Below are 57,671 nucleotides of genomic sequence, written 5' to 3'. Positions count from 1 at the left end.
TGCAAAATAGCTAATCCTGTAAAACAGCCTTTCTAACTCCCTATCGAACTGCTCAGAACCTCGCTTCAAGTAATACGTAGGGTTTTCGGGAAAGTGAACTAAAAATGAAGACTCTTCCACATCTACATCAAGGGCTGTTGCCCATGCTTTTTTAATCATGTGGGAAAGGTTACCGCTGCTTTGATAATTCCCAAGAAAGGCATAGCTATCTTTGTTGAAAAACAAAACCATATGGTAGTGTTGATTCAACGCAGTATCTTTTTCTTTTACCCATGCATAACGAACTCTGCATTGATGAACTCGCTTACCGCTTCGCTTTTTTCGCTTGGTATCAGCTTCTATCTGAGAGATCAGTGATGCAATAAACTCAGATATCACTAGTGAGTTAGATCCGGCTAAATATGAACCAATTCTTAAGTCAACTCGTACCGCTGTTGTTCTAGGATGGTCTTCTAGTGCCTTGTCTATAGTTTCGTACATTCTAGATAGATAGTTAACGATAACGCCTTCGTCGCATTGCATTATCCGCAATCCATTAAAGCTTCTTCTATACGTTATTCCTAGGTTTCGATTTCGTTTGTGTCTCTTGTTCATTGTCTATACCTCTATGTTGTTTTCGCATAGGTATTGGTGACAATGTAATTTTTAATGGTGTTACTAAAGCTTATACATACTAGACAAACCGACATCAGAGATTTATGAATCGACTGAGCCTATAAAGTCCCAGCGAACTTTCAATCGAATTGCTGCTTACCAAGCATAAAAGTACCTTACAAAGCACAAAAACTGATGATAATGGCAAAACATTCAACTCTGACATAAAATGAATTTTGCATAACTTTTCATTTCTGATATAACTACTCGTATGAAATAACGGCTACCGTTATTTTTTACAGGATGATACATAGAGCATTACTAAGAGTACTGATTCTTTCTATACGGTTGAAGTTCGAACAAAGATAGATTCTTCCATTAGCTCCTTCACCACGAACGTAAGTTTCCGAAGTAAATTTTTGAGAGGGATCGCTATGAAACAAAAGATAGCCGCCACATCACCGACACAATTCCGACACTACCCCTACTTATTTCAGTCACAAAACATACTAATTTCCGTCGTAAAACCGATAGTTTCTTGATAACTTAACTTCACTATTTTAATAATGGTATTTAGATAGAAATGAGTTACTCTAGCTTCAAAACATACTCTAACGACACCGAGAGAAACCTTAGGACATACATAAGGTATTTGAATAAAAATTCAAATAAAGGTAATGTTACGGCAGTCGAAAATTTACATAATCTGGATAAGAAAAAACTCAAGAATATTTTCACAGAAGAAGTTTCTAAAAGGCTAGACATCACGAGTGATGACTTGAAGGAAGGAAGACTCGACTATGACGTTGAGGCTGAACTTGGGCAAATATTAATAGATTTATATGATTTAAAGACCGAGACATCTTATGTCGAAAGCAAGCTGACTTGGGTTACAGAAAGCGAAAATACTAGGGCCGCTTATTTTTTCTTGTCTGTGTTTAAGATGATGGTTAAGAATAACGAACGCTATTTTTCTTATCCTGCTACCTACCTATCTACTTGTGAGAATACCAAAGGAGATACTGATGAAGATGGGCCGCATAAAGAAGGCTCTAGAGATAGCTCTTCAGATTCTCTAAACCGTATTAGGAACATTCGTAAAAGTAAGTATTTTCAGCTCACCAGAAACATAGATACGGACTTTGAAGCCATAAATAGCATACTCAAAATTTGTCCTAACAAAAGTGACAGTTTTAGGGGGGAGTTAATGGAGTGCCTCGAGAATTATAGTACTCATCGTGATTTTATCGGGGAACGAGGTTTTACTGAGATAGTTGATTCTATTGAAACAGTTTATGACAGAATGGTTAGAGAACTATCTACAATAAACTGGGATATACTGAAAGAGAAAGATGAAAGGATGGTTGATTGGTTATATGCGATATTGACCAAAAAATATGAATACATACCTCTTAGCCCAACTGAAGATCTAGAGAAGAAAAAGTCAAGCATTCGAAATATCATTGATATCCTCTATGTGACTAATGAAAAAGAAGACTTCGAAAAAATAACCAAATATATTAGAGATAGTTTTTCCAGAAAGAAAAATTCTCTAGCTGTATGTACGATTGAGCTGGATCAAGAACGCCTAGATAAACTAGTTAAACTAGCTGGTGGGTCTAAGGGTAAGGTCAAGATTCAGAAAACGCTATTCAAGTTAATTGATTCAGCTTGTAAGTAAAGCCTATCATTTTTCCTATTACCAGATTCCTTAGGAACCAAAGTAGGAACCGAAATAAAAATCAAACCATAATTTATTCTTAATAATCAAATGACTAAACTACAAGATCAACTTACGCCAGCCCACCAAACGTTTGGAAAGGCCCAACTCTTGCGAGTTGGGCCTTTTTGTATTTTGAACACTTCTGCATCTATTCCCTAAATTGCCAGCCCATGCCCGAACTCTCTAAGCCATTCTTTATGCTCTTTGTAATCAGGCATGACTCGCTCCACTTCTTTCCAGAACTGAGGTGAGTGATCATAATGAAGCAAATGACAAAGCTCGTGGACAACTACATAGTCAACTACACGGTTGGGAGCCATGACAATCACCCAGTTAAACTCCAAATCACCGTAAGGGGTACAACTACCCCAGCGGCTCTTGAACTCTTTTGTCCGAACAACGCCAGTCTCAACACCCACCAGCGATTCATAACGCCTCACTTTTTCCCGAATCTTCTTATCAGCATGGCGCTTATACCAATTCACCAATGCCCGGCGAATATAGTGCGTTTGAGTTGAAGGTTCTGGCACGGTTACGGTGTCTTGCTCTAATAACTTGGGAACGATGATAGTCACCTCCCCTTCATCAACTTTAAGTGATGCAGTTTTCTTTCTTGAGGTACGCTCCACCAGCACACTGTAACTGGCAGTATGAATAAGCTCTGGCTGGTGCTTTTTCGTCATGTTTTGCTCAATCATTTATTGCCGAACTTGTGCTTAGCGAGATCCATAAAACGCTCTTGAAGAGCACTAACCAATGCTTTGTCACCAAACGGCTGATCAAGCACAGCGCGTTTTATCTCTTTCTTCATCCGCTTAACTTCATCTTGCTTAGCGAAGAAATCAATTATTTCCGTTGCTTCATTTAACATGGCGACCAAAGTTTGCGTTGTATCTTTAATAGCTTCATGGACGCTTTCATCAATCACATCGCCATCATTAGCGTTAGTCACCTCGGCAATTAAGATATTGTAAAAAGCGAACTCTGTTTCGTTTAACCCAACATCTTGAGCTGCTTGCTGGTGGGCTGAGCCAATGTCATCTGTCATTGCAAGTAGTAACTCAAGCTGCTGAGCCCATTGACCAGACGTCTTCTCGATAATATCCCTCAGTCTCAGGCTCAAAGAACGGTAGTACTCAGGGTCATCATCAAGATTAATGGTTATATGATGCTTGATAGCGCTCTCTATCTCAGAGGCTTTAGATTCATCTGATTTATTTGGCTTAATCGTATCTTTGAAGTTGGCTGCCAATAAGTCCACTGGAGGAATTTTAGGATCTACCCCTGTACTCAAAATATGCTCATCGACCAACTGTCTTACTTTTTCACCAATCTCACGCATATCTAAACCAGCATCTCGATACATGGTTCGCGATGCATTGTATACTTTTCCTAGCAACTTCATATCTGGGATAAAAGGAGCAGCACTCGCATCTGGTAATATCACATTGAGCTGTTTGGCAAAGAGCTTAAACGCTACATCAAATTGAGCTCGAGTAGTTTCATCTTTTAGTGCGAGAACGTAATCGTCGACATCATCACTATCAATATGCTTAAAGAACGACATTGCACGGGTATGTTTCGCTTTAAGCTTCGGAATCTCGTCTTTGAGGCTTTGATACGTCCCCTCAACATCTTCACTGCTAAACAAATCAAGCGCTTCAGTTAAGTGCGTTGCGAGACCATAGTAGTCAACGATGTAACCGCAAGTTTTACCTTTGTATGTACGATTCACACGAGCGATGGCTTGCATCAATGTGTGATCTTGCAGTTTTCTGTCGATATACATGACCTGTGCAATCGGTGCATCAAAGCCAGTTAACAGCATATCCTTGACGATGAGAAACGCCGTGTTATCAAACTTCTTGTCCTTTTCTTCAGTGCCAGCCTTATCCATACCAAAAGGCTTTTTGAAGTTACTAATCACCTTTTTTTGATGTGCTTTGTCGGTGTACTTAGCGATATATTGCTTATCGTTGTGGTCACCAGAAATGATCACCTCAGAAGGCGGAGCACCAAGCTCATCAAGTGTCTTTTTGAAAACGGCAGCGGCATGGCGGCTACCAACAACAATCATTGCTTTAAAGCCATCAGGACGAATGTGCTCTTTATAGTGCTTGAGCAAATCAAGGCAGACCCAACGGATGCGTGCAGGCGCTTCACGCACGGCGCGTTCTACACCGTACTTTTTCTTAATTTCGCGCTGTTCTTCTTCTGTGTATTCACCAAAGTATTCTTCAAACAACTTATCAAGAGATTCTCCAGAAACTTCAGACTTAACCTCTCGACCTTCATACAGCAGGCGTACTGTCGCCCCGTCTTCTACTGCTTGGTTGATTTTGTACTCGTCAATATAGCCACCAAATGCTTGTCCCATCTTCTGGGTTTTAAGCAGGGGTGTCCCCGTAAAGCCTACTTTAGGCGCATTCGGTAATGCTGCATTGATAGTCATCGCAAGACCACCAAACTGAGTACGGTGTGCCTCATCAGCCAGTACGATGATTTTTTCGCTAGGGTTTAGATCTTTAAACCCTTCTGCAGCTTTCGATTGTTTCTCTTGTTCTTTCTCTAGATCAGAGAACTTCTGAACCATTGCAGTAACCAGATCCGAGCTGTCTTTTTTAAGTAGCTCTTTAAGCTCATTCACTGAGCCAGCGTTATAAAGAGTCTCACCTTGCGCATCACGGAAAGTATTGGATAACTGCTCATCAAGCTGAGTTCTATCAGTGATGAATACCAACTTGTATTGCTGTAGTTCAGGATCACGGCGCATCTTCACCGCTAGCATAACCATAGTCAGTGATTTACCACTGCCCTGCGTATGCCACACCACGCCAGGTTTTTCTCTGCGGTCTTTACCTGTTTTTAAGCGCTGAATGACCTTATTAACGGCACGATACTGCTGATAACGTGCAACCTTCTTAATTATCTTGCCATCGTCAGTTTCATAAATGATGAAGTTTTGCAGAATATCTAGGAAATTATCCAAGCTAAACATGCCTGCAAGTAATCGCTGCTGCGCTGTTACACGAGTCAGGACTTCGTAAGTAGCTTTTTCTTCAGCAGCTTGTAAGAACTCAACTTGGCTTTCAGCCTCGGAGTTATCGTCCAATACATCATCAGGAAGCTGAACGTCCACGGCAGAACGAAACGTCACTACATTATCGTGTAGTGATTGCTGCGCTAGCCCATCATCACTGTATGGGTAGGCATCTTTCCAATCCCCATAGTGCTGACTGCTAGAGCTAATGGTGCCGACTTTCGCTTGGTCACGACAGGTAGAAACCATCAATTGGTTATACCAAAATAGCTTTGCCGCACCTTCTTCATTTTCTTGTTCACGTAGGTTGGCGTAACGACGAAGCTGGTCTATCCCGTGGCTCATAGGATCAGAAATGTACGGCGATTTGCATTCAATGACAGCAAGAGGAATACCGTTAACAAAACAGATTATGTCAGGGATAATGTTTTGCGCCCCTTCAACTTTAAATTGGTTCGTCACTAAGAACTCGTTGTTGGACGGCGTATCGAAGTCAATAAGTTTGACGGTTTGCCCTTTGCGCCCTTTACCGAGGTCTTGCTCTACCGATAGGTAGTTAACCATGGTTTGGTAGAAAGCATGGTTGTACTCCATCAAAGCAGCAAAATTGGGGTGCGTAACTTCCCTAGATACCTTTCGCAGGTTCTCTTCACTTATCCAAGGATTAATGCGTTTGATAGCTGCCTCTAAGCGCTTCACCAGTATGACATCACGTAGATAAGTACGTTCTTGATTTACGTGTTCAGGGGAAAGGGATTTGCCTTGTACGTAGGTCCAGCCAAGCTTAACTAACTGAGCAATTGCAGGCGCTTCTACTTTATCGAATTCGTTATTATTGCTGCCCATCGCCAACCACCTTCTTATGTTGTTCCGAAGCAGCAGTTAAAGCCGAATCAATAAACTCTCTCGTTTTACTTGCGATCTTTCTAACTGCATCTTCTTCAAGTAAATCAGACATCGGTAGTTCGAATCCGCAACTAATAATCGGGTAACGGTCAGGGTCTATTTGAGGTAATGGCGAATCATTAAATTTAGGATGCTGACAACAATTCCAAACTTTGTAGTACCAATTTGCATTTTCGTTCTTAAATGGAGTGTAAATACTGACTTTTAGCAAGCTCTGCGCCTCTTCTACACCGATGGGTAGTGATAAGCCATCTGGCTGCCCTCCATTTGCAGCATCCGAGTCTACGCCAGTATCTGAATCAACCATAAACTCCACTAGGAACTCACCTATTCGCAGTTTGTGAACATCTTCTACGTTCTTAAACACATAGTAAGTTGAAAGTGCAGGTAACATGTCCCATTGCCAATTCTCAAAGGGATTGGTCGTCAACTTGGAAGGACGAGCAAACTCTTTAGGAGTCCACACATAGAAATCTAGCTCTAACTCTTTGCTTATCTGCTCTATAGTCGGAAGGAGGCGTTGATAATACGCCGCCAATAAGCGGTGAGCGGTTCGAATTTGTAGGAATAGATCGTCTTTGTTTTCATTATTCATTGTTATACCTAGGCCAAGCCAACAGAGCGTCTAAGGTGACGGGTTTGAAGTCATGGTTAATAAGACTTTGAACTGATTGATGCGAAACATCCAAAATAGCACCTTGATTAATATCAACAGCACTAAGCAATGGGTGACTAAGGGACAGAACAGGGAAGGAGTGCTTACGTAGCTTGTCCCATTTGAAGTTACTGACATTCAAGCCATACAGAGCGAGAGCTTTGAGCATGTCATTTAAAACCCGTTTATCTGTTTTGGATAAACGGCTATCCGACAACTTTTCAACTAAGCAATCCGCTATAGGCTGCCATTTAATAGCACCGACACAAATCAAGTTATCAAATTCATTGAGTAACTCACTTTCCCAGTTAAGTACGGAAGTATCATCAACGCGACCAATGGCAAGAAAATAAAGCGGGAGACTTTCGCCCTCTTCTGACTGAAGGAAAGAATCGACTTCTCGCCGCCATTGAGTAAAATACTGTTCACCACCAGCAGGAGGTTTTACTTCCACGATTAGATTGGCTTTTTCAAAACGGATGATTAAGTCGGGTTCAACTTGCCTGGTATGCCCTTTTTCTTCAAAGGTGTACCTAGGCCAGTAATCAATGGTAATGAATGTCCCAAAGAGCTCAGCTAAAGCCGTAACTTTACCCTTAAAGCAGAACTCAAGTAGTTGGAACTGAAGAGAGTCAGACAAATAAACGAAACGCTCAAACACTGTTGAGGTAAGCAAATCTTCACGAGCTTTGAACAAGCTAGCCCAACGAACCGAGGTTTGCCCGTCATGTTCGATACGCCCAGCTTTGCCGTGAAGAATTGCTTTTAGCATTAGCTGTCTACCTTAACGCGAACCTTGCCTGTAAGGAGATCTTGCATTAGAGCTTTTTTAAGTGATTTTAGCTGTGTAAGTTTATCTTCAACCACGTAAGACTTTGACTCTATACTTGAAAGTGCAGAGCTTATGTATCGTTGCTCTTCGATTGATGGTATAGCAATCAGTATCTTGCGCAAACTAGCTAACGTCACCTCTTTAAATGTTGAACCTTTGGCTTCTAAATCGTTTTGCAATGCTACGTATGGAGATCGCATTGCCCACCACAAGTAGTTGGTATCAACGTTTTCACAAGGAGAAATTCGCGCAGTTCCTTGAGTTAAGTTAGCACCTTCTAATTCGGCTGGCACAATATGCACGTGTCCAATCATACCTCTAAGGGCATAAACAATATCCCCTTTACTAACCGATGAGCGTTCAAACTTCCTAGCTATTTCCGGAGATGTTAGCAACATACCTTGCCTAGATAAGTACCTTAAACTCATGTCCGATACTCTAATATAAGGAACTCCATCCTCGCAGTGTGGACCTGCTTGAACAATCCCATAGGTTATTTTTTTGTCGGATTTAACAAGCTCTTCTAACGGTAGAACCTCCCACCCCTTCGGAATTCGACCCACAGGCGAGTCCTTAAAGTCCGTATGCGGCTTACCATCCACACTGACACCACGAGTTAGCAGCTCTTGCATCATGCCTGCTTTCAGGTCTTTGAGCTTGTTGATTTGAGCCTGTGTTTTTTCAATCACATCATCGACAGAAGTAAGGATAGCGGCGATTTTCTTTTGTTCTGGGAGTGGAGGGAGCAAAACTCTTATTTGCTCCAATTCAGATTTTGTAAATGAAGCCTGATTAACCGCAGGCTTTGTTATAAGCTTTATTTCATCTTGAAAAGCCTTATTGGTCATCAGATTGAACATAAACCTAGGTTCATGTTCATCATTAATCACAACTCTAAATAAGTTGGTTGTATAAATAGCTGGGCGACCGATATCTTTATAAACACATACCTTACCAATCTGACTAAGACTGTTAATGAAGCAAAGTAACAGGTCTCCATCTTTCAAAAAGTAGCGTTTAGTGTCAGCCCCTTGCGGATCATCCAAGTACCAATATTTTAGTTCTGATGTATCCAAACGATTATCTTGGATATTCCCTGATATCAAGACTGGTACTCCAATATCTTGCGCGACAATTCGACGAGATAGCCCACTCTTTATAGTACTGACAACATCACCAAAAGTAGACCAATGCCAACCTTCAGGAACTAACTCACTCATACCCCAGCTCCTTCAAGTACCCTTGCATTACTTTCTCGGCTTCCGTTGCTTGTTGGTCTAGCTCATGCAGCGACACTTGGTATTTATCCCACCAGCGCTCAAGCTGGGTGATAACCTTGGCTTCTACATCACCTGCAACTTCTCGGATCTGCTCTTTACGTTCGATACTTGGTTTAAAGGCATAGTAATCATCGTTGGTTTTATCGAATACCAAATAGATATCAAACCCTTCAAGGATTTCCTCTTCAATGTATTCGTTATGTACTTCACGGACAGGTACTCCACCATGAAGAATTGCACGTACATCAAAGATTTCTGCTGGTGGCGAAGTATCAGCATAGCGGCGGATGTTAAGGTTAAAGTCGTTCTCAGCAATTTCTGAGAAGTTCACCACTTTCGCGTAGCGCTTAACATCAGCGTAGTTATCGAAGGTTTCAACTATCTTAGTAATGTCTTGTGGGCGTAGCTTGTTCTGGTTTTTGCCCTCTTCGAACTCAAGTTCAGAATTGATAAACAGGACTTTGCCTCTACGTTCTGCAGTTTTGTTCTTGTTGATGATAAGAAGACAAGCAGGAATACCCGTACCATAGAACAAGCCAGATGGCAGACCGATAACCGCTTCTAGCAAATCGTCTTCCAAAATGCCTTGGCGAATTGCCTTCTCACTTGACCCTCGGAATAGCACGCCGTGAGGCATGACCACACCGACCATACCTTCATTATTGGTACTAGCAATCATGTGCTGAACAAAGGCTAAATCACCCGCGTCTTTTGGCGGCGTACCATAAGGAAAGCGTCCAAAACCATCGCTATCGCACTCGTCTTTGCCCCACTTCTTTAGTGAGAAAGGCGGGTTGGCAATAACACGGTCAAAGCTAAGAAGCTCACCACCTTCAGTATGCTTAGGCTCGCGCAAAGTGTCGCCCTTGCGGATATCGGCACTGTGCACACCATGTAAGAACATATTCATCTTACAGATTGCCCACGTATTCAGGTTCATCTCTTGCCCGAACAGCGACAGGTTTGCAGGGTTTTCACCGTGCTCTTTTAGGTAGTTACGAGTCTGAACCAACATACCGCCAGAGCCCGTTGTTGGATCGTAAATACGCATACCAGCATGAGGTTTCAACAATGCCACCAGCAGTTGTACTACTTCGCTTGGGGTATAGAACTCTCCGCTTTTTTGCCTGCACTGTCCGCAAACATTTTGATTAGGTATTCGTAAGCCGTACCCAACATGTCAGGGCGCTCAAAGTCTTCATTACGCAGGCGATGTTGGCTAAAGTGAGAGAGCAAATCACGCAACTTAACATCAGTCAGCTTGTTTTTAATATTGAAGTCGATGGTCACCAACACACCTTCTAGAGATGAGTTATGTTCTTCAATCGCTTCCGTCGCTTTGTTGAGGCTTTCACCGATGTTGTGCTTTAAGTCTTTTAGTGCAGACCAACGCGCATTTTCAGGGATGTAGAAGGTACTATCGTACTCATCTTCGTCATCTGCAAGCTCTTCTGCTTGAGCTTGCGTTTTGCCTTTGTCTAGGTAGTACTGAATGACTTTCTCTTGCTCTTCTTCAAACGCATCCGACATGCGCTTTAAGAACATCATGCCAAAGATATAGTCTTTAAATTCAGAGGCATCCATGTTGCCACGAAGGATATCAGCGGTTTCCCAAAGGAAAGATTCGAGCTGCTGGAGGGTGAGTTTATTGGTCATTAAGGTTACCTAAAAGTATGGGGCAATCTCGTACTAAGATGTACGTTGTCGTATTGATACGAACAGATATTGGCGATAATTTTACGGGGAAGCGGCTGGTGGGGCAATCAGAGACCGCAAATAGTGAGTGCATAAAGCAAGGAAAGTAGTATTTTCACTATCAAGAAGATAATATTAACCCGTAACATACTGATTAAATTCTCTTATCCAATCTATTCATCACTGTACCAAGGATGTTATCGATGACTGTAAAGGTCTCTCATATCACCCACATCAATAACCTCAAAGGGATACTTCTCGAAGGTTGTTTATGGTCTGACGCGAAGCGTATTGAGCTAGGTTTAGACAGTAAAAATATAGGTTACAGTCACATAAAAGAGCGTCGGTTGCAGCATAAAGTTAATGTTGCTGCAGGAGGTACGATTGGTGAGTATGTTCCATTTAACTTTTGCCCCCGTTCTGTGATGCTCTACGTGATTCATCAAGGTCACGATGACTTTAATGGTGGGCAAAACGAAATCGTACACCTTATCAGTGACACACAAACGGTCATCACTAGTAACTCCAACTGCTTCTTTACTGACATACATGCAGATTTAGCCTTTGCTGAACAAATCGACGACTTTTCGCGATTAAATGAACTCGACTTTAAAAAGATTCATGCCAAGTACTGGCAACAGTTTAAAGAAGAAAAACAAGCTGAGTTCCTAGCTCACGAAACGGTATCTTGGAATTGCATTCGACAGATCGGAGTAAAAACGCCAGAATTAGCAGATAAAGTAGAGCAGATTATCGCAAATTCACAGCACCAACCTGACGTTCTGGTTAAGCCAGAATGGTATTACTAGCTGAGTACATCACAATGATTTCATACGTTAAAGGAAACATCTTACACGACCAAGCAGATGCCATTATTAACACCGTAAATACCGTCGGGGTTATGGGTAAAGGTTTAGCTTTGCAATTTAAAAAAGCTTTTCCAGACAATTTTAAAATCTATAAGTCGGCTTGTGATAACAAAGAGCTTACAACAGGTAAAATGTTGTCTGTTTCAACTCAATCAATTAGTGCACCTTTCTACATCATCAACTTTCCAACAAAAGCACACTGGAAAGGAAAGTCTAAGATTGAATACATCAAAGATGGCTTAGCTGATCTAAAAAAAGAAGTAAAAAGGTTAGAGTTAACCTCAGTCGCTATACCAGCTCTTGGCAGTGGTCTAGGCGGCTTACCTTGGACAGACGTCGAGCGAGAAATTCAAGAATCACTCTCTGATATGCCAGAAGTGGAATGGCGCATTTATCCACCTCAAAATGCACCACAAGCGGAGAAAATGCTCAATCGTACAACGAAGCCCAGAATGACGATTGGTAGAGCTGCTGTAATAGGTTTAATCAACGAGTATTTAACTACAGGCTTACACTACAAACTCTCTCTGCTTGAAGTACAAAAGCTTGTTTACTTCCTTACAGCTACTGGGGAAAAATTAAACAAAGTGCATTTTCAGAAACATCATTACGGCCCATATGCTGATGTACTGCGGCACGTACTAGATAAAATGGAAGGGCACTTTATTTCTGGGTATGCGGATGGGATAAACAAACCTGATACACCGATCATACTCAAAGATGGTGCAGATAAAGACGCGCAATCATTCCTCGCTTCTCACCCAGATACAAAGCGTAACTTTGATGAAGTCACTAAGCTTGTTGACGGGTTCGAATCACCTTACGGCATGGAGCTTCTCTCAACCGTTCACTGGGTAGTAACGAGAGAATGCCAACCAGAGAATATTACTTTGGAGGAAGTGATTAAGAAGGTACATTCGTGGAGTGAACGTAAGGCACAAATGAAACCAGCTCATATAAAAGCAGCACTAGAGCGATTACAAGAACAGAGTTGGGTCGATAGAGTAGCTCCATCGTAATCAGTAAAAAGACTCAATTAAAAAGGCTTCGATTAAGAAGCCTTTTTACGAGAGTAATCTACGACAAGAACATCCCCTCATTAACCTTAACATCAAGTGTGATACCTAGATCTCTGAGTAGCATATCGACATTATCCTTTACCTGATTATTAGGTACAAAAATCATGAAGAAATCATCAACGGCGACCGCTGTAGGCGAGATACATTCCGCCATACATACACTTTTAGATTCCTCATCATGATAATCTCGGCGGTTCATTGCCTCCCAGTCAATTCGATCAAAGCCCCCTTCATAATCAAGAACTTCAACACCTTGCGTTGCTAAAGGGTGCCGAGGAATAATTTTCCAATTCCTAGCCTGCGCTACGGCTCTTCTAACAGTAAATAATACGAAGTCTGTATGTGGATTATCTCGTTGGACACCACCATCAAACGGGTTTCGAGCGAAAAAGTGAAAAGGCACATATTGCTCTAAATTAAATGCTTGGCGCCCTTCTAAAATCTCATGGTCGGCAACATCATCAAACCCATCAATGTCAGCCCGAGGAAGCAGACCATTCTCGAGAATAGAAGCTACGTTATCGAAACTTGTAATGTGATACAGTAATTTTTGCGTTCTAATATCAGCCATAACATACTCTTATAATTCAAGTGCAATCAATTTAGTATGCCGTACCCCCTCGAACTTTCAAACAACATGCGCTTAGGCAAAGTTGCGTTAGTTCTCATAATCAAAACTTTAGAAAATACTACTAACCAGCCATTTTAGTACCAAGATAAGTACTAAGATAAAAAATCAAATCAAATAAATACAATTTAAAACTCAAATTCAGATGACGCCAGCCCACCAAACGTTTGGAAAGGCCCAACTCTTACGAGTTGGGCCTTTTTGTATTCAGCGCATCAGCGAGATTAAAACGCTCGTACTGTTTTATACGCACACATTGCTCGCGCTTTCTCACTTCCCTCAGTTTTATTTTGCTCGAAACAATGGCGATATGACGCAATGTATTGGTTGAATGCTTCCATTGCAGCGGGTTTAGGTTGATTTAATAACGTCTCAATAAATTGACGCGATCCGATTTCAAAATGCTGGGTGTCTATCGGCGTATTCCAATCACCGCCCCAGATAAGAAACCCATGATGTGCGAAAAGCTCCGTGACCTCTTCGGCCATGCCCTGACGTTCGATCTCATTTCGAGCTCGAAAACGAGTTCGGTTGATGTAGTTATCTACTGATTGAATCGGTTTGACGGTAATTTTTCCATCTGGCCCAAACTCTAGAAATGGGTTTTGTACCGGGTTGATATCAATGGCGACGCCGTAAGCATGTTTCGACCAACTAGACCCTCCAGTGATGGGGCGCGCATTGAAAGCGCTGCTATTGTTCGCGGCCATCGAAGCATTATCATCACCTTTGAATTCACGCATCAAACGAGCGGAATGAAGAGGAAACTGACGTTTATGCAGTTCTGTAAAAATCTGCTCAACGGAAGGCGCCACAACATCGAACACGATCATGCTGCCTTGCTTAGTTTGACCATCAAAAGTGACGAAGTCGAAATCCACTTTGGACAGCCGATCACAGCCCACCGGAGCACCTTCACTCAATACTCCCTGTTTCTTCATCATGCCACATTGCCAATCCGAAACAGGTGCGACTTTAGTGTACCCCGTCGAACTCAATAAGACAGCGAGCAAGCCCAGCCAATGTTTTTTCATTTCACTTATCTCAACGTATTCCCTGAAGGTGGACTTATTCTAGCGAATTGACTGATTAGGCGAGATATTTAAAGCACTGAATTTACGTCAAATTGTGATTCTGACTCCGACAAGCTTTCAAGTTCGCGTTTAGGAATGAAAGTAACGCTGGGAATTAGTTGAAAAACGGATAGAAAAACTCAATAGAAAGCCAACCACTTCCTACTGAGTTTTTGCGATTTGGATTTCATTAACTTTCGTTGCCTTTAAAACTGTTCACCGCAGAGGCGACACTTTCGGCACCTGTATATATCTCGTCCATCGTCTCGGACACAGTTTGAACTTTACCGCTGGCTTCCTGAGCGACATAATTGACATCATTCATCGCCTGCGTGACTTCTTTGGTCAGTGACATATTTTTGTTGACCACCTGCGTGATTTCTTCCGTAGACTCTGATGTCCTTGAAGCCAACTTACGCACTTCGTCGGCCACCACAGCAAACCCTCGGCCTTGGTCACCAGCGCGTGCCGCCTCGATAGCAGCATTCAGTGCTAACAAGTTGGTTTGCTCTGCAATGCTGCCTATGGTTTTTACAATTTCAGAGACATCATCCGAAAGCGATGCTAGCTCCTCAACCTGACTGATCGATACCGTAAGGTTATCCATCATTCTTTGCGAAATTCCCACCGTATCTTGCAAGACCTGATTGCCTTCCTGAGCCACTTGCGAAGTTTGTAGTGCGGTTGAATAAGCGATGTTTGCCGCTTCCGAGATCGCCATTTCGCGATTCACATCATCGGTGATGTCTGAAGCAAATTTCACCACTTTATACACTTCTCCTTTCTCGTTGCGCACTGGGCTGTAAGATGCCTGAATCCATAACTCCTCCCCGTAGCTGGTCTTACGTAAGAATCGGCCCGAGAAAGCACGACCTTAAGCCAGTTCGCGCCAGAAGTTTGGGTTTTCCTGATAAAAATCATCAAAGCAAAACATGCGGTGATGCTGCCCCTGAACCTGCTCAATTGCGTAACCCAAACCAGAGAGGAAGTTCTTATTCGCGTCAAGAATGGTACCGTCGGGCTGAAACTCAATCACGGCAAAGTTTTGATGAAGCGCCGTAATAAGATCTTTATCCGCCTGAGCTTTCTTAACTTTCTCAGTGACGTCACTGGCAATTTTCATCACACTTTTCACACTACCAGTGTCATCAAAAATGGGAAAGTAAGTCGCTTCAATAATGACCAAATCCCCCGTTTTACTGTAGCGTTCAAAAGTACCTGATTTCACTTCACCTCTCGCCAAAGATTGCCAGAACTGAGTGTAATCAGCGCTCTGGGTATAACTCTTATCGCAGAATATTCGATGATGCTTACCCATTAGCTCTTCAGGTTGGTAACCCATTGCCTGTAAAAACAGTGGACTGGCATTTTGGATGTGCCCCTCAGTATCGAACTCAATGGTCACTAACGACTTGCTCATAGAGGCAACAATCAGATGATTGTGATGCTGAAGGCTAAGCTTTTGTTCAGATTCTTCATTATTTTTGTCAAATGGCCACATAACTTACACACTCTTCATGCTCAATGAATTGCTTTAAGTATGGTTGCTGGTTCAAATTATGCACACACCTCTAAAGGGGTAGCAATATCTGTCGCTCTCAAAGACTTAGAACGCACTTTTTCATGAAAGTGGAGTGAGAACATTGGTTTAGCTATGCAATAAACCACACATTAAATAGATTAATGAGAACCAATAGACCAATAACTAAGGTGCGCCTCAGTGATGACTTTTGTATTCAGAGTTTTATGTGTTTTTAGCCTATGTTTTTCCTCTTTTTATACATTTGCTGCAGAGCGATTTCCATTGGCGCCACCTGACACCAGTAGCCCACAAGCAACCTATCTCAGCTTCACACATTTAGTCGAGCAGGCGAATCAAACGCTGCTTGAACTCCCCTCTTTACCAGCAACAGAGAAAGAGGCGGCCAGACAATCGGTGTACGCCCTGTTCAACAAAGCAATGCAATGCTTTGACTTGTCTGAAGTACCCAAGTCGAGCCAGCAACGAGTCGCACTCGAGTCCGTCATGTTGATGAAAGAAATCCTCGACCGTCTACCTGAATTTGAAGCTGCATCGATTCCGGATCAAAGCAAGCTGAGCTACTGGCGATTGCCCCATACTCAGTTGGTCATTGAAAAACAAACCGATGGCAAATACCTGTTTTCCGCTAAAACCGTCGATAAACTCTACTCTAGCTATCAGCTCGTCAAGCATCTACCTAACCGTAACGGCACCGTGGAAGATTTTTACCAGTATTACTCACTGAGTGCCGGGAAGCTAATTCCTCCCACTTGGTTTGGTTATATTGAAGCCCTCCCCGATGTGTTTATGGAAGAATTTTCCGATCAAGCAATTTGGCAATGGCTCGCACTAGCAGTGGTAAGCATCGCGTTGTTTGCTTATGGTTATGCGGTTTATCGCTATATTGGCAACACCATAATGACGCCGATTTTTATGGCTTTGGGGATTGGTGGCTTTCTGTATCTGATCAGTCATGAAATCAATATGACGGGCAAGCTGATGTCGACGTTGAACGTCTCTGGTGAGCTGTTGATATGGCTGTTAGTGACTCAGTCCGCTTACCTGATTGGCTATAAGGCCTGCACGGTTTTGCCTAGTCGAGGTGAGCAGGCCTCTAACCTGCGCCAAAGCGTAACACAAATTGTCGGCACGTTAATCGGATCCGCGCTGGCAGTGTCCATCTTTGGATATGGCTTAAGCCGCATTGGTGTGCCGGTCTACGGCATCGTCACCGGATTGAGCCTTGGTGGTATGGCCATCGCTCTGGCAATTCGCCCGACGATGGAAAATCTGATTGGTGGCGTAATCCTGTTTATGGACAAATCATTGTCCGTTGGCGATTACTGCCAAATTGGCCAAGTCTCTGGTGTTGTTGAGCGTATCGGCGTTCGTTCGACACGAATTCGGGCCAAAGATCGCACCCAAATCACCATTGCCAATGGCGATTTGGTCAAGATGGAAATCATCAACTTCACACGTCGTGATCGCTACCCGTTTACTACTCAGATCGGTCTGCGCTACGAGACGACTATGCCGCAGGTTGAACAAATTGCGTATGAGATAAAAACAGCGCTTCTCGCTCACCCCGACGTTCTCGAATCCCCGTTACGCGTCCACTTTTCATCCTTTGGTGAATACAGCCTAAACATTGATGTGCTGGCTCATATTGATACCAAAGACAGAAATGAGTTCTTGCAGTTGCAGCAAGATTTGCTGATGCGTATCGAACAAATAGTCAAAGCTAATCAAGCTGAGTTTGCTCTGCCAGCCCACACAACCTACCTGCATATGGCAGCAAACACAGCAGAACAAGGCCGCTCCGAATCAGAAGCGCTCACTTAAAAAGATTGAAATGGAGCAATAGCTAAGCCCATAGGGATTGCTCCATTTCACTTTACGGCAATTGAATCATATTTGTGGCTGGGAGCCTGAATCACTTCGTGTAGCAAACTTGTCCGGTAACCACTTTTCAATCAACACAGCAATGGCCTGACACACCATGACTAAGGTAAATGGGATCGCTCCAGCAATCGCAACCTGTTTATTCAGGTCAACATCGTTAATGGTAACCAGCGCTAGGCCCATCACAACAACAATGACAGACCAACTGACTTTACTGCTGGTGCGCTCATCTCCCGTCAGCATACCAGCGGCATAAATAGCTGAATCCGAACTGGAAATAACAAACGTCAACAACAGCACTAACGCCGTAATAGAAAGAACACCACTTAATGGTAAGTGTTCAAAGAAGCTAAATAGACCTTTCGTATAATCCTGCTGCACAGCTGTAACCACCTCATTGAGATAGCTGCTTTCAAACACCGCTCCAGCAAAACTTGAGAACCACACAATCGACGCCAAAGTGGGCACCATGACCGTACAAAACAAAAACTGTCGAACGGTTCTACCACGGCTGATACGCGCAATAAAAGGCCCTACGAATGGCGCCCAGGCAATCCACCAAATTAAGTAGATCACCGTCCATCCTTGACTCCACTTCTCCCCACCTTCAATGGCTGACAGCGAAACCTGTGGCAGAATCGCGATGTACGCTTCCAGCGAACTGGCAAGACGACCGATCACACCCGCCATATCAACATTCACAAGTACGAAACCTAGCAACGCGACCATCAGCCAGATATTGAAGCTACTCAGCCGCTTAATCCCACGTTCAAGCCCAAGCACACTGGAAAAAGTAAACAGCACGCCAATGATTATGGTCAGCCCAATACGCAGGTTGGTCAGGTCAGCCGTCGTGCCCGTGAGGCTTCTCACTCCCTGTTCGACCAGCGCCATGGTGTTGGCCAGCACTCCGGCGATACCAAACAAGATCGCCAGCACTGCAATCAGATCAACAATACCTAACCAACCCGTGCGGCGACGAGAAAACGAGGCACTCACACGCATTGGCCGCTGTTTGACGTAAGCTAACCACCCCATCAGTAACCCTGCTAACGCATAGAGGCTCCAAGCGTGTACTCCCCAGTGAAAATACGTCAGGGCGAGCGCCGTATCTTGCGCATCATTGACTAGTTCTACAGGCGGCATGTTGGCAAAGTGGAAGATAGGCTCGGCGACACCCCAGAAAATCAACCCTGAACCCATGCCTGTCGTAAAGAGCATTACGAGCCAAGAGATGAAGCTAAATTCTGGTTGTTGGTTTCCCAGTTTCACCTTTCCTAAAGGCGACAGACACAGCATCGCGCAAGTAACAAATGCCAACGTAGAGAGTAAGATCACTTCATCATCAAGTTGAGCAATAACCAGGTTAGTCAGCTCTGCTATTTTATACACACTAAACTGAGGGAACAGGGTTACGATAGCAGCCGTAGCAATAGCAAATCCCATGATCACACGTGACTGAAGGTGATTTGAATTCATAATTTGAGAAGCCTTTAGAGGCGAAGATAGGTATAGTACTACTGTGCCGCCACGCTTGTTTACTGTCTATTAACAATCACTTCTCCTCATCAGGAATGCGCAACCAATCACAGACAGAAAAATTTATTCATTCCCCGTAATCTAACTGAGATAAATGCCGATTAGACGATCTGTTATCTTCATGATATTCAACACACTCGTTAACACTTTTCTCGACGTCGTCTCTCATATCGCTGTTTATAATCGCCAGTCATTTTCATTAGTAGAAGTCATCACCTTGATACCGGGAAAATCATATTTCAAATCGCTCAAGAAACGCTGGAAGCAACAGGCCAAAGATAAAGTCAAAGCCATGCTGCTAGGATGCCTACCGGGACAAAAAAAACAAAACAACGATTAGGCGCATCCCGTCCGACTGGTAGCTGCCAATTGAAACACACCCTCTGCCACAACCTTGAACAATATGAAGGTAAAGTGCCTCACATGTACCTCGATACCCGAGGACACGTGACAACTGGGATTGGGCACTTGATTTCCAATACCCATCAGGCCGCAGAATTGGAGTTTCTCCATCTATCTTCGGGGAAACGAGCCACAAAATCAGAGATCATTAAAGAGTTCACACGGATAAAGAAGCTTCCCTATGGGCAAAAGTACGGTGCAGGTTTTTACAAAAATCACACTGGCTTGATTCTGAGTGACCAAGCCATGCTCACCATGATGGAGCAGCACATCGAGAACTTTGAGAACGAACTGTGGGCTATTTATGGCAAGGCAAACTTTGAGCATTTACCAGACAACGTCAAGCTGGCGCTGTTTGATATGATCTTTAACTTAGGCATGCCCAAGCTTAAAAATACATTTGTGAAATTTAATCAGCATATTCACACGGGCAACTTCCGTAAAGCGGCGCAAGAGTGTCGCCGCCGAGGTATCTCAGACCATCGAAATCAATATGTGAGATCCCTACTGGAAAGCGCATAAAAAAGCGCCCCATTTGGGGCGCGCTAGTTATTGTGAGTAAAGACGTCGAATAGGCTCAGGCTCAACATAATCAATCAGCTCATCATTGCTCAGCTTATCGATTTGATCCTGAGTGGCCGACACCACCAGCACATGCTGATTATCCAGTGCGTCGACGACTTCAATGCCATTAGAATGAAGAAGCTCTCTAGCTTGCTGCTCTTTGCCTTCATGATACTTCACAAAGAACCGCGGTTGCTCTGCCGCTGCCTGCGCAGGTCTCTTATCCACTGGGGGAAACGCCGGATTTCCTGCCATTGCACTGGCGGAGAAAGTCGCGGCCAGTAGGCTGAGAGCGCCAACACATGGCAATGACGTTAATATCTGCTTCTTCATACTCACTCCTTATTGAAATGACAGTGTCCAGCTATTGATGCTGCCCGTGTCTTGGTTAGCGCTGTCTACTGCGTTCAACTTCCAAGTTCCTTTAGATTCAAAGCCACTAAAGTCAGCTTGGTAAGTTTCCTTGATGTTGTTCGCCGAACTGCCAGTGTTGTCATGCAGTGTCACCTGATGCCCCGTCGGCGACGTTAACGTAACACGTAAATCACCGATGTATGTGTGACTGATGTCCAGTTCAACGGATACCGAACCCGCGTCGCCAGAGCGTGATACGTCTAATGAACTAGTCGCACCTGCGCTGTTGTTATCTGGAATCGCAATGGTATCTGAGTTAGTAAAGCTTGATGGCGTTTGGTTCCCAGAATCTGCACCGTTATGCGTTGCAACCAGAGAGGCACCGCTGTACGCCGAGTAGCCGTACACCAATACTTCATAAGTGCCCGCAGAACTTACGTTCAGTGAACAGCTTTCACCGTTACCTTGTTCCCATGAACGGCAGTCATAGGTACTGGTGCTAGGCGTACCATTAAAACGCACGTACATATCCGCATCACCTGTACCACCACTTAGGTTAAAGGTCGCTTGAGTTGCATCAGAAGGAACGTCGAAGGTGTAAATTGTGCTTGATTTGCTTCCTGCAGATAGTGAAGTTTTCGCTACACCATTTTCAAGTACTTTACTTAGATCGACTGGGCCATTACAGCCAGAGTCCAAGTAAGTCTTCGCCGCATCCGCATTCACCAAACCATAACCTGTACGGTTGTCACGGCCTTCAGAATCGATATCTGTTGCCGATGCTGTCAGCGCTTTACGTACTTGTTGTGCCGTACACGTTGGGTGGTAGCTCCAGACTAAACCAGCAACACCTGTTACGTGTGGCGTCGCCATAGATGTACCATTGTAGTACTCGTAGTCTTCGCCCATAGTGGTTTTAACTGTGACCGTTTGACCAAGCTGATTCGCCAGCTCTAGACCGAATTCGCGGTCAACTGTGACAGAAACCACACGATAGTCGTCGTTGTCATCCAGTACGAATGGGTTCTGTAAACCTGACAATTCTTGGTTACTGTATACGATCGCAGCTTTAGCACCTGCGTTGTAACATGCCTTCACCGGATTGATTTCTGGACGAACGCCCGTCGCCTGATTATCAATACGCTCAGTCAGACAGATCTTGTCTGACATGTCGCCACAGTTGTAGCTGCCTGACGAGATATCACAAGCCGCAAGAGGCGCGGTAAAAGTGCCTGCAATTGGAGCTGACTTGTATGGGTTATCAAAGTCAGCTGGGACTTTTAGGATCTTACGGTTATGTGGAACGACGCCACGGTCGAAGTTGCTCACTCCGTTAATCGTAATATCTGAAAGCACACCTTCACCGACAGTTACGGTTGACAGTACCGCCACACCTGGCGCTGCAATCTCTACCTGATCGGTTGCTTGAGAGAAGGCCGCATGCTGGTTTTTGTTGTCCACTGCCGCCACTGACATCACAGAATCATAAGAGGCTGGGTAGCTGTGCGCTGTGTTACCTAAGTTACCTGCCGCAGCAATCAGCAGAACGCCATCATCGTATATCGACTGAAGTGCGTTGCGTTCTGTTCGGCTCGATTGGCTACCACCGAGGCTCATGTTGACCACGTCTGCGCCGTTATCCGCACAGGTCTGGATCGCCTTCACTAAGCTTGAAGAGTAGCCCCAGCCCGCTTCATTAAACACCTTCACGATATGCAGATTGACGTTCTGGTTTGGCATCACGCCTTTAACGCCTTCGTTGTTAGCAATCGCTGCGATAGTACCCGCAACGTGAGTACCGTGAGCATTATTATTACCCGGAGAGCTCCATGAGCCTGTGCCACTGTCGTTAGTACCTTGGACACGGTTGCCGCTCAGGTCGTTATGACTGATGTCGTAACCTGAATCAATAATACACACAGTACGGTTGCCCGCATTGGAGTCACTTAACAATTGAGCGTTAACGGCGCTAAAGCCCCAAGGCGTAGTTTCACTCAATAGGTAACGTGGAGGGTCGACCTCAACATATTCAACCTGGCTATTCTCACGCAGTGCCGACAGCTCGCTGTCATCCACTTCCACACTGTAAAGTGCTTGGTTACCCAATTTCTCTACTTTGCGAGCTTTCACTTCATCTAACACCGCTTCGCGCGCTTTCGATGGAGCGACTGCTGAACTAGCCATTGAGAATGGTGCAGGCGCATCTTCTTTGAACTTGACTATATATTTAGTCGGGAGATCCGCTTCATTAAAGCCCATTGGTGACGCTGCGAAAGCAGACGTTGCACCAGCTATAGCCACTGTCATTGATGATAGGACGAATATTCCTTTGGTTTTATTTATCATGTTGTGCATTTGCTCTGATCCTTTTTGAGCTATTATTATTCACTTTATCCTCATGAACAGTCATTATTCATAACTACTCAAGAGAGCATTAGCTATAAAGTATGCTTATAAAACATCCAATAATTTATAAAATAAAACATTCACAAACAGGCAAGGAATCAACTAAACAACAGGACTAGTTAACATCAAATGGTTAATAAAAAACCTTAAAAAGCAATTAGTTAATAACAAAAAGTGCATTTATAGTTATTTTATTTGAGTTTTTATTCCAATGATATATAAAGTGACATTATTAATAATTAGAGCTTATGGAAGTTCTGACTTTACAGGAAATGATAAAATGACAATTTAGTCATTAAAATGAATAGAGGGATATTACTATTACAGCAAGAAGTCGATCTTTTCCGGGTTTGCAAACACAATGATTGTAAAACAATGGGCACAACAGTCCCCCACTCTCGTCAGCTTGATAGCGGCTCTTTGCTGATATCCTCTTATATTGGATCAGAGACGTGCTACCATACCCGCCTCAATATAAAGTTAATTGCATATTAATATTGAAATCTCGATGAAGTTCCCCCAACTGAACTCAATTTCTGTTGCAATTTAGTTAAATAGATTGAAAACTCTAGCTTAAACCGAATGGTTTCCATCGGTCTCATGACGTACTCGTATTAAAGAGGGAAAGTGTTTTGCTTGGTATTATTCGCCTGATTTTGGCTGCGATTTTTGTTGTCTTCACTACTCTGTTTGCTTTGATTTATTGCTTGTTCAGCCCAAGAAATCCAAAGCATGTCTACTTTTTCTGTCGTTGGTTTAATCAGCTACACAAACTCATTGGCCTCAAATTGATACAACGTGGCTTAGATAGAGCCCCAACGCCAGCCAATAGCGTTTATATCTCTAATCATCAAAGTGTGTACGACTTTGTCACAGCGCCGGGGATGCTGCGCCCAAGAACCGTCTCCTTGGGGAAAAAAGATCTACTCTGGATTCCTTTCTTCGGTCAACTTTACTGGATTACTGGCAATATACTAATTAACAGAGAAAACAAGTCACAGGCACGCGATACCATCAAACAAGTAGCAGAAGCCATTCATCAACGAGATCTGTCCGTTTGGGTTTACCCCGAGGGAACACGCAGCAAAGGTCGAGGGTTGTTACCGTTTAAAACTGGCGCATTCCGCATGGCGATTGAAGCTGGGGTTCCGATTACTCCCATGTGTGTCAGCACTACCCATAAAAAGATTGACTTAAATCGTCGTGACAATGGTGTGGTGATTTCTGAAATGCTCGAACCCATTGATGTCTCCGGGTATAAAATCGAAGATGCACGAAAGCTAGCGGAGCATTGCCACACATTAATGGCATCGAAAATAAAAGAGCTGGACAACGAAGTTGCCCAGCTCGAAAGACAAAACAGTAAATCGCTCTCAGGAGAGCAACACAGTCTTTAGAAAATATATTGGTCCATCATTGCGACCATACGGCCAATCTCTGGTTTGGTGATAGTATCATTCGCACCTAATGCCAGAGCTTTGGCCCGGTTGTCATCACTCATCAGTGATGAGAACATCACAATCGGCAGCTCTTTGTAAGCTTCAGAGTCACGTAAGCGTTTGACTAAGTGCATGCCATCCATACGAGGCATTTCAACGTCCGTCACCACAGCGTCAACCAACTCAGTAATAGGTATCTCTTCTTTCTTAGCGACTTCCGCAATTTCCATTAACTTCTCATGCGCCTCACCACCATCTTTACATGCAATGATGTTATAACCCGCCGAGCTTAATGTGTCCTGAATCAAGCTGCGAATGAAGGCAGAGTCATCGACCACCATAACAGTCTTCGCATTACGCTTCGCCACCATTTTCTGATTAAGATCGACACTTTTATCCACCTTAACATCGTATTTTTCCATACTCAGTTCTGGGTTGATGTCTGCGATAATCTTCTCGAAATCAAGGATCATAATCAGGTTGCCATCTTTACGCACAACGGCGACCACGCAATCCTGTTCACCAGCTTCAAGGAATTGGCTTGGTGACTCAACATCATTCCAGGAAATACGATGAATGCGGCTAATGCTGTCAATCAGAAAGCCGTTAGTCATGCGGTTGAAATCCGTCACAATGACAAACTTCTTCTCTAAATCTTTGCTCGTTGGAACACCTAACCAACCAGCAAGGTCGACCAGAGGAGTAAGAATATCTCGGGAAGAGAATACACCAACCATATGTGGCTGAGCATTCGGGTAATCGGTCGTTTCCGGTACCTGTATGACTTCACGCACTTTGGCAACGTTAATGCCGTAATAACAGGTCTTTTTAGAGCCATCGGGCATCTGTTTAACTAAATGAAACTCAATAATCTCAAGTTCATTGGTGCCGCTTTCTGTAAGAATTGTACTGCTTGAAACGCTCATAGTTGATTTTACTCATTCCCGGTATCATTCACACTTACGCAGAGTATTTCTCGCCTGCGTAACTACCTTTAATCTGCCGCCTCGGGATTTGTATTTTTAGTTAATGCTTGAGGCGCAAGTAAAACTATCTCATTTATCAATATAAATGCCAGAAGAATTCATCAATCTCATTGCAAGCTCTTGTGTCGCTCACACTATGATGAAGCATTGGTTACCTCTCCTAGTATAAGCCCCGAGTGGTGAACTTTCCTTAAGCCAGAAAGAAATGCTCTCATAAGGCTGTAATTGTAGAGTCAAAAACACTAGTAAGTATCTGTATAAAAAGGTGAACTCAATGTCTACTTTACTATAACGGCAATATTGCGAAATAGTTGAACTAAATATCACGAAACCAATATCAGAGAGTGAAAGGAAAATAAGGTTTGATTGAAAGCACTGGGATTTCCCAGTGCTTTAGCCGTTATGCACTCAACGCTTGTTCCAAGTCGGCAAGAATATCGTCGATATGCTCAATACCCACGGAAAGTCTGATCATTTCAGGCGAAACGCCGGCCTGAGCCTGCTCTGCTTCACTTAACTGGCGGTGGGTGGTGGAAGCGGGATGGCAAGCCAGGGATTTGGCATCACCGATGTTAACCAGTCGCTTAAAGATTTTCAGTGCATCATAGAAACGTACCCCAGCGTCGTAGCCATCTTTAAGACCAAAAGACAGAATCGCCGAAGGTTTACCTTTCATGTACTTCTCAGCCAGCGGGTAATGATCTGAAGTTGGCAAGCCCGCATAACTAACCCAACTGACTTTATCGTGCTGGTTGAGGAACTCTGCAACCTTGAGCGCATTTTCTGTATGGCGCTCCATACGTAGCGACAGTGTTTCCAACCCTTGGATCAGCATAAATGCATTCATTGGTGATAACGCAGCCCCAGTGTTACGTAGTGGTACTGTCCTAGCCCTACCAATAAAGGCCGCCTCACCAAACGCTTCGGTGTACACCACGCCATGGTAAGACGGTTCTGGCTGATTAAAAACTGGGAAACGGGCTTTATGCTGCGCCCAAGGGAATTTACCGGAATCGATGATGATCCCGCCCAATGTCGTTCCATGCCCGCCGACGTATTTCGTTAAGGAGTGAACGACGATATCAGCACCAAATTCAATCGGCTTACACAAGGCAGGAGTCGCAACCGTATTATCGACAATCATAGGAACACCTTTGGCATGTGCCAGCTCCGCAACCCGCTCTAAATCAATAATGTTACCTGCCGGGTTACCGATACTTTCACAGTAAATCGCCTTAGTGTTGTCATCGATCAGTTCAGCAAGACTTTCTGGTTTATCGTCCTTCGCAAATTTCACCTCAATACCTTGGTTTGGCAACATGTGGGCGAACAGCGTGTAGGTACCACCATAAAGCTGAGGTGTCGAAATGATGTTGTCTCCTGCCTGAGCCAGTGTCAGAATCGCGTAGTTGATTGCCGCACTCCCCGCACTAACAACCAGGCCTGCAATCCCCCCTTCCAGCGCTGCCATACGTTTTTCCAGCACATTATTGGTCGGGTTCATAATCCGGGTGTAAATATTCCCCGGCACTTCAAGGTTAAACAAATCAGCACCATGCTGAGCATTGTCAAACTCGTAGGCAACCGTCTGATAGATAGGCGTAGCAACCGATTTAGTGGTTGGGTCAGTTTCATAACCAAAGTGAATTGATAAGGTTTCGTCTTTCATATACCTTCCTTGGACAAGCGAATAAATGTGGAATTAATGTCTTATCAATAAATACCCGCATTGTGTTCAAAACCTAATCATACTGTGAATGCATTCACACTAAACCCTTGAAAGCCATGACTGAGAAGATTCTGCTAAATACGCCTCTTTATACCTTTTGTCGTCAACTGGATACGGCCAACATAACAGACCTCTCGTTGTTTACGCCAGATACGAAACAAGTGTGGCTGGACAAAATTGCCCTGCTGCGAAAGCAACTAACTGCGCTGCCACATTTAGCCGGACAAGTGATATTACGCTTACCAATGGGTCTAGAGAGTGAAGAGATTGACGCTGTGGTGCTTTATCGTGGGATCATATTTGTCATTCAACTTGAGCTTGAGAGCACTGACTATAAGGCAAGTTCGAGCGCCCGAGTTTATCAGACAGCCCGACAGTTGAAAGATCTCACGACTCTCAATAAAGAGCTGTATATGGTTCCTGTGCTACTGGCAGCCAAAGCAAAGCCTCAAGCTGGACCATTGGCCGCTTCCCAAGACTTACTGTTTGATACCATGTGTGACTCTGGCGAGTATTTATCTACGCTGATCGAGCACTTTTCCAACCAGTTTAAAGCGGATGAAATCGATGCTGAAAACTGGTTGGTACAACATTATCGCAGTCTCTAACGCGTCATTTTCTTCACGAACACCACCACAAACAACGCCATGGTAAAGCTGCCGAGAAACGCTTCGAAGGCAGCGATAAATCTCGCGACCCCGACGGGCGAGATGTCCCCGTAACCCAAAGTGGTAAACGTAACGACGCTAAAGTAGAGCGAGTTGAGGAATTCAAAAAAGTAGAACTGCCAGCCGCTAAGATCTTCGTATATCGGGTGCGCGCCCGTAGTATCCAAAAAGAAATACGCCATCGCACAAACCAATATCAGAAAAATGGAAAAGCCCACAACCCGCATTGGATCTTCGCCATAGCCACAAAACAAATCGACGACCTTAGAAACGATCCGCTTTATGCTGAACTTAGGCATCTGATAACGACGAAAACGCATCTCTCGCTTGAAGAAATCGCCAGCCATCTCAAACAGCCCCTGCTTTTCACACTGTTTACGTATATTGCGACACACTTCTTCCGCTTCTTGGTACAGAGAAGCAGACTCTTTGTACTTTCGCTTTTTACGCGCCTGCCTAGCCTGGTGCTCTTGCTTGAGGTACGTCCCCCACTCAACATTTTCCAGTTTCGCCCGGCCGAGATCGGCTCCCAATAAGTTGCAGTTATCTAACTTTGCACAATGAAGATTTGCTCCCAACATCTTTGACTTCATTAAGGAGGAGCCACGCAAATCTAGACCGAAAAAGTGTGCATCGGTCAGATCCGCGCGGTAAAAATCCACGTTGCGACATGAATAGCCTTCTTTACAACCTCGATTGACCAAATTGATATCAACCAAGTTCGTTTTTGCCAACTGAAATCCGTCTAAAGGTTTACCCGCTGCGGCCCATTGTTCAACCTTGTCTTTTATATCATCTTTGCTTTTATCGACTTTGGGATCATGCCAGTAACATAGTCCTGACTCTCCACACGGTTGATCGCAGCACCAGCCATCAGGATTTTGATAGCTGCATTGGCCTTGTGTAGATTTCATATGCGCTGCCCCGTAAGCACGTCAGCAAACTGACGCTTGCTGACTCTATTAAGTGTAGTGGGTGCATATGCACTCGCAAACGCAATTTACAATTTAATCAATAAGACTTTGTTGTTTCAGCCAACTTTTAAACAATCGGGTATGAGGATTATCAAGGTGGGTAATAATGAAATAGCCCGCATTGGCACGAATGGCAGGAAACGGCGCGACTAATCTTTCTTGATTGAGCTCATCCCCCAAAAGGGCCATTCGCGCCAGCGCAATTCCCAACCCTGCTTCCGCCGCAGACATCGCCATATCCGTGCGGTTAAAGAAGTGACCTTGATGAGTGTCGAAGTCAAGACTGTGCTGTGCGGCCCAGTATTTCCACTCCTGATCTTTCGAGGAATCGCTCCAAGGCATAGCATCATGAAGCAAAGTGACTTGCTGCCAGTCTTCAGATGAACTCGTCGCACAGAGGTGTGAAAAGTGATGAAAGTACCCTGGGCTCATCACAGGTAAAAGAGATTCTTCCATCAACAGTTCTGCTTGAGGCAACTTGTAAGGTAAAGGCCCATAATCTATGGCAATGTCAAAGTCTCGACTCTCACTGTCCACCAACGCTCCTTCGGCAAATGTGTGAATCTGGATCTCTGGATGACGCTTCTGAAAATCGTCCAAACGCGGCACCAACCATTTGAAGGCCAGAGAAGGAGTGAGTTTAAGCCGTATCTGTTTACTGTTGGTAACATGCGTCAATTTGTAGACATTGTCCTCAATTGCCGCCAAATGTGGCGTCACTGACTGAACCAGCTTATCCCCTTTTTCGGTCAGGCGGATACCTCTTGCGTGACGCTCAAACACACTAAAGCCTAAGCGCTCTTCCACCGCCTGAAGTTGCTGACTGACCGCACCCGTAGTGAGATTGAGTTCACGGGCAGCACTGGTCAGACTGCTGTGTTTAGCGACGATACATACCAGATTGATACCATTGAGCAGGACGGATTTCATAAAAGCTTTTAGTTTTTCTAAACGGTACTATTAATTCTTATCGATTGTTAATCAGATGTAAATCCACCACGCTTAGCAAAATCGTTAATTTGTGGAGTTGAGTGTGAAAGTCGTTATCTTAGGCAGTGGTGTGGTGGGGTTAACTAGCGCTTGGTATTTATCTCAAGCTGGTTGCCAGGTCACCGTCATTGATCGCCAGCCCCGCGCTGCGGAAGAGACTAGCTTTGCTAACGCCGGTCAGATCTCTTATGGCTATTCATCCCCTTGGGCTGCACCTGGTGTGCCACTCAAGGCAATGAAATGGCTATTAGAAGAACACGCTCCGCTAAAAATCAAACCTAGCCTCAACCCCGAACTCCTCCATTGGGCCAGCCAAATGCTGAAAAATTGCCAGCTGGACAGGTACCGGATTAACAAAGCCCGTATGTTAGCGATTGCCAATCGTAGCCGAGAGTGTTTAGCGCAGTTAAACCAGCAATACGACCTCAACTATCAAGGGCGCACTCAAGGGACACTGCAAATTTTCCGCAACCATAAACAGTTGGAAGCCGTAGAGAAGGACATTGCTTTACTGGAGGAGAGTGGCACTCGCTATCAGTTGCTGGATGCCAAGGAGTGTCTGCTTCAGGAGCCGGGGCTAGCCAATATTCAAGGTACTTTGACTGGCGGGCTTTATCTGCCAGATGACGAAACAGGAGATTGCTATCTGTTTTGCCAGCAACTTCAGGCAATGGCAGAAAACGCTGGCATCGAGTTTCTGTTTAACACTGAAATTCAACGTTTGAATGTTCAGGGCAATCAGGTCACCTCTGTCGCGACATCACAGGGGGAAATCGAAGCCGACAAGTTTGTGGTCGCAATGGGCAGTTATTCAAAAAAACTTCTGGAAAAAATCGGAATAGACATCCCACTCTATCCCGTGAAAGGTTACTCGTTGACTTTACCTGTGATCAATCGAGACTTTGCTCCGCAATCAACCATTATGGATGAAACGTATAAAGTAGCGGTCACACGATTTGAAAACCGGATACGCGTCGCGGGTACAGCCGAGTTAGCCGGATTTGACCCAGCTCTACCAGACAAACGACTCGCGACCTTAAATCATGTCGTTGCTAACCTATTTCCTCAGGGCACGGACTTAACTCAAGCAGAATACTGGACAGGCTTTCGCCCAATGACACCAGATGGGACACCCATTATTGGGGAGACAAAGATCGAGAATCTGTTCACGAATACGGGTCATGGCACCTTAGGTTGGACGATGGCCTGTGGGTCAGCCGATATTCTAACTGAGGTAATCACAAGGTCGAATAACCTTCAATATAAAGAGCTAAGTACATATCGGTACAGCAAATAGTATAAATATCTGCAAGAACCAACACTAACAGTACAAAAAACGAGCCACCAAACACGGCGCATATTCCTAAGTGCGCTGTGGATTTAGTCATATCAATTCAATTCTCAAGCAAATTGAAATTCCACACTACAATAACACCACTCGTTAACATTTATTTAGCATTTTGTGCCTGAGCTCACGCAAACAAACTTTAAAGTATAAATTGGTTAACATCGGAGTTACAAAAAGGTTAATATCCTGTTCAGAAAACCACCACTATAAAACTAAACAGGGAAAATACTTATGCAGTCATTAGTTGATTTTCTGAATGGAATCATCTGGAGTCCGGCACTGATTTATTTGTGTCTTGGCGCTGGTTTGTTCTACTCAATCATGACGCGATTCGTGCAAGTTCGTCACTTCGGTGAAATGTGGCGTCTGCTTCTTTCAGGTAAAAGCTCGTCCAAGGGCATTTCTTCTTTCCAGGCACTCGCCGTCTCACTTTCTGGGCGTGTAGGTACAGGTAACATTGCAGGTGTTGCAGCGGCTATCGGTTTCGGTGGTCCTGGTGCAGTCTTCTGGATGTGGGTTGTTGCATTCTTTGGTGCAGCAACAGCATACGCAGAATCAACACTAGCGCAGATTTATAAAGAAGAAGACAACGGCGAATTCCGTGGTGGTCCTGCTTACTACATTGAGAAAGCAATGGGTCAGACGTGGTACGCGTGGATCTTCGCTATCGCGACCATTTTCGCTTGTGGTTTCCTACTACCGGGTGTTCAGTCAAACAGTATTGGTAATGCTGTTGAGGCAGCGTTTGGCTCAGGTGCAATGATCGAGACAGCGATCGGCACATTCAGCTTTGCGAAAATCTTAACAGGTACTGTTATCTCCGTAATCCTAGCCTTCATCATCTTCGGTGGTGTTAAGCGTATCGCGAACTTCACACAAATCGTGGTTCCTTTCATGGCGCTGGCTTACATCGTAACGGCCTTCATCATCATCCTTCTAAATATCGGTGAAGTACCTCGAGTATTCTCAATGATCATTGGTGATGCGTTCACACCTATGGCAGGTGTTGGTGCGGCAATCGGTTGGGGTGTTAAACGTGGTGTTTACTCAAACGAAGCGGGTCAAGGTACTGGTCCTCACGCAGCTGCAGCTGCAAGTGTTGACCACCCAGCTCAGCAAGGTCTGGTACAGTCGTTCTCTATCTATATCGATACGCTACTAGTATGTTCGGCGACAGCATTTATGATTATCATCACGGGTGCTTACAACGTACACGGTGCAGAAGGCTTCCTAGTTCAGAACGTAGCAGCGGACATTGCGGCGAATGGCCCTGTCTTCACTCAGATGGCAATTGAAAGTGCATTACCGGGTATTGGTAAGCCGTTCATTGCGATTGCATTGTTCTTCTTTGCTTTCACAACCATCCTTGCGTACTACTACATTGCGGAAACAAATGTGGCCTATATCCGTCGCCACATCAAAGTTAACGGCTTGATGTTCGTACTGAAATTGGCACTTATTGCCGTTGTGTTCTACGGTACAGTTAAGACTGCAAACCTTGCATGGGCAATGGGTGACGTGGGTGTTGGCCTGATGGCATGGCTAAACATCGTCGGTATTCTGATTATCTTCTTCATGGCGAAGCCTGCACTTAAGGCTCTAAATGATTACGAAGAGCAGCAGAAACAAGGCGTGAAAGAGTACACGTTCAACCCTGTAAAACTGGGCATCAAAGGTGCAGATTACTGGGAAGATAAATACCGTCGTAAGACAGGCAAAGAGCCTACAGCAGAAGAAGAGTCCAAACCTGTTGAGCAACCTTCAACCTAATTTGGATATCTAAGATAAAAAGCAGTGGTAAAAAAAGGGGTTAGCCTATGGCTAACCCCTTTCATCTTATGTTCCCAAATATATTTCTAACACGGCCATTAGCCATGCAAGCAATATTCTTTACGCTGCAACAGCTTCTGTTGCAACCGATGCTTTTTTCTCACCAATAGGAAGAATAGTACGGCCATATTCGTTGTTCAGTACTTGAGCCATCGCGAAGTAGATTGCACTTGCGCCACAGAAAATACCTTCAAAACCTGCAATTGTGCCAATCAGCTCACTCCCCGTGAAATCACGTGCGGCAAGTAGGAAAAACAGAATAGTTAGCGAGCCGAAAACCACTTGCTTCGCTGTTGGGTAGCAAAGAGAGCCGATAAACATGAAACCCGTGAAGATGCCCCACAGAGCTAGGTACCAACCCATAAAGTGTGCAGGGCTTGCTGGTAAACCCATGTAAGGCATAACAATCAAGCCAACCAATGTTAGCCAGAACAAGCCATAAGAAGTAAACGCGGTAGTACCAAACGTATCACCACGTTTAAAGCACATCATGCCGACAATCACTTGGCTCAGACCACCATAGAAAATACCCATTGCCAAAATCATTGAGTCAATTGGGAAGAAGCCTGCGTTATGAATGTTTAGCAGGATGGTTGTCATACCGAAACCCATCAGACCAAGTGGAGCTGGGTTAGCCAGTTTTGTTGACATTTCGCACACCTTTCAAAAAAATTAATAAAATTTACGCGCGAAGTTTAATTCCGTTCGATAAAAAAGATAGATCTGGAATGTGCAATCTAAGATTCCGAAAACCGTCCCATAAAGCTAGAAGCAATGGCAGGCTACGCCATCAATAGAATGAACAGTTGCTTGAAGCCACTGTTCATTACTCTTAGTAGTCGCAAATAAAAAGCTCCTGCTTATTGCAGGAGCTTAGTTAATGAGTCATGAACCTTTTACATTACTGGCAAGAGATTTCATCCCAGAACCAGTTCGACTGAGTTGGCGTGTCCCAAACGCCCGGTCCGTTTTTAGCGACAAAACATTTACCTTCATGGGTAACTTTATCGCCGTTAGCAACCTGAGTTACACCTGCTTGCCACTGAATAAAGGTATCAGGCACTGGCGTAGGGTCAGGATTCGGAGTTGGATCTGGCGTAGGATCCGGTGTTGGTTCCGTTGGCGTTCCGGAAACTAATTCCCATGGCCCACCAGCACTCGGATTATCCCCCTGTGTCCACCATTTCGCTTTATACGTCGCCCCTTCATGGGTGACTTCATCACCTGTGTTGTACACCTTAGTAGCACTCCAAGCCTTTCCTGTGCCAGGATCAGGGTCAACCGGGTCTAACTGGTCAACAACACGCACTTCAGGCCAACTCGCGTGAGAGCCGTACAAATTAGTCACACATTTTTCGTAGTCACCCGGTACCAGCGCAGAGTAAGCGGTCTGGAATCCAACTAATTCACACTCAAATGAATAACCACCCGGACGATCAGCATAGTACTTCCAGTTGCCATCCCAGTTGGTGTACAACACATCAGTCGCACCATTTAGGTTAAGGCTGCCGTATGGAGTCTGTTGCCAACAGGTATTCTTTGCATCGGCTTCGATTGGAATCTGATAATAAGACGACAGTCCTTCCCAATATCTTATGCGGTTAACGGGTTGCCCTTTATTCTTATTCTGTTCTCCACACTCAATGCCCCCATTTATGATGTTAATGGTGGTGCCAAAGCCATAACCAATCCCCGCTTCAATTTCACGTTGAGAAGGCGACCACGTTTTATCAATCACATGCAACATGGCGGGTTTCGGTGCTTGTGGGGTTAGGAAAAACCAGATCGCAGAGGCTAAGTTCAACCAAGAGTCGGCAACTAAGCCTGGGTTGTTGAGCAAAACAGACGCATCACCATCAAACATTGCTTCGGAAAATGCGCCGTAATTAAAGTGGTAAGAAAGCTGCTTAGCACCACGTCCAAAATAACCCTGTCCAGCAGCACACGGCCATTTTTTGTTTTGCCAATCGTTCTGGCCACAACCAGTGGTATAGCCTTCCTGACCTTCTGACCAGCCCATTTCACGCACGTGTACAAGTGCCTGCTGCCACTCTTCAAGACCTAATGGGTTATCCGACACATTATCTTTGGCAATATGCCCCCCTGTTTCCTGCGCGAAGTGGGCAAATGCCGTCACGATCGAACGTTTACATATCGCATCGGAATCTCGCCCATCCGTATACTCAGCGCAAAACGCAGGGAACTTACCAATCGCACGTAGGAAGCGGGTATAAGTATATTCAGGCGCAGCCATATTAGTCAGAAAATCCCACTCAGCCTGAGGGAACACACGTTCAGCGCGCTTAACGTTATCCGGATTAGTGGCAAGGTTGGGCTCAATCGCCTCAACAACGCTATTCGGTGCCGTAGTAAGTGCCTGAGACCATATCTGGTACATAGGATCGGAAGTTTGTGCTTGTTCTGCCGCCTGAATATCAGCGCGGGCAACCACATAACCATTCGGATTCTGCGGGTCAGGTTGGATATTGGTCATCGCCCAACTGGACGACATAGCAGCCAAAGATACGGCGGCGGCCAAGTAACTTACTTTCTTCATCTCACTTTTCCTTGTTTTATAAAACTGAAAAGAGATTAGAAAAAGTCAGATCAAGAATCACGGTGAATGAACTCACCTGATGTTAAGTTGCGAGTCACTTTGTAGTTACAACGAAATAAGAAACGGTCTAGGCCAATAAAAATGTCTTTTGGCTTCAAAAACACCAAATAATTCACCGATATAGAATCCAATAATACTGTCATCATCAGCGAGTAATGTTAATTTATCAGAACATTACACTATATAATTATTAAGCCATTAAAAAAGCCAGCCCGAAGGCTGGCTCTTAACGTTTTGCATCAACGAACAGGATTATTCCCACTCAATCGTCGCTGGTGGTTTACCCGAAATGTCGTAAACCACACGCGAAATACCGTCAACTTCGTTGATAATACGGTTAGATACTTTACCAAGGAAATCGTATGGTAGGTGCGCCCAATGTGCCGTCATGAAGTCGATCGTTTCAACTGCACGTAGAGAAACGACCCAGTCGTATTTACGGCCATCGCCCATAACGCCAACAGAGCGTACAGGTAGGAATACCGTGAAGGCTTGCGATACTTTGTTGTAAAGATCCGCTGCATGTAGCTCTTCAATGAAGATAGCATCTGCACGACGTAGCAAGTCACAGTACTCTTTCTTGATTTCGCCAAGAACACGAACACCTAGACCAGGACCTGGGAACGGGTGGCGGTAAAGCATGTTGTAAGGCAAACCTAGCTCTAGGCCAATCTTACGAACTTCATCTTTGAACAGCTCACGTAGAGGTTCAACAAGGCCCATTTCCATATCGTCTGGCAGGCCGCCAACATTATGGTGAGATTTGATTACGTGTGCTTTACCTGTCTTAGATGCCGCTGACTCGATGACGTCTGGGTAGATAGTACCCTGAGCAAGCCACTTCGCATTTTTCAGCTTCTTAGATTCTTCATCGAATACGTCGACAAATACGTGACCGATAGTCTTACGCTTCTCTTCTGGATCCGACTTACCTTCAAGAGCTGCAAGGAAACGCTCTTCCGCATCAACTTTGATGATGTTCAGACCGAATTGATCGCCAAACATATCCATCACTTGCTGACCTTCATTTAGACGAAGCAGACCGTTATCGACGAATACACAGGTTAGCTTGTCACCGATTGCACGGTGAACCAGCATTGCAACGACAGATGAATCCACACCGCCCGACAGGCCTAGGATGACTTCATCGTCACCTACCTGCTCTTTGATACGCGCAACGGCATCTTCAATGATCGATTCTGAAGTCCAAAGCCCTTCACAACCACACACGCCAAGAACAAAGTTCTCAAGCATTTGCTTGCCTTGCTTAGTGTGCGTTACTTCAGGGTGGAACTGAACACCGTAGTATTTCTTTTCTTCATTGGCCATTGCCGCATAAGGACAAGTGTCAGTCTCGCCGACTTTTACGAAGTCCGCTGGAATTTCTACCACTTTGTCACCGTGGCTCATCCACACGTCTTGAGTTGCTTCAAGATCTTTAAACAGTGTCGATTCACCAGAAACTTTGACTTGTGCGTAGCCGAATTCACGCTCGGTTGACCCAGCAACTTTACCACCTAGCTGCTCAGCCATAGTCTGCATGCCGTAACATACACCTAGTACTGGCACACCAGAGTCAAATACATATTGAGGCGCGCGTGGAGAGTTATCTTCCGTTACGCTTTCTGGACCACCAGATAGGATGATACCGTCTGGATTGAATTCACGAATATCCGCTTCTTCAACGTCCCAGCTCCACAGTTCACAGTACACACCGATTTCACGTACACGGCGTGCGACTAGCTGAGTGTACTGAGAACCGAAGTCCAAGATCAGAATACGTTGGTCATGAATATTTTTAGTCATTTTGAGCAGTCTTATAAGCTAGGTTATTAAAACGGAGGCGAGTGTACTCGCCTCTTATTAATGCTTCAAGGAAAAAAGCAAACGTTTACGTCAGGTGTGTAGGTTTTATTTTTACAACAGTAAAAATTAACCTAGACGGTAGTTTGGTGCTTCCTTGGTAATTTGAACGTCGTGTACATGAGATTCTTTCATGCCAGCGCCCGAAATACGTACAAATTCAGCTTTAGTACGCATATCTTCAACGGTTGCACTGCCAGTAAGACCCATGCTTGAACGTAGACCACCCATTTGTTGGTGAACGATCTCTTTTAGACGACCTTTGTATGCGATACGGCCTTCGATACCTTCAGGAACAAGTTTGTCGGCAGCATTATCAGACTGGAAGTAACGGTCAGATGAGCCTTGAGACATCGCGCCTAAAGAACCCATACCACGGTAAGCTTTGTAAGAACGGCCGTTGTATAGAATTACTTCACCTGGTGCTTCTTCGGTACCAGCGAACATTGAGCCAACCATCACACATGATGCGCCAGCAACGATAGCTTTACAGATATCACCGGAGAAACGGATACCGCCATCCGCAATAACTGGAATGCCATATTCGTTCGCAACTTCTGCCGCATCTGCAATAGCAGTAACCTGAGGAACACCTACGCCAGTTACGATACGAGTGGTACAGATAGAGCCTGGGCCGATACCAACCTTCACAGCACTGACACCCGCTTCAATCAGCGCTTTAGCGCCTGCACTCGTTGCAACGTTACCACCAATGATGTCTAGATCTGGGTAAGCCGCACGAGTTTCACGAATACGGTTTAGTACGCCTTCAGAATGGCCATGAGAAGAGTCGATAAGTAGAACGTCAACACCCGCTTCAACCAGGGCTGCAACACGCTCTTCGTTACCTGCACCAGCACCAACTGCTGCACCGACGCGTAGACGACCTTGCGCATCTTTACATGCGTTTGGTTTACGTTCTGCTTTATGGAAATCTTTTGCTGTAATCATACCGGTTAGTTGGAACTCATCGTTCACGACCAGTACTTTCTCAACACGTGCTTCATGCATTTTCTCTTGCACTTCTTCACGAGTTGCACCTTCTTTTACTGCCGCCAGACGCTCCTTAGGTGTCATAACGACTTCAACTTTCTTAGAAAGGTCAGTTACGAAACGAACGTCACGGCCAGTGATGATACCAACTAACTCATTGTTATCAGTTACGACAGGGAAACCTGCAAAACCATGCTTTTCTGTTAGAGCCACAACATCTGCAATTGTTGCATCAGGGTTTACAGTAACCGGATGGGAAACCACGCCAGCTTCGTAAATCTTAACCTGATGAACCATTTCAGCTTGTTGCTCAATCGACATGTTTTTGTGGATAAAGCCAATGCCACCTTCCTGCGCTAGAGCGATAGCCAGACGAGCTTCCGTCACGGTATCCATAGACGCAGAAATCATCGGAATGTTAAGGGTGATGTTTTTCGTCAGCTGAGTGCGAAGATCAGCTGTGTTTGGGAGAACGGTGGAGTGTGCTGGCACTAGTAGAACATCGTCGAATGTCAGCGCTTCTTTGGCAATTCTTAGCATTTGCAATATCTCACAATTAGAGGAGTAAAAGAACAATCCGGTCTCATCGTTTCGCATAATGAGGGCAGTTAGCGGAGAAGCTAGGCTGCATTTGGATTAGATATTGCGGACGGATTATACGGCGAACGCAATCGCTTGACCACAAGTTTTTTTAATTTTTTTCTTGCAATTACCCCCTTGCTATGTATTATATTGCCGCTAATTTCCATACTCACGCCTATGAGATTAGCTGTGTCATCTCTGACTAATCAAAACATCTTCACTGTATCTCGTCTTAATTCTGAAGTTCGCCTATTACTAGAAAATGAAATGGGTATTGTGTGGTTGGTCGGCGAAATCTCAAACTTCTCTGCGCCCGTTTCAGGCCACTGGTATTTTACCCTCAAAGACTCCCGTGCTCAGGTTAAGTGCGCCATGTTCCGTGGCAACAATCGCCGAGTGACTTTTAAACCTCAGAATGGCAATCAGGTTTTAGTCAAAGCTCGTCTGTCATTGTATGAGCCTCGTGGTGACTACCAACTTATTATCGAGAGTATGCAGCCAGAGGGAGATGGCCGACTTCAGCAGCAGTTTGAAGAACTAAAAATGAAGCTGGCTGGTGAAGGTTTGTTTGCTCAAACCAGCAAAAAGCCATTGCCAGAACACCCAAAACGTGTTGGCGTAGTGACCTCCAAAACCGGCGCTGCCCTCTTCGATATTCTTGATGTCCTGAAGCGACGTGATCCTTCGTTACCTGTCGTGGTTTACCCGACACTAGTTCAAGGAGAGGATGCTGCCATTCAGATCGCACAGGCCATAGGTTGTGCGAATAGTCGCAACGAATGTGACGTGTTGATTGTTGGTCGAGGCGGCGGTTCTTTGGAAGATCTTTGGTGTTTCAACAACGAAATTGTCGCACGTACAATTGCAGCCAGTCAGATACCTATTATCAGTGCTGTCGGACATGAAATCGATGTGACTATCGCCGACTTTGTTGCCGATATGCGTGCACCTACACCATCAGCCGCAGCGGAATTAGTCAGCCGAGATAACAGCCACAAAGCGCAAGCCATCAATACTCGTCAGCACAAACTTCATAGTGCTATTCGTCATTATCTGACCAAGCATAAACAAACCACGTCGACGCTACAGCACCGACTGGAACGTCAACACCCGTCTCATCAACTTCAGAGACAGAGCCAACAGCTCGACGAGTTGTCTGTTCGTCTGCAACGCTCAATGGAACGCTATCTGACTACCCGCAGTCAGAATGTAGAACGCCAGCAATATAAGCTACAACTCCACTCTCCAGTGGCGCGACTCAATGAACAGAAGCTGTCGTTACAAAGACTTGAGCAAACTCTGATGGACGCGATGGACAGAAAGCTACTTAACTCTCGCCACCAACTCGCACTGGCTGCTGAAAAACTGGATACTGTCAGCCCGCTCGCGACGTTAAAACGTGGATACTCCATTACTCAAGATGCATCAGGTAAAGTGCTGACCAAAGCGGCCGAGACAAAAACGGGTGATACTCTGGTCACCCGTTTATCTGACGGAGAGATACACTCTACCGTCGTTTAAGCCTGTTTAATGAACTGAAAGCCAACTCTGGACTTCGACTTAAGTTCGTTACAAGTGTGGCAAAAATAGCTGGCGGAACCACAAGCCTGTAGTTTTTCTAGCTTGTCTTTACACTCAGGGCAGTAGCCAACCTTGATGTAATCACTCGCACAGTCATTGCAGTGGTAGTGACCTTGCCACTCTAGCTCTTTCTGACATACTGGACACGGATTCATATTGAATTCTCTTAATCGATGCTTCTACTGAGAGCTTATATTCTGAGGCACTCCAGATACTATGATCTAAGTCACTCTCAGTGGTGATGCTTAATCTGATACATCTGCTTATCCGCTTGTTTAATCAAGCACTCAATAGAGTCTAGGCGTTCAATATTCACAATAGACAACCCGACACTCACATTGACTTCAATCGTATGCAGTGGAGTAATCTCTGCCAAACTTTCTCTGAGCTCGGTATGCAGGATCCGGAGAGCTTCTTCATCATCTGAAAACGCAAACGCGACAAACTCATCGCCACCATAGCGTCCACTAATGCCTGACTCTGAAAAACAGTGTTTGAAAGCGTGGCCAACTGCTGTTAGCACAACATCCCCTACTTCATGTCCATTCTTGTCATTGATCTGCTTGAACTTATCAATATCGGCAAAGAAGCATGCGACGTAAGTTAAATTGGTGTTGAGGCAATCAGAGGCTCGCTGAAGCAACGCTCGTCGATTCAGACAACCTGTTAAGCAATCATAACTAGCGTGATAGTGAAGCTGCTGTTCAAGCTGATATTTTTCCCACGCGACAGCGTAAAGAGAAGCCAACATTTCTAGAACTTCCAGCTCTTCTTCGCTTGGCTTAGAAGGTTGCGAGCTGTATATCGCAAATGTCCCCATCACAGTCTGATCATTCGCTAATATAGGTACCGACCAGCAAGCGCGAAGGTTAGCTTTTTCAGTAATAGAGAGAAAAGGCGCCCAGTTAGGGTGGTGATTGATGTCTTCCACCACAACCGTTCGCTTGAGAAAAGCCGCTGCACCACAAGAGCCGACGTTTTCCCCAATCTCAACCCCTTCTATCGCCTGATTGTAGAAATCAGGCAAACTAGGCGCATATTCCAAATGCAATTGTTGTGTCGGCTCATCAAGACGCAAAATGGACGCACGGCGTTCACCAAACCAATGCTCGGACAGATCAACCACTCTGCGATTGAGCTCTGCTTTCCCCATTCCTAATGCAAGCTTGGTGAGCAACTTATTGACCTCTCTGTGGGCATGCAGAAGTCGGTTATAACTCATAAGGCTGACTCGTTTTTATTATTAACAGAACAAAGTAACATATAAGGTCATTTTATAATCAGACCTTAGCCACACTAGCATACTGAATAATTGATTATCGAGTTGACATCTATATTATGGGGTAAAGATCTTCATGAGATCATCGGCTAAATCCATTTTGATCAGCGATCACCCCTCAAAAGAATATTTATATAACCACACACCGAAAGCATAAGTTACATGTGCTGTTTTTGAATTTAAAACAAGATTAAAACCCAAATCAAACGCAAAAATTCAGGTATTTAGAATTTAATAAAATGATCGCATTCTAATTATGCCGCGATTACATTAGTGTGCATTTCAATATTTTGCGCATCAATTTGAATCAAATTAACCACAATGCCTTTGTATTCATTGAGGTTTTTAGCATGTGTACCACCGCAAGGGATTTCAGCAAGGTTCTGTTCTCCAAGATCACATCGCCAATAACGTGAATCTGTTAACGCATCGCCACAGCATTTTATCTCGATATCAGCATCGACAGTTAACCATTGTGCTATCTGCTGGTTAACCCAGGATTGTATCTTTTCTAAATCAGCCAGCATGTCTGCACTGTTTAGCCCTCGCTTGCGCAGTGTTTTGCCAAGACGGTATGTATCGATACACTTATCTTCACTCACAAAGCTTGTCTCTTGGGCATAGCTGTTAAAGTCGTAGTAGCCGTGTGGGTCTTTACGATCTGCCTCTTTGCGCCAGTAACCATTTTCCACTAACACTTTGTTAAGCGCCAAATAGGCGATATGCCCAGCGCTGTGTCCCCGACTCAGTGCTTGCTGATACGGTTTGTCTACAACGAGTGTGACCTCCTGCTGAGCCACAAGGCCTGTGACCGATTTATCTAGGCAATGCACAACAACAAATGCCCATCCTTCTTCATCGCGTTTGACTGGGATTGCACTGCCAACGTAGAGCTCATGACTGCTGAGTTCAACAGCGCCAACCAAACAATCAATCACCACGTGACCGTCAATGGTTCCTTTATCCGCTGGATGATCAGGCCAGATATGACTTACGGGATGGAATGGGGTCATTTCGGTGATGAGGTAAAGGTAATCTTGTCCCAATTCAACGCGTTGAACCTGAGAAGTAAGCTGCCACGTATCGTGACAAAAGCGTGTAATTGTAGGTGTAACAGACATCTAGCTATCCTGTATAAAAAAAGCGCCCTTATTTAAAGGCGCTTTTTGTGTTCTATATTATTTTTTGCGGTTTTTCATCATGCTCATCAAGCGCTTACGTTTACGCTCTTGAGACAGGGTCATCTTATTTGACTTGCCTTCAAATGGGTTATCGCTGTTTTGGAATTGAATTCGAATTGGCGTGCCCATGATCTCTAATGACTTACGGTAATAGTTCATCAGATAGCGCTTGTAAGAATCCGGCAGTTCATTAACCTGATTACCGTGAATCACCACAATTGGTGGGTTATAACCGCCTGCGTGTGCATATTTCAGCTTCACGCGACGACCACGAACCAATGGTGGCTGGTGATCTTCGGTCGCCATTTTCATGATACGAGTCAGAACCGAAGTGCCCACACGAGTGGTCGCTGACTTATATGCTTCCTGAACTGATTCGAACAAGTGGCCAACACCAGTACCGTGAAGAGCAGAAATAAAGTGAATACGAGCGAAGTCAACAAAGCCAAGACGACGATCAAGTTCTTTCTTAACGTGCTCTTTAACGTCCATATCCAAGCCATCCCACTTGTTAACGGCAATGACAATCGAACGACCTGCGTTCAATGCAAAGCCAAGCAGGCTAAGATCTTGGTCTGAGATGTTTTCACGTGCATCGATAACAAGCAGTACAACGTTAGCATCTTCTACCGCTTTCAAAGTCTTAACAACGGAGAACTTCTCTACTGTTTCGTTGATACGCTTACGACGACGGACACCCGCAGTATCGATAAGAACATACTCTCGACCGTCTCGCTCCATCGGAATGTAGATAGAGTCACGAGTCGTGCCCGGCATGTCATACACAACTACACGCTCTTCCCCAAGGATGCGGTTGGTTAGCGTCGATTTACCAACATTTGGACGACCGATAATCGCCAATTTGATTGGTTGATCTTGAAGACGCTTAAATTCCGCTTCTGCTTCTTCTTCAGTGTAATCAAGCTTCTCTTCATCTTCGTCAATGAAGTCTGTCAGATCTTCGATTTCACCTCGTGCTTCTTCCGCCATTTTCTCAGCAAATGGGTTTAGTGCGCGGTCGATCAATGCACCCACACCACGGCCATGTGCCGCAGCAATCTGGTACATGCTTTCAACGCCTAGCTGCCAGAAGTCAGCCGAAGCTGCATCCGCATCAATGCCATCAACTTTGTTAACGACAAGCATTGAAGGCTTTTCAATCTTACGCAGGTGATTAGAAATCGCGATGTCCGATGGAGTTAGACCGGCACGGCCATCCACCATAAACAGTACAACATCAGCTTCATCAATCGCCGCAAGCGACTGTTCAGCCATTTTAGTTTCAACACCTTCTTCAGTACCGTCGATACCACCAGTGTCAATAACAATAAATTCGTGTTCACCAAGCTTAGCTTGGCCATATTTACGGTCACGAGTTAAGCCAGGGAAGTCCGCGACTAATGCGTCACGCGTGCGAGTCAGTCGATTAAACAACGTTGATTTACCAACGTTTGGACGCCCTACCAGAGCAACAACAGGTACCATAACAACCTCTACAATATACTTTCTATGTAGTTATAGGTAATGACTAATCCCAATACCAGTGTTTACCTATAACTACAGATTTTCTTTTGTTCTATCCAATAAAACGGCTCCCAACTGTTACCAGCCAGGAGCCGAATGTGAATTATATCACACGATTACTTGGTAATGCTCAGTTTCTTTACATCGCCATTACGTGTTACTGCAATGTAGCCATCTGGCACACTAATTGGCGCAACTGCGAAACCGCTGCTGCTGATTTGCTGCTGTGCAACAAATTCGCCAGTATCTCGGTCAAGCCAATGCAGATAACCTTCGCTATCGCCCACAACCACATAGCCATCAATGAGTGCCGGTGCGGTCAATAGACGGTGTTCAAGTTGCTCGTTACTCCAAAGCTCTGTGCCACTGCGTGCATCAACGGCAACCAGATAATCTTTATCTGTCACAACAAACAGACGACCACCATCGCTGGCAAGATCAGTAGATGACGAGTATTTACGCTTCCAGACTGACTTACCCGAGCGCAGATCAATAGCGGTCAACTGACCGTTATAACCAACAATATACAGTGTGCTACCAAGAACCAGTGGAGAAGCATCAACGTCGACTAGACGATCGATTTCTGTTGCTCCTTGTGGCGTACCGATAGGTTGTTGCCAAATCAGTTGACCACGCTCTGCAATCGCAGCCGCTAGACGACCATTCGCTGTTCCCCAGAATACACCGCCAGATACCGTCACAGGAGCGCTGTTACCGCGCAGAGTCAGACTTGGCACTTCTGTGCTGATGGTCCACTTGGTATCACCGGTTGCCTGATCCAGAGCAATCAACATACCCGTTGCAGTGTGAACAATAACTAAGTTGCTTTCCGTCGCAGGTGCCGCTAGCACTTCACCTTCAACATCTACACGCCAGTTAACTTCACCAGTTTCTTCGTTCAGCGCAATCACCTGACCGTTTTCACTACCAATAAAAATTTGGCTATAACCTGCAGTGATGCCACCAGATAAGCGAGCGGGAACATTCTGTTCAAGATCTTGTTGCCACAAGGTACTGCCATTTTCAGGACTCAGTGCCTTCACAATACCTTCACGGCTTGCAACAAAGACTTTGTCATAAGCGTATTCAGGAGACAATTTAGAGAAGTAGTTTGATACGCCATCACCAACACTGGCACTCCATTCACTCTTCGGAGTGAATTCACTGTCAACCTGAGGCACTGGCGCCATGATAATGGTATCTTCTTCACTGGCACAGCCAGCCAAAACACCCAAAATGGCCGCCGCAGTGAGGGCTTTCTTCAGCATTTTATTCATGCACAGCACCATTACTTCGCCAGGTCGTCCAGTTTCATTTGTATAGTCTGACTTGCATCATCCGCTTGCTGTGCTTCAGTATAAGCTGCGTACGCACCTTCCGCGTCACCTTTACGAAGAAGGATATCCCCCTTCAGCTCAGCAACACGTCCAGCCCAGCTTTCATCATTAATTGCAGCTAGTTCAGAAACAGCCGCATCAAATTCACCCTGTTCTGCTTTCAAGCGAGCAAGACGGAAAGAAATAACAGAAATTAGTGCTTGGTCTTCAGTCGCTGTTTTTGCCCACTCAAGCTGCGCTAGTGCTTCATCTAAGCTGCCCGCTTCAACCTGCACTTTCGCTAGTTGGAGAGCTGCAAGGACTGCATACTGAGTCTCTTTGTTACCATCAATAAAGCTCTGAACCGCACCTTCGCCTTCAGCACCTTTGGCCGCCAGTTCCTGAACAGCCTTGGTATAACTTTCAGACGCAGCTTCCTGAGCTGCTGTCACTGAATCTTGGTAGTAGCGCCAACCAAATAGGCCACCCAGACCTATAACCGCGCCGAAAATGACCGCTTTACCGTTTTCTTTCCACCAATCTTTGATCGCTTCTACTTGTTGTTCTTCAGTATCGTAGAGTTCCACTTCCTGTCCTCTTAAATCTAAAAAGTGGTGACTAGAATCACCACTTCAAATTTGAATGCGTTTAAACCAACTCTGCCAGCTTAGCTGCAACGTCTGCTTGGCCGTAAGTTTCTTGAGTACCGCCAATCAGGTCTTTCAGTACCACAGTGTTATCTGCTACTTCGTTCTCACCAAGAACCAGCGCCACTGCTGCACCCACCTTGTCGGCACGCTTAAATTGTTTCTTAAAGTTGCCACCACCGAAATGGTTCATCACACGAATGCCAGGAACTTGCTCACGTAGCAGCTCTGCCAGCTTCATGCCCGCCATCATAGTGCCTTCGCCCGCAGTAACCATGTAGACATCAACAGAGCGGCGAACATCTGTCAGTTCTAGTGTTTCTAGCATAAGAACTAGACGCTCAAGACCCATTGCGAAACCGACAGCTGGCGTTGCTTTACCGCCCAACTGTTCGACTAGACCGTCATAACGGCCACCGCCACATACTGTGCCTTGAGCCCCTAAGCTTTCCGTGATCCACTCAAATACCGTGCGGTTGTAGTAATCAAGGCCACGAACCAGACGCTCATTTACTGTGTATTCGATACCTGCAGCGTCAAGAAGTTCACAAAGACCAGCAAAATGTTGTTTGGACTCTTCACCAAGATAATCTGAAAGACGTGGCGCATCACCAAGGATCGCCTGAACGTCAGGGTTCTTAGTATCCAAAACGCGCAGCGGGTTTGTGTGCATACGACGTTTGCAGTCATCATCCAGAACATCGATGTGTTGCTCAAGGAAGGCAATCAAAGCTGTGCGGTAGTTAGCACGGTCTTCTAGAGAACCGATAGAGTTCAGCTCAAGACGAACGTGCTTATCAATACCCAACTCACGCCACAGACGTGCTGTCATCATAATAAGTTCAGCATCGACATCTGGACCATCTAGACCAAACACTTCTACACCACACTGGTGGAATTGACGGTAGCGGCCTTTCTGTGGACGTTCATGACGGAACATTGGCCCCATGTACCATAGACGCTGTTCAGAGCGGTCAATCAGGCTGTTCTCAATACAAGAGCGTACACAACCAGCAGTCCCTTCCGGACGAAGAGTCAGGCTGTCACCATTGCGATCGTCAAAGGTGTACATCTCCTTTTCAACCACATCCGTGACTTCACCGATAGCACGGCTAAATAGATGAGTCATCTCAACGATTGGCATGCGCACTTCGCTGTAACCGTATGCGCTGATTACATTCTTCACTGCGTTTTCAAGTTTTTGCCACAGTGGTGATTGAGTTGGAAGGCAGTCGTTCATGCCTCGAATTGCTTGGATTTTCTTTGCCACAATATTTACCGTAATTTTGGTTACGTTGAGATTAATCTTTTACTTTTACGTCGATGCGGTTCGCTTCATCTAATGTTGAAGCTTTTGCACGAATTTTAGCTTCTAGCTGGTCAACAAGGTCGTTATTGTCGAAACGCTCTTTCTGACGTTTACCGTCTTCATAGAATGCGCTTTTCTTGTTGCTGCCAGCAAGACCGAGGTGAGAGACTTCTGCTTCACCCGGGCCATTGACGACACAACCGATGATAGACACGTCCATCGGAGTAATGATGTCTTCAAGACGCTCTTCTAACGCGTTAACCGTGCTAATCACATCAAATTCCTGACGTGAACAGCTTGGGCAAGCAATGAAGTTGATACCACGGGAGCGAATACGCAGAGATTTAAGAATATCAAAGCCAACTTTGATCTCTTCAACCGGGTTAGCTGCCAGAGAAATACGCAGCGTATCACCGATACCTTCTGCCAATAGCATACCCAGACCAACCGCAGACTTCACAGAACCTGCACGAGCGCCGCCCGCTTCGGTAATACCTAAGTGAAGTGGCTGATCGATTTTCTTCGCCAACAAGCGATACGAATCGACAGCAAGGAAAACATCTGACGCCTTTACACTGACTTTAAACTGGTCAAAGTTAAGACGATCCAGAATATCAACATGACGCATTGCAGACTCTACCAGCGCCTCAGGCGTTGGTTCGCCGTACTTCATCTGGATATCTTTTTCCAGAGAGCCGCCATTCACACCAATACGGATAGGAATATTCTTATCGCGCGCGCAATCAACGACTGAACGGATACGATCTTCGTTACCGATATTACCCGGGTTGATACGCAAACAGTCAACACCGTATTCAGCAACTTTCAGCGCGATACGGTAGTCAAAGTGAATATCAGCCACCAGCGGAATGTTGACCTGCTGCTTAATTTGCTTAAAGGCTTCAGCCGCATCCATAGTAGGAACTGACACGCGAACGATATCAGCACCGACATTTTCCAGTGATTTTATTTGTGCAACAGTCGCTTCGACGTCTGTTGTTCTGGTGTTAGTCATCGACTGCACTGCAATCGGAGCACCGTCACCAATAGGCACATCGCCCACGTAAATACGAGTCGATGGGCGACGTTTGATAGGAGATTCGTGTTGCATATTTATTTCTAAGGTAAGGTGAATCTTGCTACTTTGCCTGAAGTATACCCAGAAAGGTCGACAGGTTCACTTGATAATGTCATTGAAACGTTTTCTGGGGCACCCAAAATCACGTTATAAGGCCTTTCACCGCTCACTTGTAAATCCTGACCGGCTTTCTTAATACCTGTCGCCAATGTTTTACCTGTCGCATCTTTCACCTGAATCCAACAGTCATCGCTGAAAGACATTTCTAAGAGGTTGGCGACAACGGGTTCAGAAGAATTTTCGGTTTCTTTCTCTGGTTGGTTCTGCTCAGCGACAACAACCGGTTCAGTGACTTGCTCCGTGACGACTTCAGGTTCAGCAGGCTCAGTAGTTTCTTGGACAACTTCAGTTGGCTGCTCAACGATTTCAGGCTCAGCCGTTGCTGTTTCAACCGGAGTAGTGACCTCTTCAAGTGGCTGTTCAACCACTTGCTGGCCCTCTGGTGATTCATTAATCAGGCTTGGCTCGACCGCAGCAAAATCTAGCTCATTGTTTTCAGCCAGCTCTTGCTCGATTTTCATTTCTTGTTCCGTTGCAGTGGTCAGTTCAACTGCGCTGTTTTCTTGGTTTTGCCACCACCAAACGGAAGAGATACCGACAATAATGGCAAAAATGCCCCATGTCAGAGTCATAATGCGGCTATCGTGTTTTTCTTTATTGGTCTTCTGCGAAAAGCTTTGCATCTCATGCTCTTCGTACTGCGCTTCACCGCAATCATCTAATGCGCACAACACCACAGATTCTTTAATGCCCACGACACGTGCATAAGAGCGTAGGTAACCACGAGTAAAGGTCGCCACCTGTTCACTTTCAAATTGATTCAATTCGATGTTTTCAATGATGGAGCGACGCAAACGTAGTCGATCCGCCACTTGTTGCTGCGTCAGGCCGAGCTCTTCGCGTTTTTGTTTTAAAATCGTACCCGCTTCGATTTTATTCTTTTCTTGTACTGGTGTTTGCTGTTCAACACTCATAATGTTTTAACGTCTCTTTTCAGGGGATTCTGAGCCAATCGCACGTTTATCGTTTTTCGTTAGTTGTGCTGGTTTTGTTCAAAATCCAAAATTTTTGAGGATATTGCCTCACCAAATTGCATAAAAGTACTTCACTCAATCGCAGAGGTATTACCTCTAAAGCACTAAAGTTTAATTCTAATAGATATCAGAGATGAAACAACATAGAAAAGGCGCATAAATTACAAGCAGCTCAAGGTTTTTCCTGATTTTGACATCATTTAGCAACACCAATTTACAAAAAAGCCAGAGCTGAGCCCTGGCTTTGTCGTCAAAACACTCAATTAAACTGCTTTTACTGCGATAGTGTCACCTTTAGCGGCACGAATCATCGCGGTGCGTTTAGTACGGTCAATCACATCACCAACCAACTGACCACATGCGGCATCAATATCATCACCACGTGTTTTACGAACCGTCACTGTATGCTCATATTGCATTAATGTTTTCTGGAAACGGTCAATGCGTGAGTTGCTTGGTTTTTTGTAAGGAGAGCCCGGATAAGGGTTAAACGGAATCAGGTTAATCTTACACGGCGTATCTTTCATCAGCTCAGCCAATTCACGCGCATGATCCATATCATCGTTTACATGGTCCAGTAGCACGTATTCCACGGTCACTTTACCGCGGTTCGCATTAGAAGAAGCGATGTAACGACGCACAGATGCTAAGAAATCTTGAATATCCCAACGGTCATTAATTGGCATGATTTCACTGCGCAGCTTGTCGTTTGGTGCGTGAAGAGAAATCGCTAACGCGACATCAATTTGACCTGTCATTTGATCCAGACCCGATACCACACCAGAAGTCGATACCGTGACGCGACGTTTAGATAGACCAAAACCTAGATCATCCAACATCAATTCCAATGCTGGGATCAGGTTTTTCATGTTTAGCAGTGGCTCCCCCATGCCCATCATCACAACGTTAGTGATAGGACGACGGCCTGTCTCTTTTTCCAAACCGATTTCACGTGCTGCACGCCATACCTGACCAATAATCTCAGAGACTTTCAGATTACGGTTAAAGCCTTGCTGAGCGGTTGAACAGAACTTACATTCCAATGCACAACCAACCTGAGACGACACACACAAAGTCGCACGATCATCTTCAGGAATATAAACCGTTTCTACGTCCTGGTCGCCAACCTTCATCGCCCACTTAATTGTGCCGTCTGAAGAGTGTTGAGCTTCCGCCACCACAGGGGCTTTAATCTCACACCGATGGATCAATTTCTCACGCAGCTTCTTGTTAATGTTGGTCATCTTCTCGAAGTCATCGACACCAAAATGGTAGATCCACTTCATCACCTGCTCGGCACGAAATGCTTTTTCACCAAGCTCTTCAGCAAAAAACTTGCGCATTCCTTGGCGATCAAAGTCGAGTAGATTGATTTTTTCAGTGGTCATGTGGCCTCACGAAACGACGTAACATTAATTAAGGGCGCGAATTGTACAGCCTTTATTCAACGACAACAAGAGGTCTAACACCCTGTATTTTTTAAGGCATTAATATCTCAGTGATTAAATTTTATACAGAAACAATCAACCCGCCAAATCGGCGGGTTGCGGTTAGCGGGAGACTTGTTTTATCTGTTCAACAATCGCTTTTAAACCATTGCCTCGTGATGGGCTGAGATGGGCAATGAGACCCAATTTTTCAAAGTACTCATCAATATTGAATGCCTGAATTTCTGCGCTGGTTTTGCCATCATAAGCCGCCATAACGAGCGCAATGAGGCCTCGCACAATACGTGCGTCGGAGTCGGCGCAAAAGTGCCACACACCATCAAGGTTTTCACTCACCAGCCAAACCTGGCTTTCACAGCCAGAAACCGTGACTTGTTCAGACTTCAGCTCATCAGGCATCGCAGGAAGTTTCTTTCCCCACTGAATAACCTGACGGTAACGGTCTTCCCAGCCTTTAAAGCCTTGCATAGTCGTAACGATGTCTTCTGCTTGAATATCAGTGCCAAAAGGTGACTGTGGGAATGAGGACATAAGAATCTCCAAACGAACTATTTACGGTATTTCTGAATCAGCTTCTCGACAATGCGCGAAACCGCCACAAAGCCGAATGTTGCGGTAACGACCGTTGCCGCTCCAAATCCACTGGCGCAGTCCATACGTTTTGGCCCTTCCGCTGTCGATTTTACACCACATACGCTGCCGTCTGGCTGAGGGTATTTCAGTTGTTCCGTTGAAAATACACACTCAATGCCAAATTTACGCTGCGGATTCTTGGGGAAATTGTGGTGACGACGCAAAGTATCTTTGATTTTTTTCGCCAATGGATCTTGGATGGTTTTGGTCAGGTCAGCAACTTGGATCTGGGTTGGATCAACTTGCCCACCCGCACCGCCGGTAGTAATCACTTTAATCCTGTTGCTACGACAATACGCCAGCAATGAAGCTTTCGCTTTCACGCTGTCGATTGCATCAAGCACGTAATCAAACTCTTTTGACAGATATTCGTGCTGGTTGTCTGGCGTAATAAAGTCATCAATCAGATTAACTTTGCACTCTGGATTGATGAGCTTGACGCGTTCGGCCATCACTTCGATCTTACTCTGCCCAACCGTACCGCTCATGGCATGGATCTGACGGTTGATGTTAGTAACACAGACATCATCCATATCAATCAAGGTCAACTCACCGATGCCTGTACGAGCCAATGCTTCAACCGCCCAGGAGCCTACGCCGCCAATGCCGATCACACAAACGTGCGCAGCACGAAGGATCTCCACTTCGCTATTGCCATAAAGACGACGAGTGCCGCCGAAGCGTTGGTTGTAGTTGTCTGAAGCAGGAGTATCAAGTTCGCGCATGGTGCTGTTCTTCCGCCGAGTGATGGTACAAAAATAAAGAGTGCGATTTATACGCACTCTTTATTAAAAAGTCTAGATGAGAAAAAGCTATTGTAACTTCTCGGGAGGCAATGCCCAAGGCGCCTGAGTTGACGAGTTTTCCAGCCCCAACTTCCAGACTCGCCCAAAGTGCTTATAGTGGCCCGCCTCAGTACCTGCTCTCGGCCCCATACCATGGTATAAATCGAGGTGATTTTGCTTCACTGCACCACCGGTATCGAGAACAATCAGTAGGCGTAACTGATGTGCACCACTCCAAGTGCCGTCGGCATTGAGCAATGGCACTTCAGCAAGAATAGGTGTTCCCATAGGGAAAATCGAACGGTCACCCGCCACAGATGCCATTGGCAGTAACGGGATCCCAGCTGTACCTGTTACCGGAGCGTCCGCTCTGGGCTCAAAGAACACGTAAGATGGATTTTGTTCAAGCAACTCACGAACAGTCGCTTCATCATTTGCCAACACCCATCCTTTGATTGCTTTCAGCGACATTTTTTCACGTGGGACTTGGTCTCGCTCAATCAACACCTTACCAATGCTGACGTAAGCTTTGTTGTTTTTCCCACCGTAGGCAAAATACTCCAGCGTATCGTCATCTTCAAAATGAACAAAGCCACTGCCCTGCACTTCCATCAGGAATGGGTCGATCATATTCGCCGCATAGCCTAATTCCAGCCCTTGCCCTTCTAATGCGCCACCATAAATTTGAGCGCGCGTCGGGCAGTCAGCCTCACACTCTGGTTTGCCATAGACAGGGTATTTGTAGGTTTCATTCGGTTCATGGCGCAATTCCATCACCGGTGAGAAATAGCCGGTAAACAAGACGTTACCTTGCTTATCACCGCCGCCTAGCTGGGCAGTTTGAATGCCAAAGTCAGCTAACTGCGCAGGATCACCACTCTGTAATACCCATTCATTGAGCTTTTCATACAAAGGCTGATAAACCCGAGCCATAGAAGGTGAGTTTTCAACGACTTGTTGAGACTGTTTGGTAAATTCAGTGAAATCCCGTGGTTTGTCCGATTCTACAACTGCGGTTTTATTCAGAATCGAATTAAATTCACCATCAAGATATTGTTGAGCACGATCGTGCGGTTGTGCACAGCCAAAGAGAACACTGGCTGCCACAATTGGAAGATATTTTTTGAACACAGGTTTATTCCTTTCAAGCCTGTAATAAAGGATGACAAACTCAAACGGTTAGCGCAATCAGATAGACGTTAACGAATGTTATTTTTGGACTTTTCTGACAATTGATAAATAGGCTGATAATGCGGTTCAGAAATCAGTCTCATCTGGCTGAAGCCTTGATTAAGAATTTGGTAACGACGCTTTTCTTCGCCCACCTGAAATTCAACATAGCTCCCATTAAAGCGGTAACGCGTGTTAACCACACCACCGTCAATCACCACACCGGTTTCATTGAGCACGAAGCGGTCTGCAGAGTAAGGCGCCACACCCTGTTCGACCCACGTTCCATAAACCATTGAATTAGGATGCGTAATATCCTGATATCGGTCGTAGAGCACTTTGGATACAAAGATGGCAGCTACGGCCAGCACAACAGCAGCAATCAATACTCCACGCTCTAACAATTTCTTTTTCTTCAAATTTGACGCCTACTTTGAACTTCATTAACCAGCTAATGATAAGTTTATTTATTAAGTTAAGTGTTAGCCTAATTACTTAACTTTGCTAGAAATAAGTATGGTTCCCACCACACCTATAACATTCAAAAATATCTCCAGCTATTGAGTTGATACGTTTTTTGGCGCTCTCTCCCAAAAAGCCCTTGCCGCCAAGGGAATAAAATTGCAATATAATCACATATAAATTCATCTTTGTTGGATAAATAGTGAAGATTCGTAATACCGCTTTAGTCAAAGGCTTCCGCCAATCGGCCCCTTACGTGAATGCCCACCGTGGCAAAACCATGGTCATCATGCTGGGTGGCGAAGCGGTTGCTGATAACAATTTTGCTAATATTATCAGCGATCTGGCTCTGCTTCATAGCCTAGGGGTCAAGATCGTCCTCGTCCATGGTGCGCGCCCGCAAATCAATCGAATTCTGGACCGATTCCAACATGATACGCCCTATCACAAAGGCGTTCGTATTACCGATGAAACTAGCCTAGATATCGTCATGCAAGCCGCAGGACAACTTCAGTTAGCCATTACAGCCCAGCTGTCGATGAGTCTGGGCAATACGCCAATGGCCGGTACTCAGCTTAACGTCGTGAGCGGTAACTTTGTCATTGCACAACCACTTGGTATCGATGATGGGGTTGATTACTGTCACAGTGGTCGAATTCGTCGAATTGATGTCGAAGGCATCAACCGTACACTCGATCAAGGCTCCATAGTGCTACTTGGCCCAATTGCCAGCTCAGTAACCGGTGAATCCTTCAACCTTTTATCCGAAGAAGTTGCAACTCAAGTTGCACTCAAATTACATGCTGACAAGTTAATTGGCTTTTGTTCGGAACAAGGGGTCATTGATGAGAATGGAAATGCTGTTGCTGAGCTCTTCCCGCGTGAAGCAGAGCAGTTTCTCGAAAAACTTGAACAAGACAGCGACAATAGCGAAGACAGTGCCTCGGGTACTATCCGCTTTCTGCGTGCAGCCACAACCGCCTGTCGAGCAGGCGTCCCACGCAGCCATTTGGTGAGTTATAAAGTCGATGGCGCCTTGATTCAGGAGTTGTTCTCCTTAGATGGTATTGGTACTCAAATCGTAAGAGCGAGTGCTGAGCAAGTTCGCCAGGCTGACATCGACGATATTGGCGGGATACTAGATTTAATTCGTCCTCTCGAAGAACAGCGCGTACTGGTGAGGCGATCTCGCGAGCAGCTTGAACAAGAGATTCATCAGTTCACCATCATCGAAAAAGATGGCCTGATCATCGGCTGTGCAGCGCTTTACCCATACACTCAGGAAAAAATGGCTGAGATGGCGTGCGTCGCCATTCATCCAGAATACCGTGATGGTAATCGTGGCGTCTTGCTGCTCAACCATATAAAATTACAATCGAAGGCTCAGGGGATTAAGCATATTTTCGTTCTGACGACACGCAGCCTACATTGGTTCCGCGAACAAGGCTTCTATGAAATGTCTGTTGATTTTCTTCCTTCGCAAAAGCAAAACCTCTACAACTACCAAAGAAAATCGAAGATTCTAGCGATTGAACTGTAATGCATAGTGATAAGACAAAGAGCTAGGCAGTTTCTTTGTCCTGTCTCATCACTGAAACGCTGTTATCACTATTTAGATCAATTTTTCCGCTTTATTTTGTCGCATTAACTGGTTAAAATTCGAGCTCCCTAATAACCCGCTACGGGAAAAAGGGGAGCCCGATTGGACTCGTCTTCAACTTACAGGCACCTAAGCCTGGTAAGTCGCACGGATTGCTTGAGGTAGATAACAACGTCACTAAGAGCAAATGACCGATGAAAACCATCATCTGTAACTCGATCCAGAGTTTCTGGGATATGGCTGATAACGAACTTCTGGAAGGGCTAGACGTCCACTGCGTCTTTCCTGTCAGTAAGGGTTTAAAAGCATTTATATTGAACTACCAGCAGAAGTACGGCATCCGCAGTATCTCTTTCAGCCAGGCAATTCAATAACTTCTCTCAATAGCCACGGATGGTAATTGTTATAAACGGTTTACCAAGCCACTCGCTCTCTCAGTCCTGATCTTCACCCCTCGCGCCAACACTCTGTCATCCACATATAAACTCAATTTTTGCTTTGCACGTGTAATGCCCGTGTAGATAAGCTCACGAGTCAGAATTGGCGTAAATTCCGGTGGCAATATCATCAAGGTGTGCTCAAATTCACTACCCTGTGATTTGTGAATCGTCATCGCGTAGGCTGTTTCATGCTCTGGTACTCGGCTTGGAAGCACAGCTTTAACCGAGCCATCGGGAAGTTCGAAAAACACCTTCAGTCGCTCAACTCCGTCCGAGTTATCACGTAAACAAAGGCCAATATCACCATTGTACAAACCCAATGCGTGATCGTTACGTACCACCATAACGGGCCTTCCGTGATACCAAACCCCGTCCTGAACCTGAATCATTTTACGTGCGTTTAATGCTCGCTCTATGCGTTGATTAAGTCCTGAGATGCCAAAATCTCCTTCTCGAACGGCACACAGCAAACGACATTTTGCGAACAGCTGCAGCGCATCTTTTGCACGCTGATGAGTGGTTTCCGGTTGTTCAGTGTTGGGATCCACCACCACTTGTCCGATTCGCTTTAAATAATGGCTGTATTCCTGTGCCAATGTTTGAATCATCTGACTGTAGTGCTGACCATCAATAGGAAATCTCGCTATGTCTTCGAAATCTCGCTGCCAGACCCAATCGACTTTTTGCATTGAGCCGGAATTGATCGCTTTCGCTAATTGTCCGATACCTGAGCGGGCATCAAATCGGTAGCTCTTTTGCAGCATGCACAAACTATCAGCAATAGTCACCGCGGTATTGGAGGAGTGGGCAAGTGTCTGGTAACCAGTAAGCTGAGCAATCACACCAGCGTGAGCGGCGCTGTAACCTCGTTGGTAAAAGGAGCAAATGTCCCCCAGCACAGCCCCAGCTTCCACCGACGCGAGCTGATCTTTATCACCGAGCAGTATCAAACGGGCATGTTTAGGCAGTGCATCAACCAGCTTGTACATCATAGGTAGATCCACCATAGAGGCTTCATCCACCACTAAGATATCAAGGTGAA

General features: G+C 45.1%; 49 protein-coding genes and 1 pseudogene (2 of these 50 cut by a window edge). 13 read left to right on the top strand and 37 right to left on the bottom strand.

Annotated elements, in window-relative coordinates:
- Positions 1–594: the 5' portion of an inovirus Gp2 family protein gene (locus tag IX95_RS02420; RefSeq protein WP_051912441.1), read on the bottom strand. It extends 60 nt beyond the left edge of the window; 594 of the gene's 654 nt are visible here — the first part of the coding sequence; the start codon lies at positions 592–594; its stop codon lies beyond the left edge, outside the window.
- Positions 595–1,246: 652 nt separating this feature from the next.
- Here IX95_RS02420 and IX95_RS02415 point away from each other — a divergent pair.
- On the top strand, positions 1,247–2,275 hold the full coding sequence (locus IX95_RS02415) for a hypothetical protein (protein ID WP_235202563.1): 1,029 nt from the start codon (positions 1,247–1,249) through the stop codon (positions 2,273–2,275).
- Between the two features lie 197 nt (positions 2,276–2,472).
- Here the strand turns inward: IX95_RS02415 and IX95_RS02410 are convergent, their stop codons facing one another.
- From IX95_RS02410 to IX95_RS26755, 7 genes are read right to left on the bottom strand one after another with little or no spacing between them, the layout of a single operon-like run.
- Positions 2,473–3,000: a M48 family metallopeptidase gene (locus tag IX95_RS02410; protein WP_235202562.1), complete on the bottom strand. Its 528-nt coding sequence runs from the start codon at positions 2,998–3,000 to the stop codon at positions 2,473–2,475.
- Positions 3,001–3,011: 11 nt separating this feature from the next.
- Positions 3,012–6,203: a type I restriction endonuclease subunit R gene (locus tag IX95_RS02405; RefSeq protein ID WP_038156499.1), complete on the bottom strand. Its 3,192-nt coding sequence runs from the start codon at positions 6,201–6,203 to the stop codon at positions 3,012–3,014.
- Positions 6,190–6,858: a hypothetical protein gene (locus tag IX95_RS25650; protein ID WP_051912437.1), complete on the bottom strand. Its 669-nt coding sequence runs from the start codon at positions 6,856–6,858 to the stop codon at positions 6,190–6,192. The genes IX95_RS02405 and IX95_RS25650 overlap by 14 nt, the downstream gene beginning before the upstream one ends.
- Positions 6,851–7,690, bottom strand: a complete 840-nt coding sequence (locus tag IX95_RS02395; RefSeq protein WP_051912434.1) for a hypothetical protein — start codon at positions 7,688–7,690, stop codon at positions 6,851–6,853. The genes IX95_RS25650 and IX95_RS02395 overlap by 8 nt, the downstream gene beginning before the upstream one ends.
- Positions 7,690–8,970 carry a restriction endonuclease subunit S gene (locus IX95_RS02390; RefSeq protein WP_051912432.1) on the bottom strand — a complete coding sequence of 427 codons (1,281 nt, stop codon included), beginning with the start codon at positions 8,968–8,970 and terminating at the stop codon, positions 7,690–7,692. The genes IX95_RS02395 and IX95_RS02390 overlap by 1 nt, the downstream gene beginning before the upstream one ends.
- The gene (locus tag IX95_RS02385) at positions 8,963–10,099 is read right to left on the bottom strand and encodes an N-6 DNA methylase (RefSeq protein WP_235202561.1); all 1,137 of its coding nucleotides are present in this window, start codon (positions 10,097–10,099) and stop codon (positions 8,963–8,965) included. Before IX95_RS02385 ends, IX95_RS02390 begins: the two co-directional genes overlap by 8 nt.
- 20 nt (positions 10,100–10,119) lie before the next feature.
- On the bottom strand, positions 10,120–10,686 hold the full coding sequence (locus IX95_RS26755; RefSeq protein WP_235202560.1) for a type I restriction-modification system subunit M N-terminal domain-containing protein: 567 nt from the start codon (positions 10,684–10,686) through the stop codon (positions 10,120–10,122).
- 242 nt (positions 10,687–10,928) lie between these two features.
- On the opposite strand from IX95_RS26755, the gene darT reads away from it, so the two are divergent.
- Entirely contained in the window at positions 10,929–11,534 is a 606-nt protein-coding gene (darT, locus tag IX95_RS02380; protein ID WP_038156496.1) for a type II toxin-antitoxin system toxin DNA ADP-ribosyl transferase DarT, read from the top strand.
- A complete protein-coding gene (gene darG, locus IX95_RS02375) occupies positions 11,522–12,613 on the top strand; it encodes a type II toxin-antitoxin system antitoxin DNA ADP-ribosyl glycohydrolase DarG (protein ID WP_235202559.1) in 1,092 nt (363 codons plus the stop codon). The genes darT and darG overlap by 13 nt, the downstream gene beginning before the upstream one ends.
- A gap of 58 nt (positions 12,614–12,671) precedes the next feature.
- Here darG and IX95_RS02370 read toward each other — a convergent pair whose 3' ends face one another.
- From IX95_RS02370 to IX95_RS26990, 3 genes and pseudogenes are all read right to left on the bottom strand, one after another.
- Positions 12,672–13,244, bottom strand: a complete 573-nt coding sequence (locus tag IX95_RS02370) for a DarT ssDNA thymidine ADP-ribosyltransferase family protein (protein ID WP_038156493.1) — start codon at positions 13,242–13,244, stop codon at positions 12,672–12,674.
- Between the two features lie 281 nt (positions 13,245–13,525).
- Positions 13,526–14,335, bottom strand: a complete 810-nt coding sequence (locus IX95_RS02365) for a M15 family metallopeptidase (protein ID WP_038156489.1) — start codon at positions 14,333–14,335, stop codon at positions 13,526–13,528.
- Positions 14,336–14,564: 229 nt separating this feature from the next.
- Positions 14,565–15,875: pseudogene (locus IX95_RS26990) on the bottom strand (methyl-accepting chemotaxis protein).
- 222 nt (positions 15,876–16,097) lie between these two features.
- Between IX95_RS26990 and IX95_RS02355 the strand changes: the two are divergent.
- Positions 16,098–17,738 carry a mechanosensitive ion channel family protein gene (locus tag IX95_RS02355; protein WP_038156486.1) on the top strand — a complete coding sequence of 547 codons (1,641 nt, stop codon included), beginning with the start codon at positions 16,098–16,100 and terminating at the stop codon, positions 17,736–17,738.
- Between the two features lie 66 nt (positions 17,739–17,804).
- Here the strand turns inward: IX95_RS02355 and IX95_RS02350 are convergent, their stop codons facing one another.
- On the bottom strand, positions 17,805–19,277 hold the full coding sequence (locus tag IX95_RS02350) for a BCCT family transporter (protein WP_038156483.1): 1,473 nt from the start codon (positions 19,275–19,277) through the stop codon (positions 17,805–17,807).
- Between the two features lie 154 nt (positions 19,278–19,431).
- Between IX95_RS02350 and IX95_RS02345 the strand changes: the two genes are divergently transcribed.
- Positions 19,432–19,677 (top strand): hypothetical protein, encoded by a 246-nt coding sequence (locus IX95_RS02345; RefSeq protein ID WP_038156480.1) that lies wholly within the window; start codon positions 19,432–19,434, stop codon positions 19,675–19,677.
- 29 nt (positions 19,678–19,706) lie between these two features.
- Positions 19,707–20,261 carry a hypothetical protein gene (locus tag IX95_RS02340; protein WP_235202557.1) on the top strand — a complete coding sequence of 185 codons (555 nt, stop codon included), beginning with the start codon at positions 19,707–19,709 and terminating at the stop codon, positions 20,259–20,261.
- Positions 20,262–20,288: 27 nt separating this feature from the next.
- Here the strand turns inward: IX95_RS02340 and IX95_RS02335 are convergent, their stop codons facing one another.
- Entirely contained in the window at positions 20,289–20,636 is a 348-nt protein-coding gene (locus IX95_RS02335) for an ATPase (protein WP_038156476.1), read from the bottom strand.
- Positions 20,637–20,645: 9 nt separating this feature from the next.
- The gene (locus IX95_RS02330; RefSeq protein WP_038156474.1) at positions 20,646–23,012 is read right to left on the bottom strand and encodes a S8 family serine peptidase; all 2,367 of its coding nucleotides are present in this window, start codon (positions 23,010–23,012) and stop codon (positions 20,646–20,648) included.
- 683 nt (positions 23,013–23,695) lie between these two features.
- On the opposite strand from IX95_RS02330, the gene IX95_RS02325 reads away from it, so the two are divergent.
- Positions 23,696–24,460 carry a 1-acylglycerol-3-phosphate O-acyltransferase gene (locus IX95_RS02325; RefSeq protein WP_038156472.1) on the top strand — a complete coding sequence of 255 codons (765 nt, stop codon included), beginning with the start codon at positions 23,696–23,698 and terminating at the stop codon, positions 24,458–24,460.
- Here the strand turns inward: IX95_RS02325 and IX95_RS02320 are convergent.
- Positions 24,457–25,428, bottom strand: coding sequence for a chemotaxis protein (locus tag IX95_RS02320; RefSeq protein WP_038156471.1), 972 nt, complete (start codon positions 25,426–25,428; stop codon positions 24,457–24,459). The genes IX95_RS02325 and IX95_RS02320 overlap by 4 nt on opposite strands.
- Positions 25,429–25,888: 460 nt before the next feature.
- Positions 25,889–27,157 carry an O-acetylhomoserine aminocarboxypropyltransferase/cysteine synthase family protein gene (locus IX95_RS02315; RefSeq protein WP_038156469.1) on the bottom strand — a complete coding sequence of 423 codons (1,269 nt, stop codon included), beginning with the start codon at positions 27,155–27,157 and terminating at the stop codon, positions 25,889–25,891.
- Between the two features lie 116 nt (positions 27,158–27,273).
- On the opposite strand from IX95_RS02315, the gene IX95_RS02310 reads away from it, so the two are divergent.
- Complete coding sequence (locus tag IX95_RS02310) at positions 27,274–27,825, top strand: hypothetical protein (RefSeq protein ID WP_038156467.1); 552 nt, start codon at positions 27,274–27,276, stop codon at positions 27,823–27,825.
- Here IX95_RS02310 and IX95_RS02305 read toward each other — a convergent pair.
- On the bottom strand, positions 27,822–28,799 hold the full coding sequence (locus IX95_RS02305) for an ion channel (protein ID WP_019274171.1): 978 nt from the start codon (positions 28,797–28,799) through the stop codon (positions 27,822–27,824). The genes IX95_RS02310 and IX95_RS02305 overlap by 4 nt on opposite strands.
- A gap of 93 nt (positions 28,800–28,892) precedes the next feature.
- Positions 28,893–29,789 (bottom strand): LysR substrate-binding domain-containing protein, encoded by an 897-nt coding sequence (locus tag IX95_RS02300; RefSeq protein WP_038156465.1) that lies wholly within the window; start codon positions 29,787–29,789, stop codon positions 28,893–28,895.
- Between the two features lie 103 nt (positions 29,790–29,892).
- On the opposite strand from IX95_RS02300, the gene IX95_RS02295 reads away from it, so the two are divergent.
- Both IX95_RS02295 and IX95_RS02290 read left to right on the top strand, forming a co-directional pair.
- Complete coding sequence (locus IX95_RS02295) at positions 29,893–31,146, top strand: D-amino acid dehydrogenase (RefSeq protein ID WP_038156462.1); 1,254 nt, start codon at positions 29,893–29,895, stop codon at positions 31,144–31,146.
- Between the two features lie 282 nt (positions 31,147–31,428).
- Complete coding sequence (locus IX95_RS02290; RefSeq protein ID WP_038156459.1) at positions 31,429–32,967, top strand: alanine/glycine:cation symporter family protein; 1,539 nt, start codon at positions 31,429–31,431, stop codon at positions 32,965–32,967.
- Between the two features lie 120 nt (positions 32,968–33,087).
- On the opposite strand, the gene IX95_RS02285 is transcribed toward IX95_RS02290, so the two are convergent.
- The 4 genes from IX95_RS02285 to guaB all read right to left on the bottom strand — a co-directional run bounded on the left by IX95_RS02285 (position 33,088) and on the right by guaB (position 39,040).
- The gene (locus tag IX95_RS02285) at positions 33,088–33,678 is read right to left on the bottom strand and encodes an acetate uptake transporter (RefSeq protein WP_038156453.1); all 591 of its coding nucleotides are present in this window, start codon (positions 33,676–33,678) and stop codon (positions 33,088–33,090) included.
- A gap of 250 nt (positions 33,679–33,928) precedes the next feature.
- A complete protein-coding gene (locus IX95_RS02280; protein ID WP_038156450.1) occupies positions 33,929–35,584 on the bottom strand; it encodes a chitinase in 1,656 nt (551 codons plus the stop codon).
- A gap of 312 nt (positions 35,585–35,896) precedes the next feature.
- The gene (gene guaA, locus IX95_RS02275) at positions 35,897–37,450 is read right to left on the bottom strand and encodes a glutamine-hydrolyzing GMP synthase (RefSeq protein ID WP_038156448.1); all 1,554 of its coding nucleotides are present in this window, start codon (positions 37,448–37,450) and stop codon (positions 35,897–35,899) included.
- Between the two features lie 126 nt (positions 37,451–37,576).
- Entirely contained in the window at positions 37,577–39,040 is a 1,464-nt protein-coding gene (guaB, locus tag IX95_RS02270; protein WP_006959688.1) for an IMP dehydrogenase, read from the bottom strand.
- A 231-nt stretch (positions 39,041–39,271) separates the two neighbouring features.
- Here guaB and xseA point away from each other — a divergent pair, with 231 nt between their 5' ends.
- Entirely contained in the window at positions 39,272–40,603 is a 1,332-nt protein-coding gene (gene xseA, locus IX95_RS02265) for an exodeoxyribonuclease VII large subunit (RefSeq protein WP_038156444.1), read from the top strand.
- Here the strand turns inward: xseA and IX95_RS02260 are convergent.
- The 14 genes from IX95_RS02260 to IX95_RS02195 form a co-directional block, all read right to left on the bottom strand.
- On the bottom strand, positions 40,600–40,818 hold the full coding sequence (locus tag IX95_RS02260) for a zinc ribbon domain-containing protein (protein ID WP_038156441.1): 219 nt from the start codon (positions 40,816–40,818) through the stop codon (positions 40,600–40,602). The genes xseA and IX95_RS02260 overlap by 4 nt on opposite strands.
- A 77-nt stretch (positions 40,819–40,895) precedes the next feature.
- Entirely contained in the window at positions 40,896–41,885 is a 990-nt protein-coding gene (locus IX95_RS02255) for a GGDEF domain-containing protein (RefSeq protein WP_038156438.1), read from the bottom strand.
- A 311-nt stretch (positions 41,886–42,196) separates the two neighbouring features.
- Positions 42,197–43,063: a metal-dependent hydrolase gene (locus tag IX95_RS02250; RefSeq protein WP_038156436.1), complete on the bottom strand. Its 867-nt coding sequence runs from the start codon at positions 43,061–43,063 to the stop codon at positions 42,197–42,199.
- Between the two features lie 57 nt (positions 43,064–43,120).
- Positions 43,121–44,608, bottom strand: coding sequence for a ribosome biogenesis GTPase Der (gene der, locus IX95_RS02245; protein WP_006959698.1), 1,488 nt, complete (start codon positions 44,606–44,608; stop codon positions 43,121–43,123).
- A 155-nt stretch (positions 44,609–44,763) separates the two neighbouring features.
- Positions 44,764–45,924: an outer membrane protein assembly factor BamB gene (gene bamB, locus IX95_RS02240; protein ID WP_038156433.1), complete on the bottom strand. Its 1,161-nt coding sequence runs from the start codon at positions 45,922–45,924 to the stop codon at positions 44,764–44,766.
- An 11-nt stretch (positions 45,925–45,935) separates the two neighbouring features.
- Positions 45,936–46,550 carry a YfgM family protein gene (locus IX95_RS02235; RefSeq protein ID WP_038156430.1) on the bottom strand — a complete coding sequence of 205 codons (615 nt, stop codon included), beginning with the start codon at positions 46,548–46,550 and terminating at the stop codon, positions 45,936–45,938.
- 61 nt (positions 46,551–46,611) lie between these two features.
- Complete coding sequence (gene hisS / locus IX95_RS02230; protein WP_006959704.1) at positions 46,612–47,880, bottom strand: histidine--tRNA ligase; 1,269 nt, start codon at positions 47,878–47,880, stop codon at positions 46,612–46,614.
- A 31-nt stretch (positions 47,881–47,911) separates the two neighbouring features.
- Positions 47,912–49,030, bottom strand: coding sequence for a flavodoxin-dependent (E)-4-hydroxy-3-methylbut-2-enyl-diphosphate synthase (gene ispG / locus IX95_RS02225; RefSeq protein ID WP_019274159.1), 1,119 nt, complete (start codon positions 49,028–49,030; stop codon positions 47,912–47,914).
- Positions 49,031–49,038: 8 nt separating this feature from the next.
- Positions 49,039–50,031 carry a cytoskeleton protein RodZ gene (gene rodZ, locus IX95_RS02220; RefSeq protein WP_038156429.1) on the bottom strand — a complete coding sequence of 331 codons (993 nt, stop codon included), beginning with the start codon at positions 50,029–50,031 and terminating at the stop codon, positions 49,039–49,041.
- 323 nt (positions 50,032–50,354) lie between these two features.
- Positions 50,355–51,479, bottom strand: a complete 1,125-nt coding sequence (locus IX95_RS02215; protein WP_006959710.1) for a bifunctional tRNA (adenosine(37)-C2)-methyltransferase TrmG/ribosomal RNA large subunit methyltransferase RlmN — start codon at positions 51,477–51,479, stop codon at positions 50,355–50,357.
- A 162-nt stretch (positions 51,480–51,641) separates the two neighbouring features.
- The gene (gene csdE, locus IX95_RS02210; protein ID WP_038156428.1) at positions 51,642–52,070 is read right to left on the bottom strand and encodes a cysteine desulfurase sulfur acceptor subunit CsdE; all 429 of its coding nucleotides are present in this window, start codon (positions 52,068–52,070) and stop codon (positions 51,642–51,644) included.
- 17 nt (positions 52,071–52,087) lie between these two features.
- The gene (gene tcdA, locus IX95_RS02205; RefSeq protein WP_038156426.1) at positions 52,088–52,897 is read right to left on the bottom strand and encodes a tRNA cyclic N6-threonylcarbamoyladenosine(37) synthase TcdA; all 810 of its coding nucleotides are present in this window, start codon (positions 52,895–52,897) and stop codon (positions 52,088–52,090) included.
- 87 nt (positions 52,898–52,984) lie between these two features.
- Complete coding sequence (mltA, locus tag IX95_RS02200) at positions 52,985–54,088, bottom strand: murein transglycosylase A (RefSeq protein WP_038156424.1); 1,104 nt, start codon at positions 54,086–54,088, stop codon at positions 52,985–52,987.
- 68 nt (positions 54,089–54,156) lie between these two features.
- Complete coding sequence (locus IX95_RS02195) at positions 54,157–54,546, bottom strand: DUF2850 domain-containing protein (protein ID WP_038156421.1); 390 nt, start codon at positions 54,544–54,546, stop codon at positions 54,157–54,159.
- A gap of 245 nt (positions 54,547–54,791) precedes the next feature.
- On the opposite strand from IX95_RS02195, the gene argA reads away from it, so the two are divergent.
- On the top strand, positions 54,792–56,129 hold the full coding sequence (argA, locus tag IX95_RS02190; protein ID WP_021458436.1) for an amino-acid N-acetyltransferase: 1,338 nt from the start codon (positions 54,792–54,794) through the stop codon (positions 56,127–56,129).
- Between the two features lie 254 nt (positions 56,130–56,383).
- Positions 56,384–56,563: a hypothetical protein gene (locus tag IX95_RS02185; protein WP_006959721.1), complete on the top strand. Its 180-nt coding sequence runs from the start codon at positions 56,384–56,386 to the stop codon at positions 56,561–56,563.
- 29 nt (positions 56,564–56,592) lie between these two features.
- On the opposite strand, the gene recD is transcribed toward IX95_RS02185, so the two are convergent.
- Positions 56,593–57,671, bottom strand: the 3' portion of a protein-coding gene (gene recD, locus IX95_RS02180; RefSeq protein ID WP_038156417.1) for an exodeoxyribonuclease V subunit alpha. Its footprint extends 1,021 nt past the window's final position; only the last 1,079 of its 2,100 coding nucleotides appear in the window; its start codon lies off the right edge, out of view — the gene reads right to left on this strand; it ends in the stop codon at positions 56,593–56,595.

The sequence above is a fragment of the Vibrio sp. B183 genome, from assembly GCF_000740665.1.
In the GTDB taxonomy this organism is placed as follows: domain Bacteria; phylum Pseudomonadota; class Gammaproteobacteria; order Enterobacterales; family Vibrionaceae; genus Vibrio; species Vibrio coralliilyticus.
The sequence above is the reverse complement of the archived record's forward strand: the minus strand, read 5'-3'. Positions and strand labels throughout refer to the sequence as shown.

Coding starts and splice junctions, on each gene's coding strand:
- IX95_RS26755 (WP_235202560.1), bottom strand. CDS start 10,686: ATGACCAATAAACTCACCCTCCAGCAGCTCGAATCTTTCCTTTGGGAA.
- rodZ (WP_038156429.1), bottom strand. CDS start 50,031: ATGAGTGTTGAACAGCAAACACCAGTACAAGAAAAGAATAAAATCGAA.
- IX95_RS02320 (WP_038156471.1), bottom strand. CDS start 25,428: ATGAGCGTTTCAAGCAGTACAATTCTTACAGAAAGCGGCACCAATGAA.
- IX95_RS02300 (WP_038156465.1), bottom strand. CDS start 29,789: ATGAAATCCGTCCTGCTCAATGGTATCAATCTGGTATGTATCGTCGCT.
- IX95_RS02330 (WP_038156474.1), bottom strand. CDS start 23,012: ATGCACAACATGATAAATAAAACCAAAGGAATATTCGTCCTATCATCA.
- csdE (WP_038156428.1), bottom strand. CDS start 52,070: ATGTCCTCATTCCCACAGTCACCTTTTGGCACTGATATTCAAGCAGAA.
- IX95_RS02290 (WP_038156459.1), top strand. CDS start 31,429: ATGCAGTCATTAGTTGATTTTCTGAATGGAATCATCTGGAGTCCGGCA.
- IX95_RS02285 (WP_038156453.1), bottom strand. CDS start 33,678: ATGTCAACAAAACTGGCTAACCCAGCTCCACTTGGTCTGATGGGTTTC.
- guaB (WP_006959688.1), bottom strand. CDS start 39,040: ATGCTAAGAATTGCCAAAGAAGCGCTGACATTCGACGATGTTCTACTA.
- IX95_RS02280 (WP_038156450.1), bottom strand. CDS start 35,584: ATGAAGAAAGTAAGTTACTTGGCCGCCGCCGTATCTTTGGCTGCTATG.
- IX95_RS02315 (WP_038156469.1), bottom strand. CDS start 27,157: ATGAAAGACGAAACCTTATCAATTCACTTTGGTTATGAAACTGACCCA.
- IX95_RS25650 (WP_051912437.1), bottom strand. CDS start 6,858: ATGAATAATGAAAACAAAGACGATCTATTCCTACAAATTCGAACCGCT.
- tcdA (WP_038156426.1), bottom strand. CDS start 52,897: ATGCGCGAACTTGATACTCCTGCTTCAGACAACTACAACCAACGCTTC.
- IX95_RS02365 (WP_038156489.1), bottom strand. CDS start 14,335: ATGAAAAAACATTGGCTGGGCTTGCTCGCTGTCTTATTGAGTTCGACG.
- IX95_RS02410 (WP_235202562.1), bottom strand. CDS start 3,000: ATGACGAAAAAGCACCAGCCAGAGCTTATTCATACTGCCAGTTACAGT.
- IX95_RS02185 (WP_006959721.1), top strand. CDS start 56,384: ATGAAAACCATCATCTGTAACTCGATCCAGAGTTTCTGGGATATGGCT.
- IX95_RS02390 (WP_051912432.1), bottom strand. CDS start 8,970: ATGAGTGAGTTAGTTCCTGAAGGTTGGCATTGGTCTACTTTTGGTGAT.
- bamB (WP_038156433.1), bottom strand. CDS start 45,924: ATGAATAAAATGCTGAAGAAAGCCCTCACTGCGGCGGCCATTTTGGGT.
- IX95_RS02310 (WP_038156467.1), top strand. CDS start 27,274: ATGACTGAGAAGATTCTGCTAAATACGCCTCTTTATACCTTTTGTCGT.
- der (WP_006959698.1), bottom strand. CDS start 44,608: ATGGTACCTGTTGTTGCTCTGGTAGGGCGTCCAAACGTTGGTAAATCA.
- IX95_RS02260 (WP_038156441.1), bottom strand. CDS start 40,818: ATGAATCCGTGTCCAGTATGTCAGAAAGAGCTAGAGTGGCAAGGTCAC.
- ispG (WP_019274159.1), bottom strand. CDS start 49,030: ATGCAACACGAATCTCCTATCAAACGTCGCCCATCGACTCGTATTTAC.
- IX95_RS02405 (WP_038156499.1), bottom strand. CDS start 6,203: ATGGGCAGCAATAATAACGAATTCGATAAAGTAGAAGCGCCTGCAATT.
- IX95_RS02345 (WP_038156480.1), top strand. CDS start 19,432: ATGCCGATTAGACGATCTGTTATCTTCATGATATTCAACACACTCGTT.
- IX95_RS02215 (WP_006959710.1), bottom strand. CDS start 51,479: ATGACCACTGAAAAAATCAATCTACTCGACTTTGATCGCCAAGGAATG.
- darG (WP_235202559.1), top strand. CDS start 11,522: ATGGTATTACTAGCTGAGTACATCACAATGATTTCATACGTTAAAGGA.
- IX95_RS02255 (WP_038156438.1), bottom strand. CDS start 41,885: ATGAGTTATAACCGACTTCTGCATGCCCACAGAGAGGTCAATAAGTTG.
- IX95_RS02350 (WP_038156483.1), bottom strand. CDS start 19,277: ATGAATTCAAATCACCTTCAGTCACGTGTGATCATGGGATTTGCTATT.
- IX95_RS02250 (WP_038156436.1), bottom strand. CDS start 43,063: ATGTCTGTTACACCTACAATTACACGCTTTTGTCACGATACGTGGCAG.
- IX95_RS02305 (WP_019274171.1), bottom strand. CDS start 28,799: ATGAAATCTACACAAGGCCAATGCAGCTATCAAAATCCTGATGGCTGG.
- darT (WP_038156496.1), top strand. CDS start 10,929: ATGACTGTAAAGGTCTCTCATATCACCCACATCAATAACCTCAAAGGG.
- IX95_RS02355 (WP_038156486.1), top strand. CDS start 16,098: ATGACTTTTGTATTCAGAGTTTTATGTGTTTTTAGCCTATGTTTTTCC.
- IX95_RS02335 (WP_038156476.1), bottom strand. CDS start 20,636: ATGAAGAAGCAGATATTAACGTCATTGCCATGTGTTGGCGCTCTCAGC.
- IX95_RS02370 (WP_038156493.1), bottom strand. CDS start 13,244: ATGGCTGATATTAGAACGCAAAAATTACTGTATCACATTACAAGTTTC.
- IX95_RS02395 (WP_051912434.1), bottom strand. CDS start 7,690: ATGCTAAAAGCAATTCTTCACGGCAAAGCTGGGCGTATCGAACATGAC.
- guaA (WP_038156448.1), bottom strand. CDS start 37,450: ATGACTAAAAATATTCATGACCAACGTATTCTGATCTTGGACTTCGGT.